At 66.1% G+C, this 56,212-nt stretch carries 59 protein-coding genes and 1 tRNA gene (2 of these 60 running past the window's edge); 45 read left to right on the top strand and 15 right to left on the bottom strand.

Annotated features, from left to right (window positions below; genetic code table 11):
• The 12 genes from TZ00_RS13690 to ccsB form a co-directional block, all read left to right on the top strand.
• On the top strand, positions 1–452 hold the 3' portion of the coding sequence (locus TZ00_RS13690; protein ID WP_044442523.1) for a hypothetical protein. 2,107 nt of this gene lie to the left of the window's left edge; only the last 452 of its 2,559 coding nucleotides appear in the window; its start codon lies off the left edge, out of view; it ends in the stop codon at positions 450–452.
• The gene (gene pstC / locus TZ00_RS13695) at positions 449–1,498 is read left to right on the top strand and encodes a phosphate ABC transporter permease subunit PstC (protein WP_052521585.1); all 1,050 of its coding nucleotides are present in this window, start codon (positions 449–451) and stop codon (positions 1,496–1,498) included. The genes TZ00_RS13690 and pstC overlap by 4 nt, the downstream gene beginning before the upstream one ends.
• 2 nt (positions 1,499–1,500) lie before the next feature.
• Positions 1,501–2,904 (top strand): PstA family ABC transporter permease, encoded by a 1,404-nt coding sequence (locus tag TZ00_RS13700; protein ID WP_202965858.1) that lies wholly within the window; start codon positions 1,501–1,503, stop codon positions 2,902–2,904.
• The gene (locus tag TZ00_RS13705; protein ID WP_052521586.1) at positions 2,901–4,559 is read left to right on the top strand and encodes a substrate-binding domain-containing protein; all 1,659 of its coding nucleotides are present in this window, start codon (positions 2,901–2,903) and stop codon (positions 4,557–4,559) included. Before TZ00_RS13700 ends, TZ00_RS13705 begins: the two co-directional genes overlap by 4 nt.
• A 164-nt stretch (positions 4,560–4,723) precedes the next feature.
• Complete coding sequence (locus tag TZ00_RS13710; protein WP_161793775.1) at positions 4,724–5,536, top strand: sortase; 813 nt, start codon at positions 4,724–4,726, stop codon at positions 5,534–5,536.
• A gap of 229 nt (positions 5,537–5,765) precedes the next feature.
• On the top strand, positions 5,766–6,527 hold the full coding sequence (locus TZ00_RS13715; RefSeq protein WP_238579692.1) for a phosphate ABC transporter ATP-binding protein: 762 nt from the start codon (positions 5,766–5,768) through the stop codon (positions 6,525–6,527).
• Positions 6,528–6,530: 3 nt separating this feature from the next.
• Entirely contained in the window at positions 6,531–7,283 is a 753-nt protein-coding gene (locus tag TZ00_RS13720; RefSeq protein ID WP_052521588.1) for a lytic transglycosylase domain-containing protein, read from the top strand.
• A 50-nt stretch (positions 7,284–7,333) separates the two neighbouring features.
• Positions 7,334–8,080, top strand: coding sequence for a class F sortase (locus TZ00_RS13725; protein WP_161793776.1), 747 nt, complete (start codon positions 7,334–7,336; stop codon positions 8,078–8,080).
• Positions 8,080–9,936, top strand: a complete 1,857-nt coding sequence (locus TZ00_RS13730) for a PASTA domain-containing protein (RefSeq protein ID WP_044442526.1) — start codon at positions 8,080–8,082, stop codon at positions 9,934–9,936. The genes TZ00_RS13725 and TZ00_RS13730 overlap by 1 nt, the downstream gene beginning before the upstream one ends.
• Positions 9,929–10,594 carry a hypothetical protein gene (locus TZ00_RS13735; protein WP_044442528.1) on the top strand — a complete coding sequence of 222 codons (666 nt, stop codon included), beginning with the start codon at positions 9,929–9,931 and terminating at the stop codon, positions 10,592–10,594. The genes TZ00_RS13730 and TZ00_RS13735 overlap by 8 nt, the downstream gene beginning before the upstream one ends.
• A gap of 98 nt (positions 10,595–10,692) precedes the next feature.
• The gene (locus TZ00_RS19780) at positions 10,693–11,361 is read left to right on the top strand and encodes a hypothetical protein (RefSeq protein WP_152631206.1); all 669 of its coding nucleotides are present in this window, start codon (positions 10,693–10,695) and stop codon (positions 11,359–11,361) included.
• A 38-nt stretch (positions 11,362–11,399) separates the two neighbouring features.
• Positions 11,400–12,416 (top strand): c-type cytochrome biogenesis protein CcsB, encoded by a 1,017-nt coding sequence (gene ccsB / locus TZ00_RS13745; RefSeq protein WP_044442530.1) that lies wholly within the window; start codon positions 11,400–11,402, stop codon positions 12,414–12,416.
• A 64-nt stretch (positions 12,417–12,480) separates the two neighbouring features.
• On the opposite strand, the gene TZ00_RS13750 is transcribed toward ccsB, so the two are convergent.
• From TZ00_RS13750 to TZ00_RS13760, 3 genes are all read right to left on the bottom strand, one after another.
• Positions 12,481–13,116, bottom strand: coding sequence for a hypothetical protein (locus tag TZ00_RS13750; RefSeq protein WP_044442531.1), 636 nt, complete (start codon positions 13,114–13,116; stop codon positions 12,481–12,483).
• A gap of 115 nt (positions 13,117–13,231) precedes the next feature.
• The gene (locus tag TZ00_RS13755) at positions 13,232–14,230 is read right to left on the bottom strand and encodes an o-succinylbenzoate synthase (protein WP_044442532.1); all 999 of its coding nucleotides are present in this window, start codon (positions 14,228–14,230) and stop codon (positions 13,232–13,234) included.
• Positions 14,231–14,251: 21 nt separating this feature from the next.
• Positions 14,252–14,779, bottom strand: coding sequence for a ribonuclease H family protein (locus tag TZ00_RS13760; protein WP_044442756.1), 528 nt, complete (start codon positions 14,777–14,779; stop codon positions 14,252–14,254).
• A gap of 76 nt (positions 14,780–14,855) precedes the next feature.
• On the opposite strand from TZ00_RS13760, the gene TZ00_RS13765 reads away from it, so the two are divergent.
• The 9 genes from TZ00_RS13765 to TZ00_RS13805 all read left to right on the top strand — a co-directional run bounded on the left by TZ00_RS13765 (position 14,856) and on the right by TZ00_RS13805 (position 23,516).
• Positions 14,856–16,088: a hypothetical protein gene (locus TZ00_RS13765; RefSeq protein ID WP_044442533.1), complete on the top strand. Its 1,233-nt coding sequence runs from the start codon at positions 14,856–14,858 to the stop codon at positions 16,086–16,088.
• A 41-nt stretch (positions 16,089–16,129) separates the two neighbouring features.
• A complete protein-coding gene (locus tag TZ00_RS13770; RefSeq protein ID WP_044442535.1) occupies positions 16,130–17,071 on the top strand; it encodes a hypothetical protein in 942 nt (313 codons plus the stop codon).
• 34 nt (positions 17,072–17,105) lie between these two features.
• Positions 17,106–18,026, top strand: coding sequence for a 1,4-dihydroxy-2-naphthoyl-CoA synthase (locus tag TZ00_RS13775; protein ID WP_044442537.1), 921 nt, complete (start codon positions 17,106–17,108; stop codon positions 18,024–18,026).
• 53 nt (positions 18,027–18,079) lie between these two features.
• Complete coding sequence (locus TZ00_RS13780; RefSeq protein WP_044442538.1) at positions 18,080–18,607, top strand: MarR family winged helix-turn-helix transcriptional regulator; 528 nt, start codon at positions 18,080–18,082, stop codon at positions 18,605–18,607.
• An 11-nt stretch (positions 18,608–18,618) separates the two neighbouring features.
• On the top strand, positions 18,619–19,041 hold the full coding sequence (locus TZ00_RS13785; protein WP_044442540.1) for an organic hydroperoxide resistance protein: 423 nt from the start codon (positions 18,619–18,621) through the stop codon (positions 19,039–19,041).
• A 193-nt stretch (positions 19,042–19,234) separates the two neighbouring features.
• Entirely contained in the window at positions 19,235–19,912 is a 678-nt protein-coding gene (locus TZ00_RS13790) for a response regulator transcription factor (protein WP_044442541.1), read from the top strand.
• Entirely contained in the window at positions 19,902–21,485 is a 1,584-nt protein-coding gene (locus TZ00_RS13795; protein WP_044442542.1) for a sensor histidine kinase, read from the top strand. The genes TZ00_RS13790 and TZ00_RS13795 overlap by 11 nt, the downstream gene beginning before the upstream one ends.
• Positions 21,486–21,621: 136 nt before the next feature.
• Positions 21,622–22,122: a PepSY domain-containing protein gene (locus TZ00_RS13800; protein ID WP_044442543.1), complete on the top strand. Its 501-nt coding sequence runs from the start codon at positions 21,622–21,624 to the stop codon at positions 22,120–22,122.
• Between the two features lie 155 nt (positions 22,123–22,277).
• A complete protein-coding gene (locus TZ00_RS13805; RefSeq protein ID WP_044442544.1) occupies positions 22,278–23,516 on the top strand; it encodes an AMP-binding protein in 1,239 nt (412 codons plus the stop codon).
• Here TZ00_RS13805 and TZ00_RS13810 read toward each other — a convergent pair whose 3' ends face one another.
• A complete protein-coding gene (locus tag TZ00_RS13810) occupies positions 23,517–24,698 on the bottom strand; it encodes a Na+/H+ antiporter NhaA (RefSeq protein WP_044442545.1) in 1,182 nt (393 codons plus the stop codon).
• 128 nt (positions 24,699–24,826) lie between these two features.
• Here TZ00_RS13810 and TZ00_RS13815 point away from each other — a divergent pair, with 128 nt between their 5' ends.
• Together TZ00_RS13815 and TZ00_RS13820 are read left to right on the top strand one after the other, a co-directional pair.
• Positions 24,827–25,813 carry a 1,4-dihydroxy-2-naphthoate polyprenyltransferase gene (locus TZ00_RS13815; protein WP_202965859.1) on the top strand — a complete coding sequence of 329 codons (987 nt, stop codon included), beginning with the start codon at positions 24,827–24,829 and terminating at the stop codon, positions 25,811–25,813.
• A gap of 333 nt (positions 25,814–26,146) precedes the next feature.
• On the top strand, positions 26,147–26,563 hold the full coding sequence (locus tag TZ00_RS13820; RefSeq protein ID WP_044442546.1) for an SRPBCC domain-containing protein: 417 nt from the start codon (positions 26,147–26,149) through the stop codon (positions 26,561–26,563).
• A 13-nt stretch (positions 26,564–26,576) separates the two neighbouring features.
• Here the strand turns inward: TZ00_RS13820 and TZ00_RS13825 are convergent, their stop codons facing one another.
• Entirely contained in the window at positions 26,577–26,897 is a 321-nt protein-coding gene (locus tag TZ00_RS13825; protein WP_044442547.1) for a DUF4229 domain-containing protein, read from the bottom strand.
• 73 nt (positions 26,898–26,970) lie between these two features.
• Between TZ00_RS13825 and TZ00_RS13830 the strand changes: the two genes are divergently transcribed.
• The 4 genes from TZ00_RS13830 to TZ00_RS13845 are packed head-to-tail and all read left to right on the top strand — an operon-like array spanning position 26,971 to position 30,651.
• Positions 26,971–27,366: a PLDc N-terminal domain-containing protein gene (locus TZ00_RS13830; RefSeq protein ID WP_044442548.1), complete on the top strand. Its 396-nt coding sequence runs from the start codon at positions 26,971–26,973 to the stop codon at positions 27,364–27,366.
• Complete coding sequence (gene menD / locus TZ00_RS13835; RefSeq protein WP_238579693.1) at positions 27,366–29,081, top strand: 2-succinyl-5-enolpyruvyl-6-hydroxy-3-cyclohexene-1-carboxylic-acid synthase; 1,716 nt, start codon at positions 27,366–27,368, stop codon at positions 29,079–29,081. Before TZ00_RS13830 ends, menD begins: the two co-directional genes overlap by 1 nt.
• Positions 29,082–29,120: 39 nt before the next feature.
• Complete coding sequence (locus TZ00_RS13840) at positions 29,121–29,780, top strand: dihydrofolate reductase family protein (protein ID WP_044442550.1); 660 nt, start codon at positions 29,121–29,123, stop codon at positions 29,778–29,780.
• Between the two features lie 10 nt (positions 29,781–29,790).
• A complete protein-coding gene (locus TZ00_RS13845) occupies positions 29,791–30,651 on the top strand; it encodes a PPK2 family polyphosphate kinase (protein WP_044442551.1) in 861 nt (286 codons plus the stop codon).
• On the opposite strand, the gene TZ00_RS13850 is transcribed toward TZ00_RS13845, so the two are convergent.
• Positions 30,648–31,397, bottom strand: coding sequence for a hypothetical protein (locus TZ00_RS13850; protein WP_152631207.1), 750 nt, complete (start codon positions 31,395–31,397; stop codon positions 30,648–30,650). The two genes, TZ00_RS13845 and TZ00_RS13850, sit on opposite strands and share 4 nt — an antisense overlap.
• Before the next feature lie 11 nt (positions 31,398–31,408).
• Entirely contained in the window at positions 31,409–32,671 is a 1,263-nt protein-coding gene (locus tag TZ00_RS13855; protein WP_044442553.1) for an isochorismate synthase, read from the bottom strand.
• Positions 32,672–32,802: 131 nt separating this feature from the next.
• Here TZ00_RS13855 and TZ00_RS13860 point away from each other — a divergent pair, with 131 nt between their 5' ends.
• From TZ00_RS13860 to TZ00_RS13915, 12 genes are all read left to right on the top strand, one after another.
• The gene (locus TZ00_RS13860; RefSeq protein ID WP_044442554.1) at positions 32,803–33,144 is read left to right on the top strand and encodes a helix-turn-helix domain-containing protein; all 342 of its coding nucleotides are present in this window, start codon (positions 32,803–32,805) and stop codon (positions 33,142–33,144) included.
• Positions 33,131–34,375: a type II toxin-antitoxin system HipA family toxin gene (locus TZ00_RS13865; protein WP_044442555.1), complete on the top strand. Its 1,245-nt coding sequence runs from the start codon at positions 33,131–33,133 to the stop codon at positions 34,373–34,375. The genes TZ00_RS13860 and TZ00_RS13865 overlap by 14 nt, the downstream gene beginning before the upstream one ends.
• Positions 34,372–35,079: a helix-turn-helix transcriptional regulator gene (locus tag TZ00_RS13870; protein WP_044442556.1), complete on the top strand. Its 708-nt coding sequence runs from the start codon at positions 34,372–34,374 to the stop codon at positions 35,077–35,079. Before TZ00_RS13865 ends, TZ00_RS13870 begins: the two co-directional genes overlap by 4 nt.
• Positions 35,080–35,154: 75 nt before the next feature.
• On the top strand, positions 35,155–35,529 hold the full coding sequence (locus TZ00_RS13875) for a VOC family protein (protein ID WP_044442557.1): 375 nt from the start codon (positions 35,155–35,157) through the stop codon (positions 35,527–35,529).
• Positions 35,530–35,598: 69 nt separating this feature from the next.
• Positions 35,599–36,312 (top strand): demethylmenaquinone methyltransferase, encoded by a 714-nt coding sequence (locus TZ00_RS13880; protein WP_044442558.1) that lies wholly within the window; start codon positions 35,599–35,601, stop codon positions 36,310–36,312.
• Positions 36,313–36,321: 9 nt separating this feature from the next.
• Positions 36,322–37,440 carry a polyprenyl synthetase family protein gene (locus TZ00_RS13885; protein ID WP_078713131.1) on the top strand — a complete coding sequence of 373 codons (1,119 nt, stop codon included), beginning with the start codon at positions 36,322–36,324 and terminating at the stop codon, positions 37,438–37,440.
• Between the two features lie 16 nt (positions 37,441–37,456).
• Entirely contained in the window at positions 37,457–38,809 is a 1,353-nt protein-coding gene (locus tag TZ00_RS13890) for an FAD-dependent oxidoreductase (protein WP_044442559.1), read from the top strand.
• A 77-nt stretch (positions 38,810–38,886) separates the two neighbouring features.
• On the top strand, positions 38,887–40,440 hold the full coding sequence (locus TZ00_RS13895; RefSeq protein ID WP_052521589.1) for a L,D-transpeptidase family protein: 1,554 nt from the start codon (positions 38,887–38,889) through the stop codon (positions 40,438–40,440).
• A gap of 55 nt (positions 40,441–40,495) precedes the next feature.
• Complete coding sequence (locus TZ00_RS13900) at positions 40,496–41,506, top strand: FecCD family ABC transporter permease (RefSeq protein ID WP_044442561.1); 1,011 nt, start codon at positions 40,496–40,498, stop codon at positions 41,504–41,506.
• Positions 41,503–42,564 carry a FecCD family ABC transporter permease gene (locus TZ00_RS13905; protein WP_044442563.1) on the top strand — a complete coding sequence of 354 codons (1,062 nt, stop codon included), beginning with the start codon at positions 41,503–41,505 and terminating at the stop codon, positions 42,562–42,564. The genes TZ00_RS13900 and TZ00_RS13905 overlap by 4 nt, the downstream gene beginning before the upstream one ends.
• Positions 42,561–43,361, top strand: a complete 801-nt coding sequence (locus tag TZ00_RS13910; protein WP_044442564.1) for an ABC transporter ATP-binding protein — start codon at positions 42,561–42,563, stop codon at positions 43,359–43,361. Before TZ00_RS13905 ends, TZ00_RS13910 begins: the two co-directional genes overlap by 4 nt.
• A gap of 88 nt (positions 43,362–43,449) precedes the next feature.
• Positions 43,450–44,442, top strand: a complete 993-nt coding sequence (locus TZ00_RS13915; RefSeq protein WP_044442565.1) for an iron-siderophore ABC transporter substrate-binding protein — start codon at positions 43,450–43,452, stop codon at positions 44,440–44,442.
• 86 nt (positions 44,443–44,528) lie between these two features.
• On the opposite strand, the gene TZ00_RS13920 is transcribed toward TZ00_RS13915, so the two are convergent.
• Entirely contained in the window at positions 44,529–45,227 is a 699-nt protein-coding gene (locus TZ00_RS13920) for an NUDIX domain-containing protein (RefSeq protein WP_238579694.1), read from the bottom strand.
• Between the two features lie 11 nt (positions 45,228–45,238).
• The gene (locus tag TZ00_RS13925) at positions 45,239–45,727 is read right to left on the bottom strand and encodes a YajQ family cyclic di-GMP-binding protein (protein ID WP_044442566.1); all 489 of its coding nucleotides are present in this window, start codon (positions 45,725–45,727) and stop codon (positions 45,239–45,241) included.
• Positions 45,728–45,859: 132 nt separating this feature from the next.
• On the opposite strand from TZ00_RS13925, the gene TZ00_RS13930 reads away from it, so the two are divergent.
• Both TZ00_RS13930 and TZ00_RS13935 read left to right on the top strand, forming a co-directional pair.
• A complete protein-coding gene (locus TZ00_RS13930) occupies positions 45,860–46,591 on the top strand; it encodes a lytic transglycosylase domain-containing protein (protein WP_152631208.1) in 732 nt (243 codons plus the stop codon).
• A 76-nt stretch (positions 46,592–46,667) separates the two neighbouring features.
• Positions 46,668–46,749: transfer RNA gene (locus TZ00_RS13935), tRNA-Tyr, on the top strand.
• Positions 46,750–46,824: 75 nt separating this feature from the next.
• Here TZ00_RS13935 and TZ00_RS13940 read toward each other — a convergent pair.
• On the bottom strand, positions 46,825–47,790 hold the full coding sequence (locus TZ00_RS13940; protein ID WP_044442568.1) for a quinone oxidoreductase family protein: 966 nt from the start codon (positions 47,788–47,790) through the stop codon (positions 46,825–46,827).
• 72 nt (positions 47,791–47,862) lie between these two features.
• Between TZ00_RS13940 and TZ00_RS13945 the strand changes: the two genes are divergently transcribed.
• Together TZ00_RS13945 and TZ00_RS13950 are read left to right on the top strand one after the other, a co-directional pair.
• Positions 47,863–48,315 (top strand): MarR family winged helix-turn-helix transcriptional regulator, encoded by a 453-nt coding sequence (locus TZ00_RS13945; RefSeq protein WP_202965860.1) that lies wholly within the window; start codon positions 47,863–47,865, stop codon positions 48,313–48,315.
• A gap of 108 nt (positions 48,316–48,423) precedes the next feature.
• Positions 48,424–49,179 (top strand): alpha/beta fold hydrolase, encoded by a 756-nt coding sequence (locus tag TZ00_RS13950; RefSeq protein ID WP_084606160.1) that lies wholly within the window; start codon positions 48,424–48,426, stop codon positions 49,177–49,179.
• Positions 49,180–49,191: 12 nt separating this feature from the next.
• On the opposite strand, the gene TZ00_RS13955 is transcribed toward TZ00_RS13950, so the two are convergent.
• Positions 49,192–50,007: an MBL fold metallo-hydrolase gene (locus TZ00_RS13955; protein WP_044442574.1), complete on the bottom strand. Its 816-nt coding sequence runs from the start codon at positions 50,005–50,007 to the stop codon at positions 49,192–49,194.
• A gap of 86 nt (positions 50,008–50,093) precedes the next feature.
• Here TZ00_RS13955 and soxR point away from each other — a divergent pair, with 86 nt between their 5' ends.
• Positions 50,094–50,588, top strand: a complete 495-nt coding sequence (soxR, locus tag TZ00_RS13960) for a redox-sensitive transcriptional activator SoxR (protein WP_044442767.1) — start codon at positions 50,094–50,096, stop codon at positions 50,586–50,588.
• A gap of 63 nt (positions 50,589–50,651) precedes the next feature.
• On the opposite strand, the gene tkt is transcribed toward soxR, so the two are convergent.
• The 4 genes from tkt to TZ00_RS13980 are packed head-to-tail and all read right to left on the bottom strand — an operon-like array spanning position 50,652 to position 55,642.
• Positions 50,652–52,721, bottom strand: a complete 2,070-nt coding sequence (gene tkt / locus TZ00_RS13965; RefSeq protein WP_044442575.1) for a transketolase — start codon at positions 52,719–52,721, stop codon at positions 50,652–50,654.
• Between the two features lie 9 nt (positions 52,722–52,730).
• Positions 52,731–53,900: a glycerate kinase gene (locus TZ00_RS13970; RefSeq protein WP_044442577.1), complete on the bottom strand. Its 1,170-nt coding sequence runs from the start codon at positions 53,898–53,900 to the stop codon at positions 52,731–52,733.
• Complete coding sequence (locus tag TZ00_RS13975) at positions 53,887–54,813, bottom strand: 2-hydroxy-3-oxopropionate reductase (protein WP_238579695.1); 927 nt, start codon at positions 54,811–54,813, stop codon at positions 53,887–53,889. The genes TZ00_RS13970 and TZ00_RS13975 overlap by 14 nt, the downstream gene beginning before the upstream one ends.
• On the bottom strand, positions 54,794–55,642 hold the full coding sequence (locus TZ00_RS13980; RefSeq protein ID WP_152631228.1) for a hydroxypyruvate isomerase family protein: 849 nt from the start codon (positions 55,640–55,642) through the stop codon (positions 54,794–54,796). Before TZ00_RS13980 ends, TZ00_RS13975 begins: the two co-directional genes overlap by 20 nt.
• A 173-nt stretch (positions 55,643–55,815) precedes the next feature.
• Here TZ00_RS13980 and TZ00_RS13985 point away from each other — a divergent pair, with 173 nt between their 5' ends.
• On the top strand, positions 55,816–56,212 hold the 5' portion of the coding sequence (locus TZ00_RS13985; protein ID WP_044442581.1) for a LysR family transcriptional regulator. The gene runs 539 nt beyond the window's last position; 397 of the gene's 936 nt are visible here — the first part of the coding sequence; the start codon lies at positions 55,816–55,818; its stop codon lies beyond the right edge, outside the window.

The following is a 56,212-nucleotide window of genomic DNA, read 5'->3' on the forward strand; positions in this document are numbered from 1 at the left end:
AGCTGACCACAACCCAGGCCGCCGCCTACGCGGGCATGCTCGACTTCATCACCACCACCGGTCAGACGCCAGGGCAGCAGACGGGCCAGCTCAAGCCGGGCTTCGCTCCCCTGACAGCCACCCTGTCGGCTGATGCGGCGGCCTCGGTGGCGGCTCTGAGGTCATTCCAGCCGGCAGCTACCACGAAGCCGGCGGCGGCCACCGCAGCGAAACCAGCGGCCGTTACGGCCGGCCCGGTCGTGCCCAAGACCGTGGCGCCCCCCGCTGCGAGCGTGGCCGCCCCGACGACGCCGTCACCCGCTTCGACCGCGGCACCGGTTGCCGGTGGTATCACGCCGATAACCGAGGTGGGATTTCCCCAATTCGGCCTGGTCGGAGGACTGGCGGCGGCTCTGGGAGCAGGGCTCTTCGCCCCCTTGCTCGCCCGGCGCAGAAAGGCGCTCGACGAATGACCGAGACAACCGCAATCGCTCCTCGGCTTACTGCGCAGCCGTCTTATCCGGAGGATGGCAGCGACGCGGCGGCCCCTCGCGCGCTGAAGTACGTCATCGAGCGGGCGGACAGAACTTTCCGAGGGGTTGCACGGGGTGGTGGCCTGATTGTTCTGACCATCATGGTGCTCGTGGGTCTATACCTGACCATCAACGCTGTCCAGGCGGTTTCTGCGGTCGGAATTGTGGAGTTCGTCACCGAAACCGCCTGGTCGCCCGAGACCAACAGGTTCGGCGTCGCGGCTCTTCTCACGGGAACGGTGCTGATCGCCTTGGTGGCGATTGTCATCTCGCTGCCACTGGCGCTCGGTATGTCGCTGTTCATCACAGAAATCACCGCAGGTGGTTTTCAGCGGTTCATGCGCTCGGTCATCGACCTGATGGCGGCAGTTCCCTCAGTCGTGTTCGGTCTTTGGGGGCTGGCCTTTCTGCAGCCCGCCATTGTGCCGTTTTCGCGCTGGCTCTCGACGTGGTTCGGCTGGATCCCCATCTTCGCGGTCGACGGCGTGGACCCAACGAATCCGCTACCGAACACCTCTCTCTTCACGAGCTCGACCTTCATCGCCGGTCTCGTGGTCGCCATGATGGTGATCCCCATCATGAGCAGCCTGATGATCGAATCGTTTTCTCGGGCACCCATCGGCGAGCGTGAAGGCGCATACGCGCTCGGTGCCACGCGATGGGGAATGATCCGCTCGGTCGTGCTGCCCTTCGGGAAGGGCGGTGTTATCGGGGGAACGATGCTGGGGCTCGGGCGGGCGCTCGGCGAAACGATCGCCATCTACCTGATCATCAGTCCCATCTTCGATATCAATCCGCACATCCTGCAGAGGGGTGCCAACTCGATCGCTGCGCACATAGCGCTGCGCTACGGCGAGGCGAATTCCTTCTCGATGAGCGCGCTGATGGCGGCCGGTCTCGCACTGTTCGTCTTGACCATGGTGATCAACTTCACCGCATCCACCGTCATTGCCCGTTCGCGATCCGGCGCAGAAAGCGAGGGCTAAGCGTGAGCATCGACCACGACGTGCGGTCTCCCCACGAATCGATCATCGAACTGGACGAGAGCCTTCGCCTAGAGGAGTTCTCCGAGCCGGTCGCCGCGCCCTCCACCACTCTGCCAAGGCTCGCACTGGCTGAGGAGCCGGAAGAACCGCCGAAAGTTGTCGTCGGAATTTCGCGGGACGACGTCTTGACGATCGCAGGTGCCGCGGTCTCTGGGCTGTCAGTGGGAGTGGTGCTGAGCCTCGTGCTCGGCGTTGTTCCTGTTGGCTGGATGTTCTTCGTCTCGTACCTCTGGTTCGTGGCGATATACACCACCCTCGTGTTCCTGCGTGATCGTGGACCCGCAGTGCGAGATCGGTTCTGGACGGTGATGCTTTCGTCTGCCGGAGTTGTCGTCGTGGCAACCCTCGGCTTGGTCATCGGATTCACGCTGCTGAGCGGCCAGGAGGTATTCGCGCAGGCCTTCGACCCGAGCAGCGGTCAGGCGATCTGGGAACGCTTTCATTTCTTGACCCTCGATATGGGAGGGGTCGGGCCCTTGGCGGCGCTGAAGGACGGCGGCATTCTGCACGCCATCGTCGGAACCCTCATACAGATCGGCGTCGCCCTGGCGATCACCGTTCCGTTGGGAATCACGACCGCTCTCTTTCTCGCCGAGGTGCGGGGCAAGTTCGCCCGTTTTGTACGCACGATCGTCGAAGCCATGACCGCTCTGCCCTCGGTCGTCGCCGGACTCTTCATTTACGCGGCCATCATCGTTGGGATCACCCACGAATTCAACGGGTTCGCGGCGTCCCTCGCCATCACCGTGCTCATGCTGCCGATCATGATTCGTTCCTCCGATGTGGTGCTGCGCCTGGTGCCGGGAAACCTGCGGGAGGCCGGACTTGCTCTGGGTGCGAGCCAGTGGTCCGTTGTCTGGAGGGTCGTCCTGCCCACAGTCCGCTCCGGACTGACCACGGCGATAATCCTGGCAACGGCCCACGGAATCGGTGAGACCGCGCCGGTTCTTCTCACCGCGGGAGTCACGTCCAACCTCAACATCAACCCGTTCAGCGGGCCGATGACCTCGCTTCCACTGGCCGCCCTCGAGTTCGTCAAGAACTCGCAGAACACGATGAAGGCCAGAGGCTTCGCCACCGCCGCAGTGCTGCTCGTTCTGGTGCTCGTTCTGTTCTTGATCGCTCGGAAGATCGGTGGACAAGAACCCGGCAAGCTCACGCCCGTTCAGCGAGCGAAGCTCGGCCAGCGCTCTCGGGCCACGGCGGCTCGGATGGCTCGCAACAGCCAACGGGCAGCCGCCGACCGGACCATCTCACCACCCGGCGGCGAGCCTGCGCCAGCACATGCTGAACCCGACCCGCATCCACAATCGCCATCCCAGCAGAGCACCGGAGACAAAATATGATCCGCCCACGTTTGCGCGCCCTCAGCCGTGCCCTCGGAGTCACTCTCGTGTTCGGCCTCATCGCCGGCGGGGCATTGCCGGCCGCGGCCGCCAGCTACCAGCGCATCTCCGGCGAAGGCTCGAGCTGGGCGGCGCTGGCCGTGCAGCAGTGGCAGGCAGACGTAAAGTCCCAGGGAGTTACCGTCGACTACGTTCCCAGCGGCTCGTCGCAAGGGCGAAAGAACTTCGCTGGCAGAATCGATGCCAAGTTCGCCGTGTCTGAGATCCCTTATCGCGGTGACACCGCCGACAAGCGCGACGACAGCTATCCGGATTTCAATTTCACCATGATGCCTATGGTCGCCGGCGGCACCAGTTTTATGTACAACCTCGAGGTGAACGGGCAGCAGTTTCGAGACCTCAATCTCTCGCAGCAGGCTGCAGCGGGCATTTTCTCCGGCACGATCACCCAGTGGAATGACCCGGCGATCGCGGCTGACAATCCCGGCGTGAACCTGCCTGCGCAGCCCATCACGGTGGTCGTGCGATCAGAAGGATCGGGTGCAACGGCACAATTCACCCTCTGGATGCTTCGCCAGTTTCCGGCTGCGTATCAGCAGTTGTGCTCGGTGAGCGGGGAGTGCGACGGCACTCACGCCACGAGCTACTTTCCTGCTCAGAACAAAGCCAACTTCGTGGCCCAGAGCGGCTCGGACGGCGTGACGAAGTACACCGTGCAGACCTCTGGCACGATCAATTACGACGAGTTCGCATACGCGCAGCAGGCAGGGTTTCCCGTGGCGAATCTGAAGAACGCCGCCGGTTTCTACACGACACCGACCGACACGGCGGTGGCGGTCGGACTGACCCAGGCAGTTATCAACAGCGACCCGAACTCAGAGAATTACCTTGCGCAGGACTTGTCGAACGTATATGCCTATCAAGATCCGCGCAGCTATGCGCTCTCGTCCTATTCCTACTTCATGGTGCCGACGCAGACGACGAACCAGTTCGACGAGTCGCACGGTGCCACGCTCGGCTACTTCACCCAGTACTCGCTGTGCGAGGGACAGCAGACGATGGGAACCCTGGGGTACTCGCCGCTGCCGATGAATCTCGTTCTCGCAGCGATGACGGAGATTCGGAAAATTCCGGGGCTTGATGCGCCGACCACGGCCAAATTGGATGCGGTGGCGAACTCCGCCCTCGGCGCGGATGGAGGAAACCCGTGCAACAACCCGACCTTCCAGCCGGGGGACAACCCATCGCACAACGTTCTCGTCGATAAGGCACCATTCCCGGCGGGCTGCGACGAGGCGTGCCAGGCACCGTGGCGCCTCGCAAGCGCCGGCGTCGCTGCCTCGGGTCCGACCTTCGATGCCGGCGCGCCGGCCGCCGCCGGGGGCGCTGGCGCGGGGGCAGCCGCGGCAGATAGCACGGCAGCAGCCGCGTCCACCAAAGTGTGTGATTCCGACACCGGCGTCTGTGTCGAAGGAACCGCAAATACGGTGGCGGGCGGCAAGGTGACACCCGTCTCGACCGTTATTCCTGGTCAGCAGGGGTGGGCCGGACCGCAGACCCTGATGGTTCTCGTCGGGGGGCTTCTCGCACTCTTCCTCGTGGCGCCGGCACTCGTCTCGCGTGTGCTCTCCAAGGCCCCACGGAAACGCATATGACCATCGTGACGGAGCGGCCTGACTCCGCGGCAGACAACGTACCTCCACCAGGGGGAGTGTTTGCGGAGCACATGCCGCCCAGAAAACCGAGTCCGGCCGCGTCACGACCGGCGAAAATCGCGGCCCCGGCCCTGGAGAGATTTCTCTCTCTCATGCTGGTGATGGTGTCTGTCACGATCCTCGCGCTGCTGGCCAACCTCGTGCTGGTTTCTCCCGTGCAGCATTACGCGAGCCAGAACCGGCTCTACCAGGACATCCGGCTGGCCCTCGCCGAGGGATCAGCACCGACGGGGCCGGTGAATCCGGACGGCACCCTCGTGGAACCGGGAACCGCACTGGGGGTGCTGTACGCGCCCATCATCGGTATCGGCCACGAGGTGATGGTCGAGGGTACTTCGGCAGCACAGACCATGGAGGGCATCGGGCATCGCCGAGACACGGTACTGCCGTGCCAAGTGGGCACGAGCGTTCTCATGGCGCGCTCCGGAGCCTATGGAGGAGTCGGCCAGGCCTTCACAAAGCTTGTGCCGGGCGACAAGTTCTCCGTGACGGTGACACAGGGGTCCTGCACCTACGAGGTGATCTCGGCCCGTCGTCCGGGCGATCAGGCACCATCCGCGCCGGCTGCCCGCGAAGGACGGTTGACCCTCACCACTGCCTCTGGAGCACCCTTTATGCCTACCGAGGTATATCGAGTCGACGCCAAGCTGGTGACCGATGCGTTCGACCACCCTTCCGTCGCGTTTCCGACGGGCGCCCTGCCCTCTTCGGAGGCCGCTATGGGAACGGATACGAGCAACCTCTTCGCGCTCGTTCTGTTGCTCGAGCTGCTGGTCGGCGTAGCGATCGGCGTCTCCTGGCTGTGGCGTCGATGGGGTCGCTGGCAAACCTGGATCGTCGGGGCCCCGGCGATCATCGCCGTCGGGCTGCTCTCAGCCACGGCTATCAATCAATGGCTCCTGCCGAATCTGCTCTGAAACCACAGTTTTTCAACAAGAAAGCCGCGTTATTCGTATGATCACTCTTCCTTTCAGCCGCCGGCAGCAGCCGGGGCGGTACGCGCGCGCGACCGACAACGAGTCCGCGGCTCCCACCGTGCAAACGGACATAATTCTTCCCGACATCGATTCTCCGAGCGGTTTGTCGGCGAACGGTGGCTTCGATGTGAGGCGAGAACTGTTCGGCGAAACCTCCGCCGGTGAACTCGTGGCCGACTCGATCACTGCGTGGTTCGGCACGCACAAGGTGCTCGACCGAGTATCACTGACGATGGAGACCGGCAAAGTAACCGCACTTATCGGTCCTTCGGGGTGCGGCAAGTCCACCTTCCTCCGCATCCTCAATCGAATGCATGAGATGGTGCCGTCGGCGTCGCTCTCCGGGGAGGTGCGTCTCGACGGCAGCGATCTCTACGAGCGCAGCCAGAGGCTGACGTGGGCGAGACGTCAGGTCGGCATGATCTTTCAGAAGCCCAATCCTTTCCCGGCGATGTCGATCTACGAGAACACGATCGCGGCGCTGAATCTCACTGGCGTTCGGGCGAACCGTGAGCAGAAGGATCAGCTCGTCGAGGACAGTCTGCGCAAAGCGTCATTGTGGGATGAGGTCAAGGATCGGCTCGAGCAGCCGGGTGGTGGGTTGTCTGGCGGGCAACAGCAAAGGCTCTGCATCGCCCGCGCCCTCGCCGTGGCTCCGCGAGTCTTGCTCATGGACGAACCCTGCTCGGCACTCGACCCGACGTCGACGCGACGCGTGGAGGAGACCATCGCGCAACTCCGCGGTCAGATGACCATCGTGATCGTGACGCATAACATGCAGCAGGCCGCGCGGGTCTCCGACGAATGTGCGTTCTTCTTGGCTGCCCAGAACACACCGGGTGTGATTGTGGAGCACGGAGATACCGGTGCGATGTTCAATAATCCGCAGGATGAGCGCACATTCGACTATGTCAACGGACGGTTCGGCTAGGCCATGTCGATTCGTGCGATCTTTGGCTTCGCCCTGGCGGCTTTTCTCGTCGTCGGCGGAGTGGGCTATGTGGCGGCCATGCCTCGGCCCGCCCAAATGGTCGGACTGCCTGTGGCGGAACAAGTTCCTCTCGGCGCGTCGGTCACAGTTCTTCCCAAGCAGGTAGGTATCGAGGGAGGTGATAGCGGTCAACAGGTGACGATCGACGGGCAGTGGATGCTCTCGATAGGAGCGACCGCCGGGATTCCTGCGCGGGCGCTCCAGGCGTACGCGTCGGCCGCGAACACCATCGATACCGCCCGACCCGACTGCCAGCTGGGGTGGAACACCCTGGCGGCCATCGGCATGGTCGAGTCCGGACACGGCACGCACGGCGGCGCCTCCATCGGTCCGGATGGCCAGCTGATCGGTAGCATCCTGGGCCCCGTTCTCGACGGTGTGGACTTCGACGCGGTCCCCGACACAGACCGAGGAGTGCTCGACGGTGACAGCCAATGGGATCGCGCCGTAGGGCCGTTCCAGTTCATCCCATCGACCTGGGCGGCATACGGCGTCGATGCATCGGGAGACGGTGTGGCCGACCCGAATCAGATCGACGATGCCGCCTTGACGGCCGCGGTGTATCTCTGCACCGCGGGTCAGGACCTCTCGACCGATGCCGGGTGGACTGCCGCGGTGCGGGCCTACAACAACAACGACGACTACGTCAGCGCGGTGCGAACGCAGTCTGCCGAGTACGCGCAGCTCGCCGGCTGATGACGCTGTTCCAGGAGACGCCCCCGAAGAGGCGCAGCAGCTATCGGCCCGTGAATCGGCCTGATGGCCGGCGGGTGCGGCCCCGGACGAGTCGTGCGCGTCGGTCGCTTCGTTCGCGTGTCGTCGGTGCGGGCCTCCTCGCCTTCGCCGGCCTGTGTGTCGCGTCAGCTCTGGTGCTCGGGGTGCTCGTTGCTACCGGATCGCCCACGGTCGTACCTCTCATGGAGGCCGTGTCCCCTCCGGTCGATGAGCAGGCTGCCGCTGTCGCCGAAGACGCGGCGGCGGAGCAGCTCGTCGAGCAGCAGAACGGGGGCGTCGCACCGGATCCGATCCCGGGGCAGCCCCTGCGCATCCAGATACAGGCCGTGGGCCTCGACGCCGATGTGCGTGCCATGGGCGTGCCGGAGAGTCGCGAGCTCGACCCGCCGGGGCCCTATCGCGCGTACTGGATCTCTGACTACGGCGTGGCCGGGCCCGCCAGCACCAACACGACGTACCTCGCGGGGCATACCTACCGAGACGGCTCGGCCGTCTTCAACCCGTTGCTCGACGTTCCGCAGTCTGCGGGGGCGGTCTCGCCCGGCGAGTCGATCGTGATCACGACTCCTGAGGGCGACGTCTCCTACACGATCGAATCCACCGAGCTCTACGACAAGACGAGTGTCGAGCAGCAGACGAAGCTGTGGGAGCAGGTGCCTGGTCGTCTCGTGGTCGTGACCTGTTTTCAGTACAACGGCGGCACCTCGTCGAGCCAGAATTTCGTCGTCTACGCTCAGCTCGACCCCGGGCAGGCGTAATGGCGGAACTGCTCGCGGGCCGCTACGAGATCGGTCCTGTTCTGACGAGTACGGCCCTTGTTCTGAGGCATCGAGGCCGCGACACTCAACTCGATCGCGATGTCACGGTCACGTTTCTGCGCCAGGAGCTGGCCGAAGACGAGGCCAGCGTCGGACTTTTCTCGGCGATCATCTCGGTGACGTCTGAGCTGTCGCATCCCGGCATCGTCGCCGTGTACGACGCCGGATCTGGCACGTTCGGCGATGTGCCTGTGCGCTGGGCGGTCGGCGAGGCAGTCGACGCGCCTAACGTCGACGAGTTCTCGCCCACACCACAGCAGGCAGAGCGGTGGGGAGCGGGCATGCTCGATATCGCCGAGCAGCTGGTTCAGGCCATGCAGAGCGCCCATGGCGACGGCGTCGTGCACGGCAACCTCGGACCTTCGACGGTGCTGCTGCAGACATGCCCAGACGGCAGCCTGCGTGCGTGCGTGACAGGTTTCGGACCGCAGGCGGCCGATCTGGCGGTCTTGTCGAATCCGGCGGTGACCCAGCACATGTGGCAGGCGTTCACCGAGCAGGTCGAGTACCCGTCACCCGAGCAGCAGGCCGGTCGTGCGCCGACCCGCCGCAGCGATATCTACGGCTTCGGATGCGTGCTGGCCGCGTTGCTGCTGCACGTCGAGCGAGCCCCGGGTGGCGTTGACAGCGACGTCGCGCGGACCGCGGCGCTCGCCCGCATCGCTGAACAGGCGATGAGTGAGAAACCGGCGGATCGCCAGCACTCCTTCGCCGTGGTGGGCGAGCAGTTGCGCTGGGTCCGCTCGGCGAAGTCGCTCGATCACCTCGGCGAGAGCGGTGGTGATAGCGAGGTTTCGCCCCCCACGATGGTTCTGCCTTTCGCCCCGACGGCACGGGTCGAGCCGGCACCGGCCACGGAACGGTTGACCTACCTGCCGGTCAAACGCGTGAAGCGCACGCGCCGAGCCCGTTCGGCAGGATCGAGCCGTGGTCGTCGATCGTCGCCCGGTGGGCGGATGTTCGCGGCTCTCACTCTCGTTGTGCTCATTGTGGCCGGGATCGGGTGGGGGATCAGCCAGTCTGAGACCCAGGCCTCATCGGCGTCGATCACCATCCCGTCTGTGGCCGGGCAGGAACTCGGCGCCGCAACAACGCTGCTCGGTTCGGTGGGACTCTCGCTCGGAGGCCAGATGCAGCGGCCGGACGCCATCGTGCCGGCCGGTCTCGTCTCGGCGACCGAGCCGGCGGCCGGCATTCAGGTGCCGGTCGGGCACTCGGTGACGCTCGTGATCTCCAGCGGACCCGATGCCCGCTCCGTGCCGCAGTTGCAGGCACTCTCTCTGGCGTCTGCCCAGGAGGCGCTTGCCGCCTCCGGTCTTGTGGCCGGGGAGATCGTGCAGCGGGACGGCCTTGCGGCTGCAGGTTCCGTGCTCGACAGCGATCCACCCTTCGGCACGTTGGTTTCCGCGGGGGTGGTCGTCGACATCGTGGTGGCGAGCGGCAATCAGCGTGTGCCGTCGGGTCTCCCCGGGCAGGCGGGCGTCGCGGCATCCCAACAACTTGCGGCCGCAGGCCTGGCGCCGCAGTTGCTCAGCCGACCGAGCAGCGACGTCGCCACCGGGGTTGTCATCGAGGTCATCCCTGGCGAAGGCTCCAGCGTGCCCCTCGGCACGATCGTCACGCTGGTCGTGGCGGAGTACACACCGCGTGCGGCTGACGGCGTGCCCACGACGACGCCGACGACAGCTTTGCCGACCAAGACGCCGCCGTCCCCTACCTCCGCCCCGACATCGAAGCCGACAACGTTCTCGCCCACCTCGCCGGCGGCGCAGCAGGATCACAACGGCGATGGGTGATTCGGGCAAGGCCAAGCCGGTCCACCGCACGGCCATTTCGATCGATGTTTTCGAAAGCGCGGATTCGCAGGCGCTCAAGGACTTCCTCGAGCGGCGCCGTCGCATCCTGTCGCCGCTCTCGCGCAACTCCCCGCTCTCCGCGCAGCATTCGTCGGGTGGCCGACCGCTCAGCGGACCCATCTTCACGTGGACGGTCTTTGCGGGGAACGGCCGATCCATCGCATCGAGTGCGGAACTGTTCAGCAACGAGATTTCCGCAGAGCGCAGCGCGATCACGACCATGGCGAGGGTGGACGACATCGAGGTTCTGCGGGTGCGGGCCCACTCGGCGCCCATGCACGCGTGGGCAATGAATGTAGATGGGGCACCCCGACTCATCGCGCTCCGATACTTCACGACGGTGCGCCTGCGAGACCGCAACGCAGCGAGTGTTCTCGCCGCGCTCCACGATGGAATGGTCGTTCCGCCGGGTGATGGCCCTCCGCACCAGCGAATGCCGCCTCCCCTTTCGCCGCGTCGGATCACCGATGACCTACTGGCCGAGGTTGCGGGACCACTCAAACTTCGGGGCGAGGGCCGGCCGATCCGGCCGATCCTGAGGAGTTACATCTCGCAACCGGTCCGCAGCAGGATCCGCACAGACCGGGACGGTTCATGACCGAGGTGCGCATAAGCGAACGGCCGCGTGGCGGCGCTGGTTCTTCCGCCGGGCTGTTCCGATCGTTTCACCGAGCTCGCTTGCGTGCGGCGCTTCGCGTGCGAGTGCCGCTGCTCGTGTTGGCGAGCGCCGCGCTCGCGGCAGGTATATGGGGAGGCATCACCGCGACGCCGTCGGCCCGCGTTGATGCTGCGACTCAACCGACGGGCCGGGTCGCTGGTCCGGCGGTCGCCGCGCCTGTGGCGCAGCTTGCGGGCGGCGCGACCGACCCGGCGGCGGCTCAGGCCGCGGCGTCCCCGGCGGTGGTCTCCGCGGCGATCGATCCGGCGGATGGCCAACCCATCGCATCCATCTCGCCGGTGCCGGCTGTGCCGCCGCAGGCTGCGACGCCGGTCGCACCGACGCCCCTCTATTCGATCTCGGTGACGGCTCGCGGGCACCAGACCGAGTTGGATGCTTGTCAGTGGGTTCGTATGGATGTCGGCGCGATCGCCCCGATCGTAGGCGCCCACAACTTCTGCCACGGCGACATCGTGCTCGACATGACGATGGGGGAGATCGTGAGCGTGACGGGCACCGACCTCGACGGCGACTACCAGATCACCGGTAGCCGGGATGCTCGGGCCGGCGAGGATGCGGCCCGAGCCACCGCGGGCCTCTCCGGTGACCTCCTGTTTCAGACCTGCTACTGGGACGACGCGAGAGGCCTTCGACTGGTGACGGCCGTCAAGGTGGATCTCTCGCTACCCCCTAGCGTGGTCGGCTGACGTTTATTCAGCCGGGGGAGCTTAGGATTGCATCCGTGATGGAAACGCTGGAACAGTACTCGATTCTCCTCGTCTATTCGGCGATGGCGATCTACGCGCTCGCGTTCATCTCGTTCGCGCTCGATCTTGCCAAGCGGTCGTCGCAGGTGAAGGCCGCGGCGGTGGCCGCTGCACCCGCATCCGCACCCGCCGAGCTCGTCGGCGCATCCGTGGCTGGCCGAAGTGGCGCAGTCGATGCGCCCGCCGCTACCGCTGGCGCATCCGGTGTCGCTGGTGCCGGTGTCGGCGCAACCCCGAAGCGTTCCGTCACCCTGCGCATCGGCGTGGCTTTGACCATTCTCGGGTTTGCGCTGCAGCTGGGCGGGGTCATCCTGCGCGGCATCGCGGCCGAGCGGGTGCCGTGGGCCAACATGTACGAGTTCTCGATCACGGGAACACTGCTCATCATGGCCGTCTTCCTCGTGGTGCTCGTTCGCGAAGATCTGCGCTTCCTCGGCACGTTCATCACCGGGCTGGTGCTCATTCTGCTTGGTGTCTCCACCGTGAACTACTACGTCGCCGTGGTGCCGCTGCCGCCGGCGCTCGAATCGGCGTGGCTCGTGATCCACGTTTTCGTGGCCAGCCTCGGCACCGCGTTCTTCGCCATCGGCGGCGCGCTGTCCGGCATCCAGCTGCTGCAGAACCGTCGCGAGGCGGCCAAGGGGTCGAAGTTCCTGAACTTCCGACTGCTCGACACACTGCCGGACTCCGTGCGCCTCGAGAACCTGGCCTACCGCATCAACATCGTTGGTTTCGTCTTCTGGACCTTCACCCTCATAGCCGGCGCCGTCTGGGCAGAGCGTGCCTGGGGGCGTTACTGGGGCTGGGACACCAAAGAGGTCTGGACCTTCATCATCTGGGTCATCTACGCGGGGTACATCCACGCTCGGGCCACCAAGGGCTGGCGTGGATCGCGGTCGGCATGGCTTGCGCTGATCGGTTTCGCTGCCGTGCTGTTCAACTTCGGCGTTGTGAACGTGTTCTTCAAGGGGCTGCACGCCTACTCGGGTCTGTAGACCGCGCGCTCGTATTCAGGAAGAACCGGCCTGAAAGCGCTTTTTCGTGCACGGGCGGTTCGTTCTACCTGAGCTGTGGCGCCGACGGCAGCTCGTAGCGTGCACGGTCGAGGATGAGTGAGGCTCCGAAGAGCCCCATAGTGAGCAGTGTGGCCGCCAGCATTCCGGGCTGCGCTGCGAGGGCGGCGAGCAGCAGTACGCCACCCACGACGTAGAGAACGAGCCGCGACCGAGAGCCGCGCACAACGAGCAGAACGAGCACGACCGCCGCGAATCCGCTCAGCAGCACCGTGACCGCGAGCATCGGGCCAGACCAGAAGTCCCGCGGCTGCACGGTGGCGCGAAGCCTGCCGGTCGCGTCAGCCGCGAGAATGCTGAGGTACACGGCCGGCCCGAGCGAGAGAAGGCTGACCAGCCGCGGCCGAAGCGCCGGCGGAATCCAGGCCGACATCGCGACGATCGCCAGCGCGCTGACGAGCGCCCACACGAGAATGATCGTTGCAACGGGAACGATGTAGCCGATTCCGTCGGCACAGAAAAACGATCCCGGGGCGGCCTCGCCGACATCGGAGTACTCGCAGTAGAGATGCACGCCGTCGCGCAGGAACGATACAAGGGGCAGGCCTCCGAGGATCACGGAGAGGACGAGCGAGACGCAGACCGAGGATGCTGCCCAAGCGCGGCCCGGAACTGGTGTCATGGCATTGAGCCTGTCACGGGTGTCGGCTCTAGCTCAGGAGAAACCGGCCTGAAAGGCCATTTTCGTGCACGGGCGGTGCGTTCCACCTGAACTGTGGCGCGGGCCCGAACGCGGGTCACGCCTGAAACGTGAGCACCTCGTAGCAGCGGGCGAGGCGCGCCCGCCACCAGGCGTCGCGCTCGGCGGATGCCGCGTGCTGCGTCAGCAGGGCCTCGTCGAGTTCGACGCGCTCCACCTCGATGAAGCCGCCGTTGGCGCGCACGGGCCGAGCCGTCACATCCGCCGCAAGCAGTGACGCGGTGCCCAGCCCGCAGTCGAAGTCGAGCGCGGGGATGCTCGCGGCGAGCCACGCTCCCATCGACAGGCCGACAGAGGTGTCAAGGGCACTCGACACAACGACGGGCAGCCCGGCCTCGCGAACGATGTCGAGCGCCGAGTGCACTCCACCCAGCGGCTGCGCCTTGATCACGAGGAGATCTGCAGCCCCGGCGCGCGCCACCTCGAGAGGGTCGGATGCCCGGCGCACGCTTTCGTCGGCCGCGATCGGGATGTCCCAGTCGTGCAGGCGCTCGCGCAGCTCGGCGAGCTCGGCGATCGACGCGCAGGGCTGCTCGACATATTCGAGGTCGAATTCGGCCAGCGAGTGGATGGCGTGCTCCGCCTCGTCGACGTTCCAGCCGCCGTTCGCGTCGACGCGGATGCGCCCCTTGGCTCCGAGCTCTTTGCGCACTGCGCGCACGCGGGCGACGTCATCGGCGAGCACCTGCCCGGCCTCCGCGACCTTCACCTTCGCCGTGCGGCACCCGTCGTACATTCCGAGCACTTCGGGCACACGTGACGCATCCACCGCGGGAACCGTGGCGTTCACTCGGACGCGGTCGCGCAGGGGTGACGGCTGCGCGCGCCATCCGAAGTCGATGGCGGCCGCGAGCCAGGTGGCGGCCTCGTCGTCGCCGTATTCCACGAAGGGAGAGAACTCCGTGGAGCCCTCGGGGCCGCGGAACACGACGGCCTCACGGGTGTCGATGCGTCGAAACCGGGTGGTCAGCGGAAGCGAGACGACGTGGGCGGCAGCGAGCAGTTCGGCGAGGGGAGGGAACGCGGAGGAGGCCATCTCCCCATTCTGCTCTCTGGCTCAGAAGAGGGCGGGTGGTGCGGTGTCTTCGGCCAGAACAGGCTCGACCGGGGTGGATGCGGCGGCGCCCGGCCATCCCGGGCCGCTCGGAACGGCGGTGCGGTTCTGGTACGCCGTGGATGCTGCGCGAGCGCGCGTGTCGGCCGCCTCGTTCATGGGGTGGTTGGCGTGACCCTTGACCCACTCGAAGGTCACGACGCGCCCCTGCAGCGCCTCGTCGAGCTGCTTGATGATCTCGACGTTCAGCACCGGCTTGCCGTCGGCCTTGCGCCAGCCCTTGCGCTTCCAACCCGCGAGCCACTCCGTGCACGCCTTGATGGCGTACTGGCTGTCGCACAGGATGTGCAGGGGCTCGGATTCGCCCTCGGTCGCGCGCAGCAACTCGAGAACCGCAGTGAGCTCGCCGATGTTGTTCGTGGCGCGGGGCCATCCGCCCGCCGCCCAGCGCTCGTCGTCGACGTACCAGGCCCAGCCTGCGGGGCCTGGGTTGCCGAGGGCTGAGCCGTCTGCGGAAGCGACGATCGTCACGGGGAACTCCTTCTGGCGCACGAAGCGGGAATGCGCACTATCGAGGGTAGGCGACTCGGGCTGACAGACTGAACGCATGCGCGACGACGACGCGGCGGTGGGGGAGCCGAAGCTACCGGACTACGGCACCCCGACGGGCCCCGATGCGGCGTTGCCCCTCTATGGCAGCAGCGACTCGGTCATACCGGTCGAATCTGCGGTTGCCGACTTCGACCCGAAGGCGGAGCGGCGGAAACAGGGAGAGCAAGCTCGCGCAGCGGCAGCGGCGCGACGGGCGCGCAAGAGTCGAGCCGCTCGGGAGGCCAAAGCGGCGGAGGCCGCACGCGCCAACCGGGCGAAACGCGAGGCGCTCTTGGAGCGAAAGCAGGAGGCTTACGCGGCTGCGGAACGGCGCCGAGGTGAGAGAGCGGCCCGGGTCCACGCTCGCCCGCCCGCGTGGGTCGTCAAGATGAACGAGGAGCGCCGCAAGAGGCTCATCGGGTACGCGGCCGAACGCCGTCTCGCGCGTATTGTCTTCAGGCGCCGTGCACGCGTAGTTGCGATCGTCATCGCTTCGACGGTTGTCGTCGGCACCATCACCGGCGTTGTCCTCCAGTCCTTCCGCGACGACCCGTCGCCGACTGTGTCCGACGGTGTCGACTGGACGGAATATCCAGGCCAGTATGCCGGTGACGAGCTGAGGACGCTCGGCGGCCCACGCCAGGAAGAGGTGGTGGCGGACAACGTCGAGCTCCTCGAGGAGCTGCGTGCGGCGGTGCAGAAAGAGTTAGCCGTCTCCTGGATCGAACACGGCCCCGCCACTGAGGTGCCGCTTGAGAACATCTGGGGTGGCCCCAGCATGCTGAGTGACTGGCAATCGCCGCGCTGGTACGCGACAGAAGAGATCTCGGACACGGAACTCAAGGGGCGGGTGATCGATAGCGTGAGCGATGTTTTGCTCGAGCACGGGTTCGACAAGCCCCGCCTCGTGAACGATCCCAAGACGTCGTTCTGGACCACCGAGGCGCTCAAGCAGGTCTACGGAAGCACGAGCCCCGAGACCCAAGTGGTGTGGGAATTGCGGGCCACACGGTTCGATAATTCGCTTACAGCCTTTCAGCTCACGATCACGGACTTTTCGAAAGACGAGACCGGCGAATTCGCCGAGGATGCCCGGCGCGACGAGGAGTTCTACGACAGGCCTGTGAGCTCGCTGGCCATGACGCTCACCAGCCATGCGCTGCTCGCAACCTCTGACGAGGCCGAGTTCCGCGAGAGAGCGGCCCCGTTCAAAGATAAGAAGGCTCCGGAGAGTCCGCCGAACGGGTAGGTGCCCTGATCGCCGAGCGACCGGCCTGGCACACTGGACGCATGCACGACGATGCGGAGCCCGACCTGCCTGACTACGGCACGCCCGGTGGCACACCACAACGCGTGGGCGGGCCGGCCTACGGCTCCGCGCGGCAGGGTCGAACGGTGTCGGATGCGCCGGCTCCGGCTCCGGAGACCGATGTGAGCGGTGACGGTGACGACGAGGGCGGCTTCGCCGGTTTTCTGGATGCCGTTCAAGACCGGGCGCAGGCGGTGCTCTCCGACCTCGGCATCGGCCCGGACGACGACCTTCCGACGGTCGCAGACGGCGTCGACTGGTCGCTCTATCCGGGAACGCGGGCGGGCGACGCCGAGTTCGCTCTGGCGGCCCTCTCGCAGGAGGAGATCATCGAGCGCAATGAGGCTCTGCTCTCGCGACTGCGCGACGCCATCACCCCGCGCTTCGGATTGAGCTGGGGGCTGTTCGGCGAGATTCCACGGGTTGACCCAGAGGTCAACGACTGGGGCGGCGAGAGCCTGCTCGAGACCTGCACCACGGGCACCTGGCGTTCCACGGCCAAGCTCACGAATCCGCTCGTCAAGATGCAGCTCGTCGACCTGGTCAGTGGCCTGCTCGAGGCCGAGGGCTTTCACGACGTGACCCTGCGGAACGACCCGGCCCATGCATCCGGGGCTGCGGCGCTCGCCGCACTGGAACACGAATTCGGCGGTCTGACCTTGCGGGATCAGGTGGTGTGGTCACTGGTCGCACGAGAGTCGGTGCACTCCGATAGTGAGTTCGAGCTCACGATCATCGAGCTGAAGCACGATCGCACCGGGCGTTTTCTCGAGGCGGCGCGGGCCAGGGCCGAGCTTCGCGGCGGACCGATGAGCTCGGTCGACCTCGAGATCGTGAGCCGCGGAACGCTGCCCCCGGAGTCGGAGGATGAGTTCCGCGACAGGGCACGCCGCTACGACGACCGGGAGCCGCCCGCGCTCTGACCTCGCATCGAGACGAGACTGGCAGACTGGCTGCATGTCTGAAACGCCGTTCGTCTCCGAGATCTTCGATGCTTCCGAGTGGGCTGTCGCGCCCGGGGCGAGCGCCCTGACCGACATCACCTATCACCACTCGAACGACGGGCGCGTGGCGCGTATCGCCTTCAATAGGCCAGAGGTGCGCAACGCATTCCGGCCGCACACGGTAGACGAGCTGTACCGCGCCCTCGATGACGCCCGGCAGAATCCGCGCATCGGCGTTGTGCTGCTCACCGGCAACGGCCCGAGCCCGAAAGACGGCGGCTGGGCCTTCTGTTCGGGCGGCGACCAGCGCATCCGGGGTCGCGACGGCTATCAGTACGCCGACGGCACCGTGCCCGACGGGCCCCTGGCCGGCGCCGCCACGGGCCGGCTGCACATCCTCGAGGTGCAGCGGCTCATCCGCACGATGCCGAAGGTAGTCATCGCGGTGGTTCCCGGCTGGGCGGCGGGCGGCGGACACTCGCTGCACGTGATCTGCGACCTGTCGATCGCCAGCGAAGAGCACGGCAAATTCAAGCAGACGGATGCCGATGTCGGCTCGTTCGACGCCGGTTACGGCAGCGCGTACTTCGCCCGGCAGATCGGGCAGAAGTTCGCGCGCGAGGTGTTCTTCCTGGCCCGGGAGTATTCGGCCCAGCGCGCCTACGAGATGGGCGCGGTCAACGCCGTTGTGCCGCACGCGGAGCTCGAGCGCGAGGCGCTGGACTGGGCGCGCACGATTTTGACCAAGTCGCCCACGGCCATCCGCATGCTGAAGTTTGCGTTCAACGCGGTCGACGACGGGCTCATGGGCCAGCAGGTCTTCGCGGGCGAGGCCACGCGACTCGCCTACGGAACCGACGAGGCCGTCGAGGGGCGCGACTCGTTCCTCGAGAAGCGTGAGCCCGACTGGTCGCCGTTCCCCTACCACTACTGATAGTGCACTGATAAAACGTTGCGCACAACTGAATTGTGCGCAATGCTTATCTCATGGCCACATCGACGACAGACCCTGCAGCGCCGCAGCCCTACGTGATCGATGAGCTCGTCTGTTTCGCCCTCTACAACGCATCCCACGCGATCACGCAGACCTACCGTTCGGTGCTTGCGCCGTGGGGGCTTACCTACCCGCAGTACCTCGTGTTCGTCGTTCTCTGGAACGAGGGCGCGATGCCGCTGCGAGACCTCGGGGCCAGGCTCGAGCTCGACTCCGGTACCCTTTCTCCGCTCACGAAGCGCATGGAGGAGGCTGGCTATCTCGAGCGCTCCCGCGCATCCGACGACGCGAGAGTCGTGACTATCGGCCTCACCGACAAAGGCGAGCGGATGCGCGAGGAGCTCGCCGCCGTTCCGGCCTGTGTCTCCGGCGCGATGAAGCTCGACCGCTCCACCGCCGCGCAGTTGCGCGGCATGCTGCACCAGCTGGCCGACGACACGCGCTCGTTCGATGCGGCCTCGTCAGACCCCACCTCGTTCGATACGACCCAGACCACCGGCGCACCCGACGCCGGTCGATGAAAGGAAACCCCATGGAGATTCTCTACACGGCAGAAGCGCTCTCGACTGGCGAAGGCCGCAACGGCCACGTGCGCACGAGCGACGGACAGGTCGACCTCGACCTCGCGATTCCCAAGGAGATGGGCGGCTCGGGCAACGGCGCGAACCCCGAAGACCTGTTCGCCGCCGGCTACGCTGCCTGCTTCCACTCCGCCCTGCAGAGCGTCGCCCGCGCCCGCAAGGTGAAGATCTCCGACTCGAGCGTCGGTGGCCGCGTTCACATCGGCCCGAACGGCGAAGGCGGATTCCAGCTCGCCGTTCTGCTCGAGGTCGTCATCCCGGGCGTCGAGCTCGCACTCGCCCAGGAGCTTGCCGACGCCGCGCACCAGGTGTGCCCCTACTCCAACGCGACACGCGGCAACATCGACGTGCAGATCGTCGTCGAAGAGGGCTGACCCTCTTCTTTCCACTCTCCGCCTCACCGAGCGCGGCTGTTTCCGCCGAGCGCGGTGGCCAGGCCACCGCGCTCGGCTTGAACACCCGCGCTCGCCTCGCAGGCTCCGGATGCCGCTGCGCGGCCGCCGCTGAGAGCAGCCCGTTCGCGTGAGCTTCAGCCGCGCTTCAGCGCCCGTCGGGCAGACTGGGCGCATGCGCGTGCTTGTTGTCGAAGACGAGAAACGCCTCGCCGAGGGGCTCAAACGCGGGCTCGAGGCCGAGGGGTTCGCCGTCGACGTCGCATCCACCGGCACCGACGGGCTCTGGATGGCCACCGAGAACGACTACTCGGTGATTCTGCTCGACATCATGCTGCCCGGAATGAGCGGCTACCGCGTGTGCGAGCGGCTGCGCGCGGCAGAGAACTGGACTCCGGTGCTCATGCTCACGGCCAAAGACGGGGAGTGGGATCAGGTCGAGGCGCTCGACACCGGCGCCGACGACTACCTCACGAAGCCGTTCTCGTTCGCGATCCTGCTCGCTCGGATGCGCGCCCTGATCAGGCGAGGCGCAGCCGAGCGGCCGGCCGTTCTCGAAGCCGGCGACATCCGTGTCGACCCGTCGACCCGCCAGGTCACCCGCGGCGCGGAGCGCATCGAGGTGACCGCCCGCGAGTTCGCCGTTCTCGAATACCTGATGCGGCGCAAGGGCGACGTGGTGTCGAAGCGCGACATCATCGACAACGTCTGGGATGACGACTTCGACGGCGAGCAGAACATCGTGGAGGTCTACGTGGGCCACCTGCGCAACAAGCTCGACAGACCCTTCGGGCGCAACGCGATCGAGACACTCCGCGGAGCGGGCTACCGGCTGGCCTCCCATGGCGGCTGAAGCGCGCCGGCGCCGGCGTCTCTCATTGCGCTGGCGCATCGTTCTCGTGGCCACGGCAGCCGTGGCGGTGGCGCTCGCCGTCGGGTCGACGGCATTCGTCGGCGTTCTGCGGGAGTCGCTTGTGGCGGGGGTGCAGCTGGCCGCAGAACGGGATGCCGCCGAGCTCGTCGGTCAGGTCGAGACCACCGGGGCCTCGTCGGTCGACACCGATGCAGAGGACGACGAGCAGATCGTGCAACTCGTGTCGGCAGGCGGGTCGCTCGTGGCCTCGACCGATAACGCCGACGTTGGCCCGGTGATTTCCCTGCCCGAACTGCGGCACACAGATGTTCCCGTGCCCGCCGACGACGTCGAGAGCATGCCCACGCCGTCGACCACCGACGACGATGATGACTCCGATTCTGATTCGGGCAATTCCGGTCGGGGCTCGAGTGACGACTCCAGCGCTTCGGACGACTCGGATGATTCGACCCCGAGTGCGCCCTCGCCCGTTTCTGTTGCGCCGCAGCCCACGACCACACCCGTGCTCGTCGACGAGACCACGACGGGAACAGTGACGGACTCTGACGGTGCGTCGTTCGTCGCCGTCGCGCGCACGGCTGTGGAGGCCGGCTCGGGGCGGGAGCTCTGGGTGGTGGTCGGGCGCAGCCTCGCCACGGTCGACGGCACGATCTCCACCGTCATGGGTCTGTTAGCTGCAGCCGTGCCCCTGCTGCTCATCGTGCTCGCCATCACCATCTGGTTCGTTGTGGGCAGGGCGCTTCGCCCGGTCGACCGCATGCGGCAGCAGGTCGACGAGGTCACGGCGTCGAGCCTCGACCGCCGTGTCGCCGACCCTGGGACAGACGACGAGGTCGGCCGGCTCGCCCACACGATGAACCGCATGTTGCAGCGCCTCGACGACTCGCGCCGCTCGCAGAATCGCTTCATCTCGGATGCGTCGCACGAGTTGAAATCGCCCCTCGCCTCGCTGCGCCAATACGCCGAGGTCGCCCGCGCGCATCCGGATCGTATCTCGCCCGACGAGCTGTCGGCAGCCGTGCTCGACGAGGGGGCGCGCCTCGAGGGTCTCGTGCAGGGGATGCTCGTGCTCGCCAAGGCCGACGAGCGCATGCTCACAAGGCCCGCAACCCTGGTCGATCTCGACGACATTGTCTTCGCCGAGGCCAGGCGCCTGCGCGACTCGACGTCGCTGACTATCGACTCCAGCGGAGTGACCGCTGCCCAGCTGCACGGCGACGCTGGACTGCTCGCGCAGCTGGTGCGCAATCTGGTCGACAACGCGGCGCGTCACGCGAGCTCGGCGGTCGCGCTCGCGGTGCGGGCCTATGACCCGGATGGCACGGTCACTCTCGTGGTCGAAGACGACGGCGCCGGCGTTCCCGAGGCAGACAGGGAGCGTGTGTTCGAGCGCTTCGTGCGTCTCGACGAGGCCCGCGCAAGAGACGGTGGTGGCAGCGGGCTGGGGCTCGCCATCGTGCGCGAAATCGCCGTGGCGCACGGCGGCACGGTCGTCGTGGAACAGGCCGCGGGCGGGGGAGCGCGCTTCGTCGTGACGCTCTCGACGAGCTGACCGCGATCCGGTCGCGGCGTTCCCTGAGCTTGTCGAAGGGAGGTCGTTCCTGAAGGCCGCTTCAGGATGCTTCAGGGCCGCTTCAGCGCCCTCGCGTCACAGTGGGGTTCATCACCACAACGCCAGGAGGCACACCATGCAGAAGAAGACCATGTGGATCACGGCCGCAGCCGTCGGAGCCGTTCTCGTTCTCGGCGGCGCCGGAGCCGCCGTGGCATCGAGCGACATCTTCGACGACGGCACCCGCGCCACGAGCACCCCGTCCGTCACCGGATCAGACGACCGATCGCGGAGCGACGACGGTCTCGACGACAGCGACGGCCGAAGCGGCACACACGACAACAGCGGACGCGACGGTAGCGACGACGGAAGCGACGACCGAGGTCGTGGCAGCGACGACAACGGCGGCGACCGCGACCGCAGCGATGACAACACTGTGCCGGCGACGGCCGACGAGCGCTCCGCCGCCGAAGCTGCGGCCCTCGACGAGATCGGGCAGGGAACCGTTCGCGAGTTCGACACGGGCGACTCCGACGACGACTACGCCTACAAGGTCGAGCTCGTTATGGACGACGGTGGCGAGGTCGAGGTGGAGTTCGCCGCCGACCTGAGCGTGCTGCGAATCGACCGCGACTGACGAAGTGAGCGAACGCGGGTGTTCCCGCGCGCCGCGGTGGCGGAACCACCGCGCTGCGCGAGAACACCCGCGCGGCGTCGGTTCGGAGCAGCCCCGCCACTCGACCGGGTCCAGACGTTACCCACCTGAAACATGCCCTCACGTAGGGTGAACGAATGACACGCCCGCTCGACATCGTGGTTGCGAACGATCCCATGGCCGTGCTTCCGCGCCTGCGTGAAGCCCTGTCACAGGGCGGCGCGGCCATCCTGCCCCGGCTCGAAGAGCAACGCGCGCCCGATGCGCGGCCCCAACCGAGGCATGCGGCCCCCGCTCCCGGCGAGACGCCCGCGGTACGAGAGAATCCCGTTCCCAACCACGTGGCCAAGAACGTCGCTCTCGTGATCGAGACGTCGGGCTCCTCGGGCGCGCCCAAGCGGGTGGCATTGTCGACAGGTGCCCTTCTCGCCAGCGCGGCCTCGGTCGAGAGCGAGCTCGGCGGCAACGGGCAGTGGCTGCTGTCGCTTCCCACCAACTACATCGCCGGAGTGCAGGTTCTTGTGCGCTCCATCGTGGCCGGAACGGCCCCGATTGTTCAGCCCTCGGGACACTTCTCGGCCCGCGTCTTCGCCTCGCTCGTCGACGAGATGGATGCCCCGCTACGGTTCGCATCACTGGTTCCAGCCCAGCTGGCCCGAGTGATCGACGCGGGAGAGGCCGATGCGGGCATCCGGCAGCAACTGCGTCGCCTCGACGCGATCCTCGTGGGCGGGCAGGCGCTGCCAGCCGCCCTCTTCGAGCGGGCCGTCGAGCTCGGACTTACGGTTCGTCGCACCTACGGCTCCTCCGAGACGGCCGGCGGATGCGTGTACGACGGCATTCCGCTCAGTCAGGTTCAGGCGCGGGTCACCGGGGGCGAGCTCGAGCTCTCGGGGCCGATGCTCGCCGAGGGCTACCTCGGCGACCCCGAGCTCACCGACCGCAAGTTCTACACCGATAACGGCCGTCGCTGGTATCGCACTGCCGACTCGGGCGACGTCGTCGATGGGGTCGTGCGCGTCTCCGGCCGTATCGACAACGTCATCATCTCGGGCGGCATCAAGGTGTCGCTCGACCGGGTCGAGCGGGTCGTGCAGTCGCTCGATGGATTCCGCGGGGCTGTCGTCGTTCCCCAGCCGAGCGAGGAGTGGGGGCAGGTGTCGGTCGTGGTCACCGACGGTTCGGTGGATGCCGACAGCCTGCAGCGCGTGCGCGACGCCGTGATCGCGGGGCCGGGTCGGGCGGCGGCACCCGTGCGCATCGTGACCGTCGAGGCCATGCCGACCCTCGCATCCGGCAAGCCCGACCGCATCAGCCTCGCCCGCTCGCTGGCGTCGGCCGAGGCCGCGGGTGCAGCCTCGACCGTGGCCGACTGATCAGGCGGAGCGGAGCTTGTCGACCGCAGTCTCGCGAAGCGCCCGGAGGCGTTTGTAGTACGTGGCGAGGGTCGACACGAGCACTGCGGCGATCACGATCGAGATCGACGAACCGAGCAGCACGGCAAGGGTGCCTTCGTCGGCCACTTCCTCTGTGCCGGCGAATGCGAGTTCGTTCATCAGCAGCGAGACGGTGAAGCCGACGCCTCCCAGAGCTCCGGCCGCAAGCAGCGCGTGCAGGTTCAGTTGCGGGCGGCGGTCGCGAGGGCCTACGTAGCTCGAGAGCCAGCCGCCGAGGCTGATTCCGATGATCTTGCCCACGGGCAGGGCGATGAGGATGCCCCAGAACGGCGCGGCGAGCTCGCCGGGCGCCACCTGCGGAATCGCGACGAGTGCGGCGGAGAAGGCGAAGATCGGCAAGATGGCACCGTTGGTCACAGGCTCGAGCACATGCCGCACGCGCATCGCGGGCAGCCGCACCATCGCCAGGCCGAGTGCAACGCCGGCGATCGTGGCGTGCACTCCTGACAGGTAGGTGAGCGACCAGGTGATCACCGCGACGAGGCCCATCACGATGGCGACGGGCACTCGGTAACGGCCGCCGAGACTGCGGCTGAGCAGCCAGAAGAGCGCCACGCCGACGGCGGCCAGGCCGATGAACAGCAGATTGGGGTCGGCGGTGAAGAACACGGCGATGATGAGGATCGCCACGATGTCGTCGAGGATGGCCAGCGCGAGAATGAAGATGCGCAGGCGCGACGGGATGCCCTTGCCGAAGACCGCGAGCACGCCGAGCGCGAAGGCGATGTCGGTGGCCGTGGGGATGGGCCATCCGCCCTCGTAGCCCGACCCCGCCGTGACCGCGACGTAGATGAGTGCGGGCACGGTCACGCCGCCGAGTGCGGCGATGGCCGGGCGCACCGCCTTCGACACGCTGTTCAACTGGCCCACGGCGAACTCGTTCTTCAACTCGACCGCGACCACGAAGAAGAAGATCGCGAGCAACCCGTCGCTGATCCAATGCCCGACCGAAAGGTCGAGGGGCGTGCCGGGGATGGCGAGGTGCGCGTCTTGCAGGCTCATGAGGGCCGGACCCGCGGGCGTGTTCGCGAGGAGGAGACCGACGGCCGCGGCCACGAGAAGAAAGAGAGCGGCGACGCGTTCGGATCGGATGAAGGTCATGCGGTGTCCTTGCTGCCCCTCTGCTCGGAGGCGTGGCGAAGTGGGAATAAGACGATCCCCTGATCGTCTGCCGACCAGACTTCCCGGCGCACCAGCATCCATTCTACGTCGAGCCCTACAATCGTCGGGTGCCCACGAGTAAGAAGTCGCCCCGCAAGAAGTCCCCGTCTCGCAACGCCCGCCGCGTGAAGTCCACCGGACATCCGGCCGGTCCCCGAGTCGCCCCGAATCGACCCAAGAAGGTCACTGCGGGCGATTGGATCGCGGGCGCTCGGCTGCGCACGCTTCCGCTCTCTATTGCTCCCGTCGCACTGGGAACCGGCGCCGCCACGATCCTGGGCTCCGTGCTCGATCAGTGGCCCCTCGTTCTGCTCTGCCTCGCGGTCGCCCTGTTCCTGCAGATCGGCGTCAACTACGCGAACGACTACTCCGACGGCATCCGGGGCACGGATGCCTACCGCGTCGGCCCCGCGCGCCTGACCGGCTCGGGGGCGGTGCGTCCGAAGCTCGTGCTCACGGTTGCTCTCGTCTTCTTCGGCCTCGCCGCGGCCGCCGGCATCGCCATCGTGATCATCACGCAGATCTGGTGGCTGCTCGCCGTGGGCGCCGTCGCCATCGTCGCCGCCTGGTTCTACACGGGTGGCAAGCGCCCCTATGGATACGCGGGGTTGGGCGAGCTCTTCGTGTTCGTCTTCTTCGGGCTGGTCGCCACGCTCGGCACGATGTGGGTGCTCGTGCGCGACATCAGCCTCGAGGGGCTGCTCGCGGCCATCGCGATCGGATTCATCTCGTGCGCCGTTCTTATGGCGAACAACATCCGCGACATCCCGCAGGACCGCATCGCGAAGAAGAAGACGCTCGCGGTTCGTGTCGGCGACCGGCCCGCGCGCATCCTGTACTGCGTCTTCATGCTGATCCCCTTCCTCATCGTGGGATTCCTGACGCTGTTGTTCCCGCTCGCGGTCTTAGTGTTCTTCGCTCTGCTGATCGCGATTCCGGCGTCGTTGATCGTGCTCACGGCGAAGACGCCGAAGGAGCTGATCCTGGCCCTGCAACTCACGAGCCTCACCGGGCTGGTCTACGGGCTGGGCCTGGCTGCCGCGATCGCGTTCTAGCTCTTTTTCGCGCCTCGCGACGGCGAAACGTGCTCGTCCGATAGCTAACTGAGGACATTTTCGTTCCGCGCGCTAGAAAATCGCGGCGTTCCGGGGATGCAAGTGGCGAATCGCTCGGCGGCGCGCTGATTGTCCTCCTTTAGCGCGCGGTGCCAGCGGGCCGACGACCGGAACCTCGATCTGTCGAGTCATTCGGGAGGAGTTTCGGCACATCGACGCTCTATTCGGCTCGGATGCCCGGAGCTCCGCCCATGCGCGGAGACGAAGCCTGCGGTCGAGGCGTGTCGAGACCACCGGGCGCGAGGTGAGTGCCACAGCGCCTAGAGTCGAGGGATGGCTGACTTCTCACGACCGAACTCTTCTGCCGGCTGGGATGTCGGCGTTCGACAGACGGTGCCGGGCAGCCGCAAGGCCGTCTGGGCTTTTCTTGTGGGTGAGGGCCTGCCCCTGTGGCTGGGCAAGACCACCAAGCTTCCGCTGGTCAAGGGCGCTGCCTACGAGACCGACGACGACATCACGGGCCGCGTTCTGAGCGTGCAGCCCGGTGTCGATCTGCGTGTGAGCTGGCGTCCGGGGGAATGGAACCACGATTCCACTCTGCAGCTGAGCCTCAAAGAGGCCGACGGAGCGACGACCATCTCCTTCCACCAGCAGAAGCTCACCAGCCGCGACGAGCGCAAGATGATGCTCGGACGCTGGAAGGGCGTCGCCAGCGACCTCGAGAAAGTGCTGAAGCGCCAGGCCAAATAGGCCGAGGTTGCCGCTACGGCTGCTTGTCGGCCGCAGCGCCATCGACGGCGGTGCCGTCGACCGCGGCGTCTTCGCTGTCTTCGTCGTCTCCCGACGCAGACGACTGCGAACGCTTCGTGCTGACGCGGGCCTCATAGAGGCTCTTCGCGGCCTCCTCGCGCTGCCTGCGCAGGAAGATGAACGAGAGGCAGAACGCGATGATCGCGGCGAGGAGCGCCGAGATCCAGGCCGGTACCCCGCCCGGGGTCAGCAGTAGCAGAAGAATCGCGAGCACGACGGCGAAGAGCCCGATGCGGATGAGCGAGAAGAGCAGCCAGGTACGTCGAGGATTCACGGCATTCAGTGTATGCGTTGCCGCCTTGGCAACCCCCGGGCAAACGCACGGTTACCGCGCCTATCATTGACGCATGGCCCGCTTGTTGTTCGTCCTCGGTATCGTCGCCGTGACGTTCATGATCTATTCGATCGTCGACGCTGCTCTTCGGCCTGTCCGCTTCATCCGAGGTCTTCCCAAGTGGGCGTGGCTGCTCATCATCATCGTGATTCCGCTCATCGGCGGGGTGCTCTGGTTCGTCATCGGGCGAGGCCGCGAGCAGAACACACCGGTGCACCGCACGCTCGGCCCTGACGACGACCCCGATTTTCTCGGCAAGCTCGGCCACACGACTCCCCGCGATCCGGCGGCAGAAGCCCGCACCGACGAGCAGATCCGCGACCTCGAGAAGCGTCTCGCAGAGCAGGCCGGCGACAACCCCTCCGACGACCCCACGTCGGGGCGTAGAGGAAAGCCCGGCCCGGCATAGTGAGTCCGGCAACGGACTTCTCCGTCGCCCTCCTCACGCACCTTGCGGCTCGGGGGCTTCGCAATGTCGTGCTCACTCCCGGTTCGCGTTCGCAGGCCCTCGCCCTGGCAGCCGCCGAACTCGACCGTCGAGGCATTCTGACTCTCACCGTACGCATCGATGAGCGGTCGGCGGCCTTCACCGCCCTCGGCCTCGCCCGGGAGACCGGCCTTCCGGTGGCCGTCGTGACGACATCGGGAACGGCCGTCGGCAACCTGCTTCCCGCCGTGATGGAGGCGCATCACAGCGGAATGCCCCTCGTCATGCTCTCGGCCGACCGCCCCGCGGAGTTGCGGGGCACAGGCGCGAATCAGACCACGTGGCAGCCCGGCATCTTCGGCGCCTTCGTGAGGCTCGAGCTCGACGTGGATGCGCCATCCACTCCCGCAGACGAGCCTCTTGACGAGGTGCTCGGCCTGAGCCCCGATGCCGAGAGGCTCGCGGCACAGGCTACGGATGCCGCGTTCGGCCGAGCGGGCATGCCCGGCCCCGTGCACCTCAACCTGCAGTTCCGCGAGCCGCTCTCGGGGGCCTTCCCCGAGATCGAGGCTCCGGATCTCGGTGAACCGGCCCCGTCGCATCCGGCCCTCGCCTACTCGTTGGAGCCCGGCCCACGCACTATCGTCGTCGCGGGCGACGGCGCAGGCGCCGACGCCGAAGAACTGGCCCACGCGGGCGGATGGCCCCTGATCGCCGAGGTCTCGAGCGGCGCACGCTTCGGCCCGAACCTGATCGTCGCCTACCGCTCTCTGCTCTCGGGCGAGCTGGCCGCGCACGTCGAGCGCGTGATCGTCTTCGGCCATCCGACCTTGAGCCGCGAGGTGCCCGCTCTGCTTGCGCGAGAAGGCGTGCAGATCGTGGTCGTCGCATCCGGTGGTGAGCGCATCACGCCCGGGCATGAGCGGCGGATGCTGGTCGACCGCGTCGAGGCGAGTGCCGAGGCCATCGCCGCCAGTCGGCAGCCGGATGCGCGCGCCTGGCTCGGCCGCTGGGTCATGGCGAGCAGGCATCAGCTCGAGCTCGACGACCCGGAGCTGCCCGCGCCCGACGTCGAGGCTCCCCGCTCGGGTGACCTCACCCGCCGCCGTGAGTATGCGAAGGCGGAGCTCGCGGCGGCGCGAGCATCGATCTCGCGGCCAATCTTGGCGCTGTCCGTGTGGCGCGCAACCTGGCCGCACGACCGGCTCGTGCTCGGCGCATCCAGGCTGATTCGCGAGGCCGACAAGATCGTGCCCGGCAAGAAGATCACGGTTCACGCCAACCGGGGCCTCGCCGGAATCGACGGGACCGTGTCGACTGCCATCGGAGTCGCCCTGGGCAGCCAGACCGATGCCAAGGGCGGAATCACCCGCGTGCTGCTCGGTGACCTCACCCTGCTGCACGACGTGGGCGGCCTGCTGGTCGGCGGCGGCGAGAGGCGCCCTCGCGTTCAGCTCATCGTCGCGAACGACGGCGGCGGCACGATCTTCGACTCGCTCGAGGTTGCGGCCACGGCAGACCCGGATGCTTTCGCTCGCGTGATGCGCACCCCTCAGTCGGTCTCGATCGAGCAGCTCGCGGCCGCGTACGGCTGGAGCTACACGAGGGTCACAACGCGCGCCGAACTCGACCGTGCCCTCACCAGCCCGGAGGGCCCGCTGAGTATCGTCGAGGTTCCGTTCGCTGAGGTGGAGTGATCGACTGAGGAATCCATGTCTAGTTGCTAGATTGCCCTCGTGACGAAACTTCGAGTGCACAACCTCGCCGTCTCGATTGACGGCTTCGCGACGGGTGAAGGCAGAACGTTCGAGACCCCGTTCGGCCATGCCGGTCAGCGGCTCATGACCTGGTTCTTTCCGACCCACTCTTTCGTGAGCATGACCGGGCACGATGCCGAAGCGGTCGGCGGCGGCACTCGAGGAGTCGACGACGCCTTCGCTGCTGCGAGCCAGGTAGGCATCGGCGCGGAGATCATGGGTCGGGGCAAGTTCGGGCCGCAGCTGGGGCCGTGGGAGGACGAGTCGTGGCGTGGCTGGTGGGGCGAGGAGCCTCCATTCCACACCCCTGTGGTCGTTCTCACACACCACGCCCGCCCCGACCTGCCGGTGGGCGAGACGACGTTCCTGTTCCGGGATGCGTCGCCGCGCGAGGCTCTGGATCTCGCGGCGGTCGAGGCCGACGGCCTCGATGTGCGCCTCGGCGGCGGACCCACCGTTGTGCGCGAATTCCTCGAGGCCGATCTGGTGGATCACCTGCACATCGTCGTCGTGCCGATCGTGCTCGGTCGAGGCGTTCGCCTCTGGGACGGCCTCGAGAATCTCGAGGAACGCTTCGACGTCGAGGTGACCGCGTCGCCGTCGGGCGTTGTGCACTACGTCTTCACCCGCAAACAGTAAGGGAACGACCATGGCCAAGAACGATGACACCTTCTTCTCTAGCAGTGCCCGCGAGCTGCTTGCCGCGCGAGAGGGCTTCGTGCTCGCCGACCTCGACCCGGCAAGCACGCCGGGTGTGATGGCGTCGAAGAAGCAAGGCGAGAAAGCGCTCGCGGACGGGGCGCCCACCCTCGACGACCTCCAGATCAGACTGCACGCCAACAGCCTGTCGGGTGATAACCGCAGTGTGCTGCTGGTGCTGCAGGCCATGGATTCCGCGGGCAAGGGTGGCATCGTCAGCCACGTGATCGGCACGGTCGACCCCGAGGGCGTGGCGCACACGTCGTTCAAGAAGCCGACGCCTGAAGAGCTCAGCCACGACTTTCTCTGGCGCATCCGCAACGCCCTGCCGAAGGCCGGGCAGATCGGGGTGTTCGACCGTTCGCACTACGAAGACGTGCTGATCGCGCGCGTGCGCGCTCTCGCGGCGCCCGAGGTGATCGAGCACCGTTACGAGCTCATCAACGAGTTCGAGCGACAGATCACCGAGTTGGGCACGACCATCGTCAAGGTCATGCTGCACATCAGCTCTGACGAGCAGAAGGCGCGTCTCGCAGCGCGCCTCGAGCGCGAGGACAAGCTGTGGAAGTACAACCCGGGCGACGTGGACGAGCGCCTGCTGTGGCCTGCGTATCAAGAGGCGTACCAGCTGGCCATCCAGAACACGTCGACCGAGATCGCGCCCTGGTTCGTGGTTCCCGCGAATCGCAAGTGGTACGCGCGCGCCGCTGTGCAGCAGCTGCTCATCGAGACGATGTCGGCGTTCGGCCAGGGCTGGCCTTCGCCCGACTACGACATCGAGATCGAGAAGGCGCGGCTCGCGGCCAGCTAAGACGCCGCGGACGGCTCCGCGGTCAGATCGAATCCGTCCCAGTAGACGGTGATCGACGTCGTGCCGCTTGTCGTCATAAGGATTCCCGCTGACGTGAACTGGTCGGGCGTCGCGCAACTCGTTCCGGACGTTCCGGACGCGGTCTCTGCTGTGATCACGCAGAAGCCGCCGGCCGTGTCTCTGGCCACGAAGACCTGCCAGCCGTCGACGCTGGAGTCGACGGCGCGCGTCGACGTGGGGTCGATGTCGTCAGGCAGCTGGGCGCGCACATCGCTGTCTTTCTGGGGTTCGTCGAACCAGTGCTCGGCCGAAGCCGCACTGCCCGAGCTCGTGCGGCCCACGGGCCCCGACGGCGCCGTAGCGACGGCGCCCGGACCAAGATCGACGTGGGCCTCTCCCGTCGCAGCAATGGAGCGCGGCAGCTCACTGAACCGCCCAGGGGTGCGATGGTCGGGCGACGAGAACAGGATCGCCCCGGCTGCCGCGAGCAGGGCAACGGCGGCCAGCGTGCCGCCGGCTCCGATCAGGCGCGACCGGATGCGATGGGCTCGGCGCTCGCGGGCATCCGCGGCATCAAAGGCGGCCCGTTGCAGAGCCTGCCGCTCGGCGGCCTCGTGCAGATCGAGCTCGTTCAACGCTCGCGCCGCGTCGGCTGCGCGAGCCTCGTCTTCGGGTGACGTGGTGCGCCCGTACGCAACTCGCTCGAGGGCCGCTCGCTCAGGCGGGGGAGACGACCGGGGTGGCACGGCGCACGCTCCTAGCCGAACGCCTCGACGATGGGGCGGAACTTCATCTTCGTCTCGATGAGTTCTCGCTCGGGGTCGGACTCGGCCACGATGCCCGCGCCCGCGTAGGCCGTGATGTCGCCGTTCTCGGCGATCTGGGCGCAGCGTAACGCCACGGCCCACTCGCCGTCGCCATCCGCACCGACCCACCCGACTGGCCCGGCGTAGCGGCCCCGATCGAACGGCTCGAGCTCGTCGATGACGGCCAGCGCGGTGGCTGTGGGTGCACCGGCGACGGCGGCCGTCGGGTGCAGGGCGGCGATGAGATCGAGCGATGTCGAGCCATCAGACAGGATGCCTTCGGCGTCACTCGCGAGATGCCACAGATTGGGCAGCTTGAGCGTGAAAGGAATCTCCGAGGTGATGAGGGTGCGCGTGTGCGGCTGCAGCGACTGCACAACGCTGGCGACGGCGAAGCGGTGCTCGTCGAGGTCTTTCGAGCTCGTGGCGAGCGAGATCGCGGCGTCGTGGTCGGCTTCGGCGTCGCGGCCACGAGAGATCGTGCCGGCGAGCACTCGGGCGCTGACCGTTCCGTGGTCGACGCGCACGAGCGTCTCGGGGCTCGACCCGATGAGCCCGTCGACAGCGAAGGTCCAGCAGTCGGGGTAGCCCAGCGCCAGATCGGTGAGGGTGCGTCTCAGATCGGCTTCGGCGGGCAGGTGGCCCACGAGATCGCGGGCGAGCACCACCTTGTTCAACTCTCCTGCAGCGATGCGCGAGACGGCTGCCTCGACCGACGCACGGTAGTCGTCGGGCTTCACCTGTCCGGGCAGCAACGAGAGCCGGTACTCGGCACCGAGGGGGCGGGCGGCAGGCATGGGAAGGGGAGGTGCGAGCGGGACACCGGACTCGGAGAGTGCGGTGATGCGGGTGATCCAGTAGACGCCCGCGCGCTTGCCGATGACGATCTCGGGAACGATGAGGGTCGAGATGAGCCCGGAGGTAGCCGAGAACGCGAAGGCGCCGAACGCCACGAGCCCTGTGCCGGGAGCCTGCAACGGGTCGGTCACCCGTGCGAGCCGTGCGACCTCTCTCCACGTCTCGCAGGCGTCGACGAATCGGTTCTCGCCCGAGAACTCGAGCCGCAGGGCCTCGCCCGCGCCCGCCATGCCCTCGCCCTTGCGCATCCAGAGCAGCGGATGCCGCGAATCGAGCAGTGGCACCAGAAGTCGGATGTCGTCGACGCGGGTGGTCTCGACGACCAGCCGGGGCAGAGTTCGTGACGTTTCGCTCACTGGTTCAGCCTAGTTCGGCCCAGCGGTAACGAGGGTCGAGGAGTTTTTTGCATTCCGGCTCGACCCAGGCGCTTTTAGATACAATAAAGTAATTCATAAGGGTGCTTAGACTCAATATAAGGAGTTTTCACATGGCGAAACGCACTGTGCCGCTGCGACCGCATGTGCAGGACGCGCTATCCATCTGGGGGCAACTCATCAGGCAGGGTCGAGGCGAACGGGCATGGACTGCCAAAGACCTCGCTGGGCGGGCGAACGTCTCGGAGCGGACAGTGCTCTCGGCCGAGGCTGGCAACTCCGGAACGGCAGTCGGCACGATGATAGACCTCGCAGATCTGGTTGGTGTCCACCTCTTCGGAATCGAAGACCGCTCCGAAATGGCGATTCGTCGACGGCGCGGCGAGGAGATGCTGGCACTGCTTCCAAGCCGTGTTCGTCGGTCACGGGGCAGAGGCAGTGATGACGATTTCTGATGAGCTGTATGTGTGGACCTGGCTGCCCGGCCACACCGAGCCCGTCCTCGCCGGAAGAGTGAATCAGGCGGGACCACTTGTCACGTTCATATACGCGCTGAGGTACCGGAGTCGGCCGGATGCCATCAGCCTGTTCGCCCCAGAGCTGCCGCTTCGGCCGGGCGTACAGGAGCCTGCGGACGGGTTGAGGATCGCCGGCGTTCTAAGGGATGGGAGTCCAGACCGATGGGGCCGCGGAGTCATCGAGCGTCGGCGGGGTGTTGTGCCGAACTCTCTCAGCGAAATCGACTACATGCTGAGCTCGAGTTCGAATCGCTTCGGAGCGTTGGACTTTCAGGTCGATCGTGAGAGCTACACGCCTCGCGACGAGTCGGCCACTCTCGATGAACTGCATCGAGCGGCCATGATCCTCGATGAAGGCGGAGAGCTCTCGTCGGCGCTCGATGTGGCTCTGCTTCACGGTACGAGCCTTGGGGGCGCGCGTCCGAAGGCGACGCTGACTGACGACGACGGAACCGAGTGGCTCGCCAAGTTCTCGTCGTCGGATGATCGAACGTTCTCGGTGGTGAACGCCGAGGCCGCGATGCTCGCGCTCGCGCGCATGGCCGGTATGAACGTGCCCGACAGCAAGGTCGTCTCATCCCTCGGCAAGGATGTTCTCCTTGTCGAAAGGTTCGACCGAGACGGCGCAGGCGGACGGCGCCACGTGGTTTCCGGTCTGACAATGGCCCAGACCGACGAGATGTACGCCCGTTATGTGTCCTACCCGCAAATCCTTGATGTGCTCCGTCTATACGCAAAGGACGCAACGTTGCCGGGGCCAGAGTTGTTCAGGCGTATCGCCTTGAACATCGCTATCAGTAACAACGACGACCATGCCCGGAATCATGCGGCTTTCTGGGATGGAACACACCTGGAACTGACTCCGTTGTATGACCTCGCTCCTGGGCAGAGGTCTGGCGACACATTCACGCAGGCGATGCCGTACGGCCGAGGGGAGCGCGGAGCCAAAGTCTCCAACTTCGCCGCGCTCTTGCGGGAGTCGGAGACCTACGGACTCAGCGCCGCCGACGGCCGAGAAATCATAGATTGCCTTGTGTCGGGCATTCGTGAGAACTGGGATGCAGCGGCCGAGGTTGCGCGTCTGACCGCAGCAGACAAGAAGAAGCTACGCGATAGGCAGGTACTGCCGAGGGCCGCGTTCTTCGACTACGAACCGAAGCTCCTGTGAACCGTACCGACCGTCTCTACGCACTTGTCGAGGAGCTTCGCGCGGTCGCACCACGACCGAGGAGTGCCCGCTGGCTCGCCCAACGGTTCGAGGTCAGTTCTCGAACCATTGAACGAGACCTGTCGGCGCTTCAGCAGAGCGGTGTGCCCATCTGGGCTGAACCGGGTCGCACCGGAGGCTACTGCCTTGACGCGTCGCACACTCTTGCGCCACTCGGCCTCACCGTCGACGAAGCGCTCGCCGTCACGATCTCGCTCGAGATGCTTGCGACGAGCCCCTTTCGTGACGCGGCGAGGTCGGCGCTGCGCAAAGTGGTTGCCGTTATGAACGACCGACACCTCGCGGAGACCGTCGAACTGGCGGCACGAGTGCTTCTTCTGACGGATGGACCCGTGGCTGAGTCGCCCGTCGATCTTGCGGCCGCCCTCCGCGCAGGGCACGTGCTTCGCATTGCCTATGCAGACAAGGCGGGTACGCGCACAACTCGCGACATCGAACCGATGGGCTGTGTCGCACGCGGTCAGCATTGGTATCTCGTCGCCTGGTGCCGTGATCGCGAGGGCATTCGAGCCTTTCGCGGAGACCGGATTGTGAGCGCAGAAGCTACCGGCGAGATTCCGGTCCGACGCGCCCTCCGCGTCGAGGACCTCGACGTCTCATTCGGTGAACTGCGCACCATCACGACGAATGAAGCGAACCTCTAAACACCGACAGGACGGTGTCGCCGAGGAGCACCAGCATGGAGACGTCGAGCCGACCGGCGCGACGGAAAGGCCATCATGAACCTCGCATCCATTCGCATCATCACCGACGACGTCGACCGTCTCGTCGAATTCTACGAGACCGTCACGGGCGCGACCGCCGCTCGGCCGGCGCCCGTGTTCGCCGAATTCCGAACCGAGACGGGCACGTTCGCCATCGCGAGCAGCGCGACCGTCGCCATGCTCGAAGACAGCGCCCCGAAACCCGGACCCGACGGCTCGATCATCGTCGAGTTCATGGTCACCGACGTCGACGCGGAATTCGACCGGCTTCGAGGCGTGATCGACGACCTTGTGCTCGCGCCGACGACGATGCCGTGGGGCAATCGTTCGACGCTGTTCCGCGATCCGGACGGAAACCTCGTTAACCTGTTCTCGCGGCCGATCGCCTGAACTCGAGGTCCGCGCTGCACAGCTGGTCAATCCCAGCCGCCATGCGGGCAGCGCAACTACACTGGACGAGTGAATAAGGCAGACCTTACTAAAAAGCCCCAGGCGGTCTCCGCGATGTTCGACCAGGTCTCCACGCACTACGACCGCACGAACGCGGTTCTCTCTGTGGGCAACGACCAGCTGTGGCGCGCGGCCACGGTGCGTGCCGTCGACCCCCGGCCCGGCGATCGCATCCTCGACCTCGCCGCGGGAACGGGAACATCGAGCGCCGCGCTGGCCGCAAAGGGCGCCCACGTGGTCGCCGCCGACTTCTCGCCCGGCATGATCGAGGTCGGCAAGCGCCAGCAGGCGGGCAACCGCAACGTCGAATTCGTGCAGGCCGATGGCATGGATCTGCCGTTCGCCGATGACGAGTTCGATGCCGTCACGATCTCGTTCGGGCTGCGCAACATCGTCGACCCTCACGTGGCGTTGAAAGAGCTGTACCGGGTCACCAAGCCGGGCGGTCGCATCGTCATCTGCGAGTTCTCGAAGCCTCCGGCCAAGCTTGTGCGCACCGGCTATTTCACGTACCTCAACAAGGTCATGCCCACCCTCGTGAAGCTTGCCTCGTCGAACGCCGAGGCCTACGACTACCTCGGCGATTCGATCAAGGCCTGGCCAGACCAGAAAACCCTGGCCGAATGGATGCGCGTGGCCGGGTTCTCGAGGGTCGCGTACAAGAACCTGAGCCTCGGCATCGTCGCCCTGCATCGGGGCATCAAGCCCCGCACGGGTCAGTAGGCTGAACCCGTGACCCCGAAAACACCCGTTGCAGGCACGCGCGCGCCCGCAGGCAAGGCCCGGCGCACCCAGAGCCTCTCGTCGTCGCTCAATCTGCACGACCGCCTCTTCTCGACCAGTCGCGACCGCGAGGTGGCGCGCGCCGTCGACGACGGCATCGAGCGCCTCGAAGCGAGGCTGTTCGCCGAGGTCAAGTTCAGCGACGAGCTCGCCGATGTGGCTGCACGCTACCTGCTCGAGGCCGGCGGCAAGCGAGTGCGGCCCATTCTGGCCATGCTCACGGCTCAGCTCGGCGACGGCGTGACCGATGAGGTCATCATGGCCGGCGCATCCATCGAGCTCACCCACCTCGCTTCGCTCTACCACGACGATGTTATGGACTCGGCTCCCGTGAGGCGCGGGGTTCCGACGGCGCAGAACGTATGGGGCAACTCCATCGCGATTCTCGTGGGCGATCTGCTCTTCGCACGCGCATCGAAACTGCTCTCCATTCTGGGAGAGCGCGCGATCCAGCTTCAGGCCGACACCTTCGAGCGTTTGTGTCTGGGCCAGCTGCGCGAGACGATCGGCCCCAAAGACAACGAGAACCCCATCGAGCACTACCTGCAGGTGCTGAGCGACAAGACGGGGTCACTCATCGCCGCTTCGGCCCAGATGGGTGTGATCTTCTCGAACGCCCCCACCGAGTACGAGCAGCCCGTGATCGAGTTCGGCGAGAAGATCGGCGTCGCGTTCCAGCTCATCGACGACGTGCTCGACATGTCGCCGCCCGTCGAAGACGGCACCACGCAGCCCACGGGCAAGAAGGCCGGAACCGACGTGCGCGCGGGCGTGGTCACGCTTCCCGTTCTCTACCTGCGCAAGCGCGCCAAGCGCAGCGCGGAGGCCGCGGCCCTGCTCAAGCGCATCGATGCGGTCGCCACGGCGAAGCCCGGCGACAAGGTCGACGAGGCCGCCGTCGATGCCGTGATCGCCGAATTGCGCGCGCATCCGGTGACCAAGGCCACGATCGACGAGGCCCACGGTTGGGCCCGCGGCGCCGTCGATGCTCTCGCTCCTCTTCCAGACGGAACTGTCAAGAAGACCCTCACCCGATTCGCCGACACTGTGGTGGATCGAACAAATTAAGGAAACACCTCCCTCCATGACCACGTTGCGACTGGCCATCGTCGGAGCCGGCCCTGCCGGCATCTACGCTGCCGACCTTCTGATCAAGGCCGAACGTCACTTCGACGTCTCGATCGACCTCTTCGAGCACCTCCCCGCTCCCTACGGACTCGTTCGCTACGGCGTCGCCCCCGACCACCCGCGCATCAAGGGCATCATCACCGCCCTGCGCGAGGTGCTCGACCGCGGAGACATCCGCTTCTTCGGCAATGTTCGCTACGGCGTCGATGTGACGCTCGACGACCTCAAGAAGCACTACAATGCGGTGATCTTCGCCACTGGCGCCATCACCGACGCCCCGCTGGCGATTCCGGGCATCGAGCTCGAGGGCTCGTACGGCGCCGCCGACTTCGTGAGCTGGTTCGACGGCCACCCGGATGTTCCGCGCACCTGGCCGCTCACCGCTGCGTCGGTCGCCGTGATCGGCAACGGCAACGTCGCGCTCGACGTGTCGCGCATCCTGGCGAAGCACGCTGACGATCTGCTGCCCACCGAGATCCCCGACAACGTCTACGAGATCCTCAAGTCGTCGCCCGTCACCGATGTGCACGTCTTCGGTCGTCGCGGCCCCGCGCAGGTCAAGTTCACGCCGCTCGAGCTGCGCGAACTCGGGGAGATGAACGACGTCGACATGATCGTCTACGACGAGGACTTCGAGCTCGACGAGGCATCGAAAGCCGCCATCGCCAGCAACAAGCAGGTTTTTGTCATTAACAAGGTGCTGAACCAGTGGCGCGAGCGCCCGGTGGGCGAGGCCTCGCGCCGCCTGCACCTGCACTTCTACGCGAAGCCGCTCGAGATCACATCGGATGCCGATGGCCGGGTCGCGTCGATCCGGTACGAGCGCACGCGGCCCGATGGCGCAGGCAGTGTCGAGGGAACAGGCGAGATCCGCGAGATCGAGATCCAGGCCATTTACAGGGCCGTCGGCTATTTCGGATCGCCGCTCCCCGACATCCCGTTCGACGAGCGCCACGGCGTGATCCCCAACCACGAGGGCCAGGCGTTGGCCGACGACAACTCGGTTCTTCCGGGCGTCTACGCCACCGGTTGGATCAAGCGCGGCCCGGTGGGCCTCATCGGCCACACCAAGTCCGACGCCATGGAGACCATCCAGCACGTTGTGAACGACCAGGCCAGCTGGTGGACGCCGTCGCACCCAGATGAGCAGAGCATCATCGATCTGCTCGCCTCTCGCGGAGTCGAGTTCACGACCATCGACGGCTGGCATCAGCTCGACCAGCACGAGCTCGCGCTCGGCGAGGCCGAGGGTCGGCTGCGCAAGAAGGTCGTGCCGCGCGACGAGATGATCCGGGTCTCGAACGCCTGACGCACTATTGTTACCGGCCTAATCAGACTCGTGACGTAGCATGTGTGCAGTGAGTTCTCTGAGACGGCGGTGAAAACGTGACTGAACTGGCTCCCGCTCCGAGCGCGCTGGAGGCATCCATCGCGCCAGAGACGTCCGTCGCGCCCGACACGTCTGTTGTGTCCGAGGCGTCCGCCGCCCCTCAGACGACCAGATGGGTTCTCCCCGAGCCGACGAAGAAGAAGAAGCGTCACCTGGGGCTCTGGATCGGTATTCCTGCGGTTGTGGCCGTGGTCTCGCTGGTCGCCGCATCGCTCGTCTTGATTGCCCCCGGAACGACCGCCGCCGGCGTGAATGTCGGCGGAATGACCGTCGGTGCCGCATCCGATGCCGTGAGCCAGCGGCTCGCCAACACCACCCTCGTCATCACCGGGCTTGACGGCGACACGGTCAAGCGCGGCGCCCAGCCCGGGGCGAGCGTCGTGAACGCGCCGAAGGAAGGTGCGGCAACCGAGCTCAAGGGCGCCGACCTGGGTGCGTCGGTCGACGCGCAGGCGCTCGCCGAGAAGGCACACTCGCAGAATCCGCTGTGGAACGTGACCGCGTGGAACGCGAAGACGGCTGTCACGCCGACCGTCGAGCTCGACGAGAAGACAGCGACAGCGGCACTGCGCAAGGTCGCTCCCCGTCTCTTCGTCGACCCGGTGAACGCGACCATGGCGTTCGACGCAGCGACGGCCTCCTATGTCGTCACGCCCGCCGTCGACGGCACCGGCGTTGACCTCGATTCGGTCCGCGCTGCGCTGCAAGACGCCCTTGTCTCGGGTAAATCCAGTGTCGAGGTCGCGGCGACCCCCACGGTCGTGCCTGCATCCGCCTCGACCGAGGCTGTCACCGCTACTGCTACAGAACTGAACACGATCCTCGACAGCGCCGGCTTCTATGTGGGCCAGGAGCGCACGGTGCCGATCGATCGCACGGTCGTGGCATCCTGGATCACTCTTTCCACGAACGACGACGGCACATACAGCTACACCGCAAACAAGGCGGCGATCCAGAAGATCGTCGATACTCTGCCGGCGGCTGTCAATCGCGACGCGGTCAACGGCGTCGAGATCACCGACACAGAGGGCACAACGCTCGACACCATTTCCGCCGGCGCCGATGGCCGCGCACTGGGCGACACCAGTGGTGTCGCAGCCGCTTACGCGACGCAGCTGGCCGCGGGCGACCCGGCGTTCGTCCTTCCGGTGACCGTCACCCCCGCTCAGATCACGAAGACGTCGCGCAATATCGTCGTCAACCTGAGCGAGCAGCGCGAGTACCTGTTCGAGAACGGCCAGGTCATCGACAGCTTCCTGATCTCGTCGGGTGTGCCCGGGCACGATTCGCACACGGGAAGCTTTCGCATCACGGCGAAGCTGACCTCGCAGAACATGGGCAACCCAGACCTCACCCAGGCACCCAACTACTACACACAGAACGTTCCAGACGTTATGTATTACAACGGCGACGAGGCTCTCCACGGGGCCTATTGGCACAACAACTTCGGCAACGTCATGAGCCACGGCTGCATCAACATGCCGCTCGACAAGGCCGCCAACGTCTTCGACTGGGCTCCGATGGGAACCGAAGTCACCGTCACCTACTGACGATTCGCCCGCCCGTTCTCAGAGAGCGGCTCGGGCCGACTGTCATACTTAGGTAATGCTTACCTTCACCCGGCTCGCGACGAGGATCCTGGGTTTCATCGCCCTGCTCGTCGTGGTGCTTCTCGCGGTGGGGGCGAGCCTCCTTCTCGGCAGCCGTTCGATCGACGTGGCCGCCGTGCTCGATGCCGTGTTCTCGCGCGGCACGAAGGGGGTCGAGCAGATGGTGGTGCTCGACCTGCGCGTTCCCCGCACGGTCATCGGGCTCGTGGCGGGGGCGGCTCTCGGACTCGCGGGGGCTCTAATGCAGGGCCTCACGCGAAACCCGCTCGCCGACCCCGGTCTCCTCGGGGTGAATGCCGGGGCTTCGCTCGCGGTCGTCACGGCCATCGCCTTCTTCGGCGTCACCGCTCCGTCGGGCTATATCTGGTTCGCGTTCGGGGGAGCCGCCCTGGCTGCGACGCTGGTGTACGCGGTGGCCTCGGGCCGCACGGGCCCTTCCCCGCTCAGCCTCACCCTCGCGGGCGCAGCCACGACGGCCGTGCTCACGTCATTCATCACGCTGATCCTGCTGCGCGATCTCGACACCCTCGCGCAGTACCGGTTCTGGTCTGTCGGCTCGCTGGTGGGCAGAGACGTGTCTACGGTCGCCACCCTGGCGCCGTTCCTGGTCGTGGGGGCGGCGACCGCGCTGCTGCTCGGGCGCAGCCTCAACTCGCTCGCGCTCGGAGACGATGTCGCTCGAGGGCTCGGCCAGCGGGTGGGACTCACCCGCATCGTCGCGGGCGTCGCCATCATCTTCCTCTGCGGCTCGGCGACGTCGCTGGCGGGGCCGCTCGTCTTCGTCGGACTCGTCGTGCCGCACATCGTGCGTCGCTTCGTGGGCGCCGACTATCGCTGGATTCTGCTCTGGTCGATGCCTCTCGGGGCCGCGCTGCTCGTCATCGCCGACACCATCGGACGCCTCATCTCCCCGCCCTCCGAGGTCGAGGCCGGCATCGTGGTCGCGCTCATCGGCGCGCCGGTGCTGATCGCCCTCGTCCGCGGAAACAAGGCGGTGACCCGATGAGCGTGCTGGACCACGGCCGGCCGCCGGCTGACGATCTCGCGCTGGTGGCCGTCGCGCGCCGGGCCGGGCGCATCCGGACTCTCGTCATCGCCGCCGTGCTGCTTGCTGCGCTCGCCGCCCTCGCCATCGTCGCGCTGATGCTCGGCGATCGGGTCGTCGCTCCGGGCGACGTGCTCACCACGCTGCTGGGTGGGGGCAGCGGCGGCGACCGCTTCGTCATCCTCGGCCTGCGGGTGCCACGGCTCCTCCTCGGGCTCATGGTGGGCGCGGCGTTCGGGCTGGCGGGCGCGGTCTTCCAGAGTCTGCTCGGCAACCCGTTGGCGAGCCCAGACATCATCGGCATCTCGCAGGGCGCGAGCGCGGCGGCAGTCGCTGCGATCCTGCTGGCCGGCTGGAGCGGCCTCGCCGTCTCGTTCGCCGCGTTCGGTGGCGCCGTGCTGGTGGCGGGCCTCATCACGGTGCTCGCGGCCCGGCACGGAGTGGCCGGCTCTCGGTTCGTGCTCGTCGGCATCGCTCTCGCCTTTCTCGCCCAGGCGGTGATCGGGTACATGCTGACCCGGTCGGATGTGCGCGACGCTCAGTCCGCCCTGGTCTGGTTGGTCGGCAGCCTCGGAACCGTCACCTCGGAGGAGCTGACGAGCACGGCCGTCGGTCTTGTCGTGCTCGTCGTGGCGCTCGCCGCGGTGTCGCCCCGGCTGCGGATGCTGCAGCTCGGCGACGAGGCCGCCGCCGGTCTCGGTGTGCGCGTCACCCCGGCGCGGCTCGTCATCACCCTGATCGCGGTTGGGCTGGCGGCCGTCGCCACGGCTGCCGCGGGGCCCGTCGTGTTCGTCGCCTTCGTTTCTGCGCCCATCGCGCGTCGTCTCCTCGGCGGAACCGGCCCCGCCCTCGTCGTCAGCGCGCTCGTCGGGGCGCTCGTCGTCACGGGCTCCGATCTGATCGCCCAGCACGCCGTCTCGAATCTCCAGGTGCCGGTGGGCATCGTGACGGGGATCGTGGGCGCCCCGGTTCTGCTACTTCTGCTGGCCCGCAGCAATCGATCGAGAGGAACAGCATGACGTCTCATGAATTGCGAGCGGATGGTCTTGCTCTCGGCTACGACGGACGTCGCGTCGTCGAGGGCCTCGACGCCGTCATCCCAGACGGGCGCGTGACCGTGATCGTGGGTCCGAACGCCTGCGGCAAGTCGACGCTGCTGCGCTCGTTCGCGCGGCTGCTGCGCCCGGAGGCGGGTGTCGTGACGCTCGATGGAACGGACGTGCACCGCTACCCCAGCAAGCAGCTCGCGACCGTGCTCGGTCTGCTTCCTCAGCAGCCCATCGCTCCCGATGGCATCACCGTGGCCGACCTGGTGGGTCGCGGACGGTTTCCTCGACAGGGCCTGTTCCGTCAGTGGACAGCCGAGGATTCGGCCGCCGTCGCCGAGGCGCTGCGATCGACCGACACGGTGGATCTGGCCGACCGGCGCATCGACGAACTGTCGGGAGGTCAGCGGCAGCGGGTGTGGATCGCCATGGCCCTGGCGCAGCAGACCGACATCCTGCTGCTCGACGAACCCACGACCTTCCTCGACGTGACTCACCAGATCGAGGTCCTCGACCTGCTGCACGAGCTCAATCGCGAGCGGGGCACCACGGTGGTGATGGTGCTGCACGACCTCAATCTGGCTGCTCGCTACGCCGACCACCTCGTCGTGATGTCGGCCGGAAAGATCGTGGCGGAGGGCGCACCGGGTGACGTGATCTCGGTCGATACCGTGGGCACCGCTTTCGGCCTCGAGGCCATGATCATCGACGACCCGATCAGCCACTCGCCCATGGTCATACCGATGGGGCGGTTTCACCAGGGGCTGTGAGTGGCGCGAGGGGGCCAGGTCAGCTTAGGCTTACCTAACAACCCCGAACCCTCGCATCACCATTGGAGATCTCCCCTTGCCTCGAAGAATGAAACTCGCCGCGCTCGCAGCGACGACTCTCACCGCAGCGCTGCTGCTGGCCGGCTGCAGCACCGCCGCCTCCGACTCCTCGACCGACTCCGCGTCGGCCGGAGGCGCGACCATCGAGCACGCGTTCGGTGAGACGACGGTGCCGGCCAACCCGAAGAACGTGGTGACGCTCGGCTGGGGCAGCACCGACGCATCCATCGCCCTCGGCGTGATCCCCAAGGCCATTCCGTTCGACTCCTACGCGGGCGACAAAGACGGCGTGCTGCCCTGGGTGAAAGACGCGATCGAGAAGGATGGCGCCGCCATGCCGACGATCCTCCCCGACTCGCCCGACGAACCGCCGTACGAGGCGATCGCCGCCGCAGACCCCGACGTCATTCTGGCCGTCTACTCGGGCATCACCGACGAGCAGTACAAGAAGCTCTCGGAGATCGCACCGACCGTCGCGTACCCCGATCAGGCGTGGAGCACGCCGTGGCGCGACGTCGTCACCACCGTGGGCACCGCCCTCGGCAAGAGCGACGAGGCCAAGACGGTTCTCTCGGACATCGACACGCAGATCGCGCAGAAGGCGTCCGAGCACCCCGAGTTCAAGGGCAAGACCCTCGCCGCCGTGGCCGATAGCTCGGGCACGTTCTACGTCTACAAGAAGAACGATCCCCGCGTGGGCTTCATGTTCGACCTCGGCTTCACGAACGCACCCGCGGTCGACGAGCTGGCGAATGGCGACGGCACGTTCTTCTACACGCTCAGCTACGAGCAGCTCGACAAGCTGCAGGCCGATGTCGTGCTGAACTACGCGACCACGCAGCCCGAGGCCGACACGTTCACCAGCTCGCCTCAGACGTCGGTGATCCCGGCCGTCGCTGCCGGGCACGCCGCGCAGCTGGTGGGGGCGCAGAACATCTCCGCCGTCTCGCCGCCTACCGCGCTGTCGCTGCCGTGGGGACTCGACAACCTCGTCGACACCCTGGCCGCCGCCACCAAGTAGCGCCGGCACGAACGCAATTCAGGAGGAGAGGCTCACCGTCGCCACAGTGGCGTTGGTGAGTCTCCCCTCCTGAATTCGTTACGGCGTCAGCGTGCGAATGGTCCGCGCAGTGCGGCCCACTGCAGCAGCATGATCGTCTTCGCGTCGATGATGTCGACTCCGATGCGATCGAGCGCCTCGTCGAAGTCGATTTCGAGCAGCTCGATCTCTTCGCCCTCGTCGGCGAGCCCGCCACCGGCATCCGCTCGGGTATCGGGCGAATAGGGCGCGGCGAAGAAGAAGAGCTTCTCGGTGACCGAGCCGGGGCTCATGTACGCCTCGAAGACCGGGCTCACCTCGCCGATCTCGTGGCCTGTCTCTTCGCGCGCCTCGCGCCGGATGGCGGTGAGCGGGTCGTCGTCATCGAGCAGGCCCGCGGCCGCCTCGATGAGATTGCCGTCTGGATGCCCGTTCACGTAGGCCGGGTAGCGGAACTGACGGGCCAGCAGCACCGTGCGCTGCGCGACGGAGTAGAGCAGGATCGTTGCTCCGTTGCCCCGATCGTAGGTCTCTCGATGCTGCGTCTCCCACACGCCGTCTGCTCGCTGATACTCGAGCGTGTTGGCGCGGAACACATGCCAATTCGACGAGAGCAGGCGCACGTCTGCGACGCGCACGCGGGGATTGCCGCTCAGGTCGCGGCCGGTCTGGTCGAGACCGGTGCGACCCCGGGCGTCAGGAACGTCGACGCCGGGAACTCCCGCGGGCTGCTGGGCGGTGGCCGGCGTGCCGGCATCCATCACCATGTGCCCGCCGATCAGCGGAAGTTGATGAACTGCAGGGCCACGTCGAGATCGGCGCCCTTGAGCAGCGCCATGGTGGCCTGCAGGTCGTCGCGGCTCTTCGACGAGACGCGCAGCTCGTCGCCCTGGATCTGGCTCTTGACGCCCTTGGGGGCCTCGTCTCGGATGAGCTTCGAGATCTTCTTGGCGGCCTCTTGCTCGATGCCGTTCTTCATGGATGCCTCGAGTCGGTACTCCTTGCCGGACGCGTAGGGCTCGCCCACGTCGAGGCTGCGCAGCGAGATTCCGCGCTTGATGAGCTTGGCCTCGAATACCTCGAGGATCGCCTTCACGCGCTCGGGGGAGTTGGCCTTCATCAGAACCTTCTCGCCGCTCCACTCGATGGAGGCGCCGATGTTCTTGAAGTCGTAGCGCTGCTCCACCTCTTTGTGCGCCTGATTGAGGGCGTTGTCCGCCTCCATCTTGTCGACCTTGCTGACTACGTCGAAGCTTGAATCTGCCATGCGCACCAGTTTAGCTTCGAGCCGTGGCGCCGAACGCGGGTGTTCTCGCCGAGCGCGCAGGCGCGGCCACTGCGTTGGGCGAGAACACCCGCGCTCGCTGCCGTGTCAGACCCCATCCGTACACTGGGGGCCGTGCGTCGTTCCCTTCTCCTCGTTCCTGCTCTCGCAGTCGCGCTAGTCCTTCCCGGGTGCACGACGTCACCCGAGCCGAGCGAACCCGAGACGGCAGAGGCTCCGGCTAAGGCCACGCCCGAGGCCGCCATCGCTCCTGTCGTCGAGCCCTGGGCGGGTCTGCCCACCCTGGTCGACGCCGACTGGGCGGCGAAGGCGGCCGCGGCCACCGGCATCCCGGATCGCGCCATGCTGGCGTACGGCGGCGCCGCGGTCTACGTGGCCAACCAGAACCCGGGCTGCAACCTCGGGTGGAACACGCTGGCGGGCATCGGCGAGATGGAGAGCCACCACGGCACCATCGACGGCTCGTCGATCGGCGCCGATGGGCTCGTCACCCCGCCCATTCTCGGCATCGCTCTCGACGGGTCGAGCACGAACGAGATCCCAGACAGCGATCAGGGCGCCATCGACGGTGACGCCACGTGGGATCGCGCGGTCGGCCCGCTCCAGTTCATTCCCGACAGCTGGCGCAACTGGGGCGCAGACGGTTCGGGTGACGGAAAGGTCGATCCGCAGAACTTCGACGACGCGGTGCTCGCCACGGCCAACTATCTCTGCCACGCCGGCGGAGACCTCTCGGTGCCCGACAACTGGCGCATGGCGATCGCGGCATACAACGATGCGGCGCCCTATGCGGTGGGGGTCTCGGAGTACGCTATCCGCTATTCGAACGACCTCGCGACGGGCTGATTTCGCCGACGGCGTGAAGGCGGGTAATGTGTACACGCGCCTTCGGTTGTGTGTTTCACGTGGTCGGGTGCGCCCTGGCAAGTTACCCAAGCGGCCAAAGGGATCTGACTGTAAATCAGCCGTCTTAGACTTCGGGGGTTCGAATCCCTCACTTGCCACCGCGTGATTCGTAGAGACATCTGCCTCACACGAATCGCGAGATATCGCAGAATGAGCCCGGCCGCCGGCGGGGCTCATTCATTTCCCCGCGACGGCGTGAAGACGACGCGATCTGTTGTTTCGGCGGATCGGTTCCACTCGGTCTCCACATCGTGAAGCGGCACCGAGCGGGCACCTATGGTGAACGCGTCGCTGGTCACCGCCTCGGCAAGGCTCTCGAGTTCCGAGACGATGTCGCGCGTCGAGACAGAACCCTGACCGCTGCCGATGAGGTGCAGGTTCGTGGCGCGGAGCGCTGCGGAGGGGATCGCGGACTCGACGCCGGCAACCGATCCGATCTGAATCCAACTCAGCGTCTGATCGTCGTCTGCGCGGCGCGGAATGATCGCGGAGAGCGCATCGTGAGTGGGTGTGCCCCACAGGTAGTCGAGCACGACGTCGACCCGTTCTCCCGCTTCTCCGAGAGCGGCGGTGACGGACTGTGCGTTTTCGTCGAGTGACACGATCGAATCGGCGCCGAGCCCCTTTAGTCTGTCTGCTCCCCGACCGACCGCGATGACGCGAGCGGCGCCGAGATGCTTCGCCACCTGTATTGCCAGTCGTCCGGCGTTGCCCGTCGCCCCGAGGATCATCACGCTCTGGCCTGCCGGCATATCGATACGGCGGCGGAGTGCGATCCAGGACGACATCGCCGGGTTCATCGCGGCCGCGATCTGGATGGGGTCGGCTGCCGACGGGATCGCCACGCTGCGCCGTCGATCGATCACCGTCTGCTCGGCCATCGAGCCGAGAGCCGTGTCGGGGAGGATGAAGTAACGCAACTCGCCGTCGGCGGCACGGCCGACCCCATCGATTCCCGGCACGAGGGGAACCTCGCCGATGCTGGTGTAGTGCGACCCATCGGCCTGTGACCTCACTCGGGGGTGCAGGCCCGTGGCGACGACCTCGACGATCTCTTCATGCGGCCCGAGCTCGGTCGGCAGTGGGAACTGGTCGAATCGGGGCGCTTGACCGAAACGGGAGACGACGGCGGCTTTCATGACTACTCCTTGATATGGTTGGTTATACGAACCAATATAGTTTGTAATACATACCAATTCAAGGAGATGTGTGTGACCGCTCGTGAGCAGGAAGGCAATGCGATCGGGGCGACGGACGAGCTGGTCGACGCCTTGGCCCAGACCGCATTCGTGACTATGGGCGCATTGACCCGGCTCGCATCCGACAATGACCTGTCGTTGACGCAGCTCCGGGTGCTCGCCATCCTCCGGGATCGGCGTCTGCGCATGACCGATCTGGTTGCATACCTCGGTCTGGAGAAGTCGACGCTCACCGGTCTCGTCGCGCGTGCCGAAGCCCGGGGGCTGGTCGTGCGCGTGGCCAATCCCGACGATAGACGTGTCGTCGACGTCACGCTCACCGACGAGGGACACGTCATGGCAGCGCGACTCACGAAAGATCTGGCGGGCTATCTCGATCCCCTCGTCTCATCGCTGAAGAATGGCGAGCAGAGAGCGCTTCGCGAGCTGCTCGTGACGGCCCTGCGGACGACGCCCACGGCATAGCGGGTGAGTGTCGACCAGCACGGCGTGAGTGCACAGCACGCCGCCGATTGTTGGCAGACTGGTCGCGTGAACTCACTTGTGCCGGATGCGCCCCGTGCGCAGAAGATCATGTCGTCTGATGGGCTGCAGTTGGCGACCTATGACTTTGGCGATGCGGATGCGCCGACCGTTCTTGCGGTGCATGGCTTCGCCTCGAGTGCACTCGTGAACTGGCACGCGACGGGGTGGACCCGTGACCTCACTCGCGCGGGCTACCGGGTGATCGCCCTTGACCAGAGAGGGCACGGAGAGAGCGACAAGCCGCACGACCCGTCCGCCTATTCGATGGAACAGCTCGTCGCCGATCTGGTCGTGGTGATGGACACCTATCTGATCGACGAGGCAGTCTATGCGGGCTACTCGCTAGGCGCGCGGGTCGGCTGGCAGGCCGCGCTCGATCTACCGGGGCGCATCACACGGGCTGTTCTCGGCGGAATCCCCGACGGTCAGCCGCTCACGCGACTGCGCACGAACGAGGCCAGGGCGTTCATCGAGACCGGCGCCGAGGTCGAGGATCGGATCACCCGCGCCTACGTGACGATGGCCTCCGCCATCCCGGGCAACGATCTCGAGGCCCTGATGAGCCTTGTCGACGGCATGCGTGACGGCATCCAGCCCGACCCGTCGCATCCACCGCTGCAGCCCGTGCTGTTCGCGACGGGCAGCGACGACGCGATCCTCGAGCGCTCGCGCTCGCTCTCGGAGGCGACTCCGAACGGGGTGTTCTACGAGATCCCCGGTCGAAACCACTTCAACGCGCCCACGTCGCGCCATTTCCGCACCGCAGCGATCGAGTTTCTGCGTGCCCAGACCCACGGCATGTAGACCGCCCCTCTGTCACTCGGGATTCTCGTCTCGGAGCCAGCTGATGTACCGCGCGAGTGACTGCTGCACGATGTGGTGGGCATCGTGGCGCAGTTCCCCGAAGGCGCTGTACATACGATCGAACGCCAGGGCATCGGCCTGATCCTTGATCCTGCGGACGGCACGTTCCGGGAGGGGGATGTTGTTCACGAAGCTTCGCATCACGTTGGCTGATTTTCGATCAGCGCCGACCGCGATCGTGTCGCCGGTCAGCAGGACGCCTCGCCCCTCTGCGCCGGCTGGCCAATGCACGACACTGCTGCCGGCGAAGTGTCCGCCGCACTCGTACATCGTGAGGCCGGGAAGCAGCTCCACTCGCTTTTCCCACAAAACGATCGTGTCGTCGGGCCTTCGGATCCATTCCCGGTCCTTCTCTGCCACGTACACCGGTGCGCGGTCGAACGCCTGGCTCCACTGGATCGAGGATCCGGTGAGATGCGGATGGCTGGACGCGATCACCGCGACCCCGCCCAAGGCGCGAACGGCCTCCACCGCAGTCTGGTCGAGGAAGCCCGGCGGTTCGAAGAGCAGGTTGCCGGCCGTGGTCTGCACCAGAAGGCCCCGCTGGCCGATGCCGAGTTCGGGAACCGTGGTCACCGCGAATAGGCCGGGTTCGAGGGGCGACACCGCGATTCGGACGCCCCGTTCGGCGAGTTCATCGCGTGTGGTCCACTGCTGCCCTCCGGCCGGCACAAATTGGCGCTCGTCGGAGCAGATCGCGCAGTGGTCGGGCGGGCTGACGGTGTCTCGATGCTCGATCGCGCAGGTCGCGCAGGTCCAGATGGTCATGTCTTCCTCTCGGTCAGATGCCTGGAACCGATCCAACATGCTCAAGTCCACTTGAGGTCAAGTCGACGATGCGTGAGAGTGGGCTGATGCACCACATCGCCCCGTACGATCTGCTTTCCATCGGCGAGACGGCGGCGCGCGCGGGGGTGAGTGTGCCCGCATTGCGCTATTACGAGGAGAGACGTCTGATCCGGGCCATCCGTGAACCCGGTGGCCGCCGAATGTTCCCTCGGCATATCCTCCGGCGGCTGGCCGTGATCGCCGCCGGTCAACGCGTCGGCATGAGTCTCGAGCAGATCGGGGTCGCGCTATCAGGGCTGCCGGAAGATCGCGCCCCAAACCAGCGGGAGTGGCGCGCAATGGGCGAGCGGTGGGCTCAGCTTCTCGCATCGCGAATCCGCGAGCTCGAGGTTCTGCAGAGCGACCTCGACGGCTGCATCGGATGCGGCTGTCTTTCGCTCGGGCGGTGCACCCTCTTTAATCCCGGTGACGAGGCGCAGCACGAGGGGCCGGGCAGCAGGTGGCTCAGACGTGCTGTCGGCTCGCGCCGCGCCGCATCCGCTCAAGCGCACGAGGAATAGCCACCTGTGCCGCCGCCTCGCGCTATGCCACAGGCAGCCTCGCCAGATCGTGCAGCGGGATCGTCATGCGTTGTCGCCAGTCCCGTTCACCTGGGCGCGCGCGGCTTTGACGATGGCGTCGACCGTGAAACCGAACTTACGTCGCACGTCTTCGCCCGGCGCTGACGCCCCGAAGGTGTTCATGGCGATGATCGCCCCGTGGTTGCCGGCATATCTTTCCCAACCCAGTCCGCTCGCCTGCTCGACCGTCACTCGAGCGAGGAGGTGTGGAGGGAGGACGCTGTCTCGGTAAGCCTTGTCCTGGCGTTCGAAGAGGGCCCATGACGGCATGGACACAACGCGAGCAGCGATTCCGTCGGCTTTCAGAGCCTCCCAGGCCAGCAGGCAGAGGTGTACCTCGCTGCCTGTGCCGATGAGGATCACGGTGGGGTCTTGACCGTCTGTCGGATCAGCGAGGACGTATGCGCCTCGCGACAGCCCCGACGCGGCAGCAAAGCGGCGACGGTCGATGATAGGCAAGTCCTGCTTGGCCAGCACAAGAGCGACGGATTCGTCTGTGATCGGGCCGATGACACGCCACGCTTCAGAAACCTCATTCGCGTCTGCCGGGCGAATGTCGATCAGGTTCGGCATGGCGCGCAGGGAGGCGAGCTGTTCGATCGGTTGGTGCGTCGGACCGTCTTCACCCATGCTGATTGAATCGTGGGTGAAGATGTGGATAACGGGGAGACCCATGAGGGCGCCTAGGCGCATGGGGCCGCGCTGGAAATCCGAAAAGACGAGGAAGCCGGCCTGGAACGGCCGGAGTCCGCTCAGAGCAAGGCCGTTTGCGGCAGAGGCGGCTGCGGATTCGCGGACGCCGAAATGAAGGTTGCGGCCATCTCTATCGGAGGGGCTGAAGTGCCCGGCTGGGGAGTCCAGGGCGGTCTTGGTGGAGGGGGCCAGATCGGAGGCGCCCCCGAGGAGCCAGGGGATCGCGACCGCTGCTGCATTCAGGACGATCTGATTGGCGGCTCGCGCGGCGAGGGGAGCATCGTCGACATCGAAGACGGGAAGATCATCGTCCCATCCGATCGGAAGTTCCCGCGTGGAGAACCGATCGAGCTCCTTGGCGAGATCAGGATTATTGGCCCGATAGCGCTCCAGCTTCTCCAACCACGTGGCGTATGACTGCCGACCCCGGGTGCCGATACCGGCGGAGAAAGCCTCGTAGGCTTCGTCCGGCACATCGAACGGGGAGTCTTCCGGCCGTCCGTAGAAGCGTTTCGCTGCTCGTGCTTCGGCCTCGCCGAGGGGCTCGCTGTGGGCGGCAGCGGTGCCCTGCTTGGTGGGTGCCCCGTAGCCGATGACGCTGTTGACGATGATGAGGGTGGGTGACTCGGAGTTCTGGTCGAATCGATCGAGCGCCCGGGCCATGGCGTCTCTGTCGTTGGCATCGGCCACGTGATCAACGCTCCACCCGTAGGAGCGGAAACGAGCGGCGACGTCTTCGGTGAACGCGACACCGGTGGATCCTTCGATCGTCACTTCGTTGCTGTCATAGATCCAGCAGAGGTTGTCCAGCCGCTGATGCCCTGCCAACGATGCAGCCTCCTGTCCCACGCCTTCCATGAGGTCGCCGTCGCCCGCAAGAGCGAAGACCCGGTAGTCGAAGATGGCGTATCCGGGCTTGTTGAAGTGCGCGCCCTGCCATTTGCTGGCCATCGCCATTCCGACACTTGTTGCGATACCTGTGCCGAGAGGGCCCGTCGTCGCTTCGATGACTCCGTCCACTTCGCGTTCCGGGTGTCCGGCGCAGCGGCTGCCGAGCTGCCGGAAGTTCTTGATGTCGTCCAGCTCGATGGCCAGTCGGTCTGCCGAGGGATCTTTGATCTGCGCGAGATGGATAAGGGAGTAGAGCAGCATTGAGGCGTGTCCCGCGGAGAGCACGAATCTGTCCCTGTTGATCCATGCGGGGTTGTCGACGTCGTAACGCAAGGAGTGGTTCCAGATAGTGAATCCGACGGGGGCGAGTGCAATGGCTGCTCCCGGATGGCCGGACTTCGCCGCTGCGATCGCGTCGATTGTCAATGTGCGGATGGTGTCGACGGCGACTCGGTCGGTCGATGTTCTGGTGCTAACGCTGGTGATCACGTGTTTCTCCTATGAAATGTGGTGGCTGTGTGTCTGGGCTGAAGTGGGCTCCAACCGGGCCGATGCGATATGTCGACCGATGACCCGGATATGTTCTTTCGCGTTGCGCATCGACTGTGACGGATCGGGCTCGACGTCTTGGAGGCTGTAGACGCCGTCAAAGCCGGCGTGATCGATCTGCTGTGGTGTGAGACTGCATCGGCCAGCAACAGCAACGACGGGAATGCCGAGCTGACGAGCGTTCCGGACAACGCCCATCGGGGCCTTGCCACTGAGGGTCTGCTCGTCGAGGCTTCCCTCGCCCGTGATGATGAGGTCGGAATCGGCCGCCCGGGCTGCAAAACGCGACAGCTCGAGGATCAGGTCGACTCCGGACTGGAGGCGTGCACCGAGGAATGCCACAGCGCTGAAGGCCACACCTCCGGCTGCTCCGGACCCAGGAACGTCGCTGTAATCCCTGCCGATGTGTGTCCGTACCGCATCGGAGTAGCGCCGAAGGCGCTCCTCCAGCACGAGAACGGTCATCGCGTCCGCGCCCTTCTGCGGCCCGAAGACGCGCGCCGCGCCGCTGGGGCCAAGCAGAACGTTCTCGACGTCCGACGCGACGACGAAGGTCGTGTTCGCCAGCCTGGAGTCCAGAGAATCCGTGTCGAGGGTGACGGTCGAAGAGAGGTCGTCGATCCCTGGCACGAGCCTTCGACCGGTGGCATCCAAGAAGACAAGCCCGAGAGCGTGCATCATCCCTGCGCCGCCGTCGGTGCTCGCTGAGCCGCCGAGCCCGAGCACGATCTCCGAGTACCCGTCGTCTAGCGCGAGAGATATGGCTTGTCCAAGGGCAAAGGATGTCGCGTCGCGTGAGCTTGTCACGGACGGTTGGATCAACCCCAGGCCGGCGAACTCGGCGAGCTCGATGACAGCTGTCTGGCCGCGGAACGCGAACCGACCGCGAATGCGTGACCCCGCAGCCAGATCCACAACCTCGACCTCCCGGACACCGAACCCGCACGCCGCGACCGCATCGATCGTCCCCTCGCCGCCGTCGGCGATCGGACACACATCCACCCAGCAGTCGGGCAGGACATCGTGTATCCCCTGGGCAATGAACAGGCCGGCCTCGAGCGCGCTGAGTGAACCACGGAACTTATCCGGGGCGACGACGACCCTCTTAGCCTTGCTCACTACCGGACAGCCGTTCAACGTGGCGGAACATCGCTGAGTGATCAAGGTCTCCGTCGCCTTCGGCCTTCGCACTGGCGAAAAGCTCAGCGAGAAGCGTGCCGACTGGCGTGGCCGTTTCGGACTCGTGCGCCGCGACAGCGAAGTTCTTCAAGTCCTTGTCGTGCAGAGCAATGCGGAACCCGGGCTTGAATGATCGAGAGATCATGGATTCTCCCTTGCGGGTCATGACGGTGCTGCCGGCCAGACCTCCGGACAGAACCTGCAGGCCCGCCTGAGTGTCAACGCCCTGAGCCTCGAGAAAGACAAGAGCCTCAGCGAGGACTTGCAGGTTGCCTGCCACAATCAGCTGGTTTGCCACTTTGACCGTCTGGCCTGCTCCCGCACCGCCGACATGGACGACGGTGGTTCCGACTGACTGCAGGTAGGGAAGTGCTCGCTCGAAGTTCTCCGCAGAGCCTCCCACCATGATGGACAACTTTCCATCGATGGCTCCCTGCTCGCCTCCGCTGACGGGTGCGTCCAAAGCCGCGATCCCTCGTTTGATTGCTTCATCGGCAATGGTTCGGGACGCCGACGGAGCAATGCTGCTCATGTCGATGAACAGGGCGCCTCGCTTGGCGCTGTCGAAGATACCCGAACTTCCAAGAGCAACGTCGATGACCTCAGGAGAGTCAGGGAGCATCGTGATGACGATGTCCGCATCCTGCACTGCCTCGTGGATGGACTCGGCTCGGGTTCCACCTGCCTCGATGAGGCGGGACGCACTGGCTTCCCGTCGGCTGTAGCCGATGACGTGATGTCCCGATTTGGCAAGGTTGACAGCCATGGGGCTGCCCATGATGCCCAAGCCGATGAATGCGATAGTTGCGGTTTCTGACATGTCAGGGATCCTTCTAGTTTGTTCGGACGGCATCGTGAGCATCGGAGCCGAAGAAAGGGCTCAGCGACCGAAGCCACTCAAGCGACTCACGGGTCCCGGCGGAGGGCACATATTCGAGACCGACCCGGCCCTTGTACCCGTGCTGGACGAAGACCTCGACGAGGCCCGGGATGTCCATATCGCCGCTGCCCGGTTCGTGGCGACCCGGCGCATCGGCGATCTGCACGTGGCCGATGACGGACATGTGTTCGCGAGCGACGGCTTCGACATCGTCTCCATTGACCGTCAAGTGATACAGATCGGCGAGGAGGCGCACATTGCTCAGGTGCGGGACTTCAGCAAGTACTCGAACCACGTCTGCAGCAGCCTTCAGCGGGTAGGCATCTACTCCGCTGACCGGCTCCAGCAGAACGGTGGCGCCGATTTCCGATACCGCGTCAGCTGCGAAGGTGATCGCCTCGATAGCCGAATCGTCCTGCTTCGCTGGATCGAGCCCCTCAATACGATTTCCGTAGAGTGCGTTGAAGCTCTCGATTTTGAGACGAGCTCCAAGATCTGCGACGACGTCGACGTTGTCGCGGAATTCTCTCAGCCGTGAAGGATCGGAGAGGATTCCTCGCTCACCGGCAGCCATGTTTCCCGCAAAGAAGTTGAGTGCCCGCAGGTGAACGCCAGCATCTTCGATACTCCCCACAAACGCCGCGAGCTCCTCGTTGGTGGGAACCGCTGTGGCAAACGGCCACCAGCATTCGATGGCCTGGAAACCGGCTGCTCTGGCCGCTGCCGGTCGATCGAGAAAAGGGACCTCGTTGAAGAGGAGTGAAATGTTTGCTTGGACTGTGGACCAGGGGTAACCCGTCATCATCATCGTCTTCCCGTGTTAGTACTCGTCCGACGCAAAATCGGATCTGTGGTCACGCAATAAGGTCGCGGCTGTGAGGCCAAGACGAACATAGGGCGATTCAGAACCCGGAACAATGACGAATCCCCCTACAACTATTCGGTCATACCGAATTAACGGCTATAGTCGGCCACATGTCCGCGTCCAACATCACGCTGCGTCAACTTCGTACTTTTCTTGCCGTTGCCGAGTTGCAGAGCTTTTCAGGTGCTGCGCAAGAGCTCCGTGTCTCCAACCCATGGGTCAGCGAAAGCATCAAGGAACTCGAGAAGCAACTCGGTGTTGTGCTTTTCGTGAGGACAACTCGCTCCGTTGAATTGACGAAGGCGGGCGCGATTCTGAAAGAGATGGTCGGGCATGCTTTGATCGACCTCGACACCGCGTTCGGCGTGGCCCAGCGCACGGGTGCAGCCAGCAATTCCGGCCTGACGCTGGGTTACGCCATTGGAGCGGGCCTCGAGGTCGTGCCCTGGCTGCTGCGATCATTCGCCACGCAGCATCCCCAGCGCGAACTCAGCACCGTGGAATTCG

Origin of the sequence: Agreia bicolorata, from assembly GCF_000938265.1 — a bacterium.
GTDB classification, from domain to species: Bacteria; Actinomycetota; Actinomycetes; order Actinomycetales; family Microbacteriaceae; genus Agreia; species Agreia bicolorata.

What these genes read in the sequence shown, in the direction of transcription:
- pstC (WP_052521585.1), top strand. Translation starts at nt 449, where the DNA reads ATGACCGAGACAACCGCAATCGCTCCTCGGCTTACTGCGCAGCCGTCT.
- TZ00_RS13705 (WP_052521586.1), top strand. Translation starts at nt 2,901, where the DNA reads ATGATCCGCCCACGTTTGCGCGCCCTCAGCCGTGCCCTCGGAGTCACT.
- TZ00_RS13720 (WP_052521588.1), top strand. Translation starts at nt 6,531, where the DNA reads ATGTCGATTCGTGCGATCTTTGGCTTCGCCCTGGCGGCTTTTCTCGTC.
- TZ00_RS13730 (WP_044442526.1), top strand. Translation starts at nt 8,080, where the DNA reads ATGGCGGAACTGCTCGCGGGCCGCTACGAGATCGGTCCTGTTCTGACG.
- TZ00_RS13735 (WP_044442528.1), top strand. Translation starts at nt 9,929, where the DNA reads ATGGGTGATTCGGGCAAGGCCAAGCCGGTCCACCGCACGGCCATTTCG.
- ccsB (WP_044442530.1), top strand. Translation starts at nt 11,400, where the DNA reads ATGGAAACGCTGGAACAGTACTCGATTCTCCTCGTCTATTCGGCGATG.
- TZ00_RS13750 (WP_044442531.1), bottom strand. Translation starts at nt 13,116, where the DNA reads ATGACACCAGTTCCGGGCCGCGCTTGGGCAGCATCCTCGGTCTGCGTC.
- TZ00_RS13755 (WP_044442532.1), bottom strand. Translation starts at nt 14,230, where the DNA reads ATGGCCTCCTCCGCGTTCCCTCCCCTCGCCGAACTGCTCGCTGCCGCC.
- TZ00_RS13765 (WP_044442533.1), top strand. Translation starts at nt 14,856, where the DNA reads ATGCGCGACGACGACGCGGCGGTGGGGGAGCCGAAGCTACCGGACTAC.
- TZ00_RS13770 (WP_044442535.1), top strand. Translation starts at nt 16,130, where the DNA reads ATGCACGACGATGCGGAGCCCGACCTGCCTGACTACGGCACGCCCGGT.
- TZ00_RS13775 (WP_044442537.1), top strand. Translation starts at nt 17,106, where the DNA reads ATGTCTGAAACGCCGTTCGTCTCCGAGATCTTCGATGCTTCCGAGTGG.
- TZ00_RS13780 (WP_044442538.1), top strand. Translation starts at nt 18,080, where the DNA reads ATGGCCACATCGACGACAGACCCTGCAGCGCCGCAGCCCTACGTGATC.
- TZ00_RS13785 (WP_044442540.1), top strand. Translation starts at nt 18,619, where the DNA reads ATGGAGATTCTCTACACGGCAGAAGCGCTCTCGACTGGCGAAGGCCGC.
- TZ00_RS13790 (WP_044442541.1), top strand. Translation starts at nt 19,235, where the DNA reads ATGCGCGTGCTTGTTGTCGAAGACGAGAAACGCCTCGCCGAGGGGCTC.
- TZ00_RS13795 (WP_044442542.1), top strand. Translation starts at nt 19,902, where the DNA reads ATGGCGGCTGAAGCGCGCCGGCGCCGGCGTCTCTCATTGCGCTGGCGC.
- TZ00_RS13800 (WP_044442543.1), top strand. Translation starts at nt 21,622, where the DNA reads ATGCAGAAGAAGACCATGTGGATCACGGCCGCAGCCGTCGGAGCCGTT.
- TZ00_RS13805 (WP_044442544.1), top strand. Translation starts at nt 22,278, where the DNA reads ATGACACGCCCGCTCGACATCGTGGTTGCGAACGATCCCATGGCCGTG.
- TZ00_RS13810 (WP_044442545.1), bottom strand. Translation starts at nt 24,698, where the DNA reads ATGACCTTCATCCGATCCGAACGCGTCGCCGCTCTCTTTCTTCTCGTG.
- TZ00_RS13820 (WP_044442546.1), top strand. Translation starts at nt 26,147, where the DNA reads ATGGCTGACTTCTCACGACCGAACTCTTCTGCCGGCTGGGATGTCGGC.
- TZ00_RS13830 (WP_044442548.1), top strand. Translation starts at nt 26,971, where the DNA reads ATGGCCCGCTTGTTGTTCGTCCTCGGTATCGTCGCCGTGACGTTCATG.
- TZ00_RS13845 (WP_044442551.1), top strand. Translation starts at nt 29,791, where the DNA reads ATGGCCAAGAACGATGACACCTTCTTCTCTAGCAGTGCCCGCGAGCTG.
- TZ00_RS13860 (WP_044442554.1), top strand. Translation starts at nt 32,803, where the DNA reads ATGGCGAAACGCACTGTGCCGCTGCGACCGCATGTGCAGGACGCGCTA.
- TZ00_RS13865 (WP_044442555.1), top strand. Translation starts at nt 33,131, where the DNA reads ATGACGATTTCTGATGAGCTGTATGTGTGGACCTGGCTGCCCGGCCAC.
- TZ00_RS13875 (WP_044442557.1), top strand. Translation starts at nt 35,155, where the DNA reads ATGAACCTCGCATCCATTCGCATCATCACCGACGACGTCGACCGTCTC.
- TZ00_RS13890 (WP_044442559.1), top strand. Translation starts at nt 37,457, where the DNA reads ATGACCACGTTGCGACTGGCCATCGTCGGAGCCGGCCCTGCCGGCATC.
- TZ00_RS13900 (WP_044442561.1), top strand. Translation starts at nt 40,496, where the DNA reads ATGCTTACCTTCACCCGGCTCGCGACGAGGATCCTGGGTTTCATCGCC.
- TZ00_RS13905 (WP_044442563.1), top strand. Translation starts at nt 41,503, where the DNA reads ATGAGCGTGCTGGACCACGGCCGGCCGCCGGCTGACGATCTCGCGCTG.
- TZ00_RS13910 (WP_044442564.1), top strand. Translation starts at nt 42,561, where the DNA reads ATGACGTCTCATGAATTGCGAGCGGATGGTCTTGCTCTCGGCTACGAC.
- TZ00_RS13915 (WP_044442565.1), top strand. Translation starts at nt 43,450, where the DNA reads ATGAAACTCGCCGCGCTCGCAGCGACGACTCTCACCGCAGCGCTGCTG.
- TZ00_RS13920 (WP_238579694.1), bottom strand. Translation starts at nt 45,227, where the DNA reads ATGGTGATGGATGCCGGCACGCCGGCCACCGCCCAGCAGCCCGCGGGA.
- TZ00_RS13925 (WP_044442566.1), bottom strand. Translation starts at nt 45,727, where the DNA reads ATGGCAGATTCAAGCTTCGACGTAGTCAGCAAGGTCGACAAGATGGAG.
- TZ00_RS13940 (WP_044442568.1), bottom strand. Translation starts at nt 47,790, where the DNA reads ATGAAAGCCGCCGTCGTCTCCCGTTTCGGTCAAGCGCCCCGATTCGAC.
- TZ00_RS13950 (WP_084606160.1), top strand. Translation starts at nt 48,424, where the DNA reads ATGTCGTCTGATGGGCTGCAGTTGGCGACCTATGACTTTGGCGATGCG.
- TZ00_RS13955 (WP_044442574.1), bottom strand. Translation starts at nt 50,007, where the DNA reads ATGACCATCTGGACCTGCGCGACCTGCGCGATCGAGCATCGAGACACC.
- soxR (WP_044442767.1), top strand. Translation starts at nt 50,094, where the DNA reads ATGCACCACATCGCCCCGTACGATCTGCTTTCCATCGGCGAGACGGCG.
- TZ00_RS13975 (WP_238579695.1), bottom strand. Translation starts at nt 54,813, where the DNA reads ATGCCGTCCGAACAAACTAGAAGGATCCCTGACATGTCAGAAACCGCA.
- TZ00_RS13980 (WP_152631228.1), bottom strand. Translation starts at nt 55,642, where the DNA reads ATGACGGGTTACCCCTGGTCCACAGTCCAAGCAAACATTTCACTCCTC.